Genomic DNA, 56,570 nt, shown 5'->3' with positions numbered 1-56,570 from the left:
GGCGCGGCGGTGGCTGATTCCGTCATGGCCCGCAGCCTAGGGGCCGGGGTGGAATTGCGGGAGGATGCCGGGCGTGGATCTCACCCTCGAAGCCGTGACCGCCGCCAACTGGCGGTCCTGTGCCGCCCTCACCGTGCATGCTGACCAGCAGGAGTTCGTCAACGCCGTCACTTACTACCTCTGCCTGTGCCACTACGGCGACACCTGGCAGCCGCTCGCCGCCGTCCGCGACGGGGAGGTCGTCGGCTTCTGCATCTGGGGGATCGACGACGACCGCAGCCGGTGGATCGGCGGGGTGGTGGTGGACGCCGCCCGTCAGCGCACCGGGATCGGCCGGGCCATGATCGGCGCGCTGCTGGAACGGCTGGCCGCCGACCCGGACTGCCCGAACGTCGCCCTCAGCTACTCGCCGGACAACCAGGCCGCCCGGGCGCTCTACGCCTCGCTGGGCTTCGTCGAGACCGGGGAGATGGAGGACGACGAGGTCGTGGCCCGCTGGACGAGATCGTGAACACCGACCGGGAACGGGTGGGCCGGGGGCCGGTGTCGGTCCCACCCGATAGCCTCGGAGCGTGGGTACAGCGCTGGTAATCGAGAACGACCCGTCCGACGACCTCCGCAGGCTGGGTGAGTGGCTCACCGAGGCCGGCCTGGAGCTGACCGTCGTGCGCCCGCACGCGGGTGACCCGCTGCCCGAGACGCTGGACGAGCACCTGGCCCTGATCGTGCTCGGCGGCGACCAGAGCGCCTATCCGAACGCCGCCGGCGATCCGGGCGCGCCGTGGTTTCCGGCGGTGGAGGGGCTGCTGCGCAAGGCGGTCCGCCACCACGTGCCGACGCTCGGGGTCTGCCTCGGCGGGCAGCTGCTCGCGACGGCGCACGGCGGCCTGGTCGAGCGCAGCACCTCCGGCCCCGAGATCGGGCCCGGCCTGGTCGGCCGGCGTGACGCGGCGGACGGCGACCCGCTGTTCAAGTACGTGCCGCTGCTGCCCGACGTGGTGCAGTGGCACAGCGACGAGATCACCGAGCTGCCCATCGGCGCCGTGCTGCTGGCCGCCTCGTCACGGTATCCGCACCAGGCGTTCCGGCTCGGCGACCGCGCGTGGGGCCTGCAGTTCCACATCGAGTGCGACGCCGAGATGATCGCCGACTGGACCAGGACGGACGTGGCGGCGCTCGACGAGCTCGGTTACGACGCCGAGGCGGTCGTGGCGGCCACCGCCGAGATCCTGCCCGACGTCGAGGAGGTCTGGCAGCCGTTCGCAGCCCGGTTCGCGGCGCTCGCCCTCGGCACACTCCCGGACGCCGACATTCCCAATCCGGGGACCATCCGCACGCTCCCGCTGCTGGGGCAGTAGGCATGACCGCCTGCACCGAGCGGCACCGGGCTGCGGCGAACGACGGCCTCGTAGGCGAGGGCCAGAAGGGCCTGCCGAAGGAGGGCACAGCATGACCAGGCCCAGCCGGCTGGCCCGGTACGGCTTCGCCGACAACGGCACCCGCGCCGCCGATCTGCTCGGCCCCGGTGGCCTGCGGCTGTGGGACGCCGAGGCGCAGGCCCCGGTCGACGGCGACGCGGGTGAGCTGATCCACGCCCTGTCCCGGGCCGCCGATCCCACCCTCGCCCTGCGCCAGCTGCACCGGATGGTCGACGCGGTGGCCCGGGCGGCCCAGCGCGGCAGCGGCGGCCCGGTGACCGGGCCCGGCGAGGAGATCTCCGACAGCCCGGCGGCCGACGCCGTCCTGCACGCCGTCTACACCGACGCCGGGCTGCGGCGCCGGCTGATCGCGGTGCTCGGCGCCTCCTCCGCGCTGGGCGATCACCTCGTCGCCAACCCCGACCAGTGGCGGGTGCTCGCCACCGGCAAGACCGGCCTGCCGCCGAACGCCGAGGGACACCTGGAGTTCGGAGACTCGACGGGGGAGGGGCCGCCGACCGTCCCGCTGCTGCGTACGGCGTACAGGATGGCCCTGTTGCGGATCGTCGCGGCCGACCTGACCGGCGGCCGGGGGCTGGAGCCGACCATGGCGGCGCTGTCCCGGCTGGCCGACGAGACCCTCGCGGCGGCGTACGCGATCGCGCTCGCCGGTCTGCCCGCGAGCACCGCCCCTCCGCGGCTGGCGGTCGTCGCGATGGGCAAATGCGGCGGCTACGAGCTGAACTACGTGTCCGACGTGGACGTCATCTTCGTGGCCGCCGGCGACGAGGACCTCAGCGCGGGCACCACCGTCGCGGCCCGGCTCATCGAGGTCTGCGGGCAGGTGGCCTGGCCGGTCGACGCCGCGCTGCGCCCGGAGGGCAACCGTGGTCCGCTGGTCCGCACCCTGGCCAGCCACCAGGCGTACTACCGCCGCTGGGCCCGAACGTGGGAGTTCCAGGCGCTGCTCAAGGCCCGTCCGGCCGCCGGTGACCTGGACCTGGCGGCCGAGTGGATCGACGACCTGGCCCCGCTGGTCTGGCACGCCGCCGAGCGTCCCGAGGCGGTCGAGGACGTCCGGGACATGCGCCGCAAGATCATCGACAACGTGCCGGCCCGCGAGGTCGAGCGCGAGATCAAGCGCGGTCCCGGTGGCCTGCGCGACATCGAGTTCGCGGTGCAGTTGCTGCAGCTCGTGCACGGCCGGATCGACGAGAGTCTGCGCGAGCCCGGCACCCTGCCCGCGCTGCGCGCGCTGGTGGCGGGCGGCTATGTGGGCCGCGAGGACGGCGAGACGCTGCTGCGCGGTTACCGCTTCCTGCGCAGCGTCGAGCACCGGCTGCAGCTGCAGAATCTGCGGCGTACGCACACTGTGCCGGACGATCCGAAGGCGCTGCGCTGGCTCGCCGCCGCGCTGGGCTACAAGGCCGTGGCCGGGCGCGACGCGGTCGAGGCGTTCCGCTCCGACTGGGTCGCGCACGCCTCGCACGTCCGGCGACTGCACGCCAAGCTGCTCTATCAGCCGCTGCTGGAGGCGGTCGCCCGGGTGCCGGCCGAGGCGCTGCGGATGACCCCCGAGTCGGCCGGTCGCCGGCTGGAGATCCTCGGCTTCGCCGACCCGGCCGGGGCGCTGCGCCACCTGCAGTCGCTGACCGGCGGGGTCAGCCGTACGGCGGCGATCCAGCGCACGCTGCTGCCGATGCTGCTGCAGGACTTCGCGGACTCACCCGAGCCCGACCGCGGCCTGCTCAACTACCGGCACGTGTCGGAGAAGCTGGGCACCACCCCCTGGTATCTGCGCCTGCTGCGCGACGGCGGCCCGGTGGCGCGCCGGCTGGCGCGGGTGCTGAGCCTGTCCCGGTACGCCACCGACCTGCTCACCCGCGACCCGGAGGCGCTGCGGCTGCTCGCCGACGACGCCGAGCTCCAGCCGCGGCCCCGCGACGTGCTGCGCGACGGCTTCATCGCCGCCGCCGACCGGCACCTGGATGCCGGGGCCACCGACGCGACCAAGGCCATCACCGCCGTGCGGGCCCTGCGCCGCCGGGAGCTGTTCCGGCTGGCCTGCGCCGACATCCTCAGCCGGGCCGGCGAGCTGGCCCCGGCGCACCCGCTGGACGTGCACGCGATCGGCATCGCGCTCTCCGACGTCGCCGACGCGACGCTGGGTGCGGCGCTGCACGCCGCCCGGCGGGTGCATCCCGGCCCGGAGGGACTGCGGTTCGCGGTCATCGGCATGGGCCGGCTCGGCGGGTACGAGCTGAGCTACCCGTCCGACGCCGACGTGCTGTTCGTCTACGCCCCGCCGGAGGGCATGTCCGACGGACAGGCCAGCGCGTCGGCGCACGCCATCGCGGAGGAGATGCGCCGTACCCTGGGCGCCCCCGCGCCCGACCCGCCGCTCGGTGTCGATGCCGACCTGCGCCCGGAGGGCCGGCAAGGCCCGCTGGTGCGCAGCCTCAACGCCTACGCGCAGTACTACGCCCGCTGGTCGAAGGTCTGGGAGTCGCAGGCGTTGCTGCGGGCCCGGTTCGTGGCCGGCGACGCGGAGCTGGGCCGCGAGTTCGAGCAGCTCGCCGACGGGATGCGTTATCCCAGCGGGGGTCTGACCCGCGAGCAGGTGATCGAGATCCGCCGGATCAAGGCGCGGGTGGAGACCGAGCGGCTGCCCCGCGGCGCGGACCCGAACACCCACACCAAACTCGGCCGCGGCGGCCTCGCCGACGTGGAATGGGCGGTGCAGCTGCTGCAGCTGCGCCACGGGTACGCCCTCCCGGCGCTGCGCATGACCCGCACTCTCGAGGCGTTGTCGGCAGAGCTGCGGGGCAAGCTGATCGACAAGGTCGACGCGGCGGCGATGACCGCGGGCTGGACCCTGGCCGCCCAGGTCCGCAACGCGCTCACCCTGGTCCGCGGCCGCCCCACGGATCAGCTGCCCCGGCACGGCGTGGAACTGGCCGGGGTGGTGCTGCTGCTCGGCGGCGGCGACCCGGGCGAGTTCGTGGACCGGTATCTGCGCATCACCCGCCGCTCGCGGGCGGCGATGGAGCGCGTCCTCGATGCCTGAGGAGCAACGGCGCGGGCTCCTGCGGGTGCTGGCGCCGACGCTCGGCGCCGCGCTGGTGCTGGCCGGCGCGTTCCTGCTGGCGCCCCGGATGGGCACCGACCTGGCGGCGCAGCAGGCCCGGGCGGACTTCTTCGCCGGTCACGGCTGGGCGCCGGTCGATTTCGGCTGGTACGGCGGGGTCGGCCAGTTCGGCTACAGCCTGCTGACGGCGCCGCTGGGATCGCTGATCGGGATGCGGCTGCTCGGGGCGCTGGCCGCGGTGGTCGCGTCGGTCCTGTTCGGGTGGCTGCTGTGGCGCACCGGGGTGCGGCGGCCGGTGGCGGGTGCGCTGATCGGCGTCCTGGTCTTCACCGCCAACCTGGCCAGCGGCCGGGTCACCTTTGCGGTGGGCCTGGCCCTCGCGGTGGCCGCCCTGTGCGCCGCAGCCGCCGCCGGGGCGCCGCCGGCCGCCGCCGGGCCGTCGGCAGGTGAGCCGGAGCCGCCCAGAGCCGAGCCGGATCCGGGACGGCCTCGGCCCCAACCCCGGCCGGGACGGCGGTGGCGGATCGTCGCCGTGTTCGCGTTGGGCGCGCTCGCGACCTGGGCCAGCCCCGTCGCCGGCCTCTTCGCCGGGCTGGCGGGTGCCGCCCTCCTGCTCACCGGCCCAATCCGGGCCGGCCTCCGGTCCTGGCGTCCCGACGCGCACTGGCCCCAAGCCTTGGCCCTCTGCCTGGGTCCGGCGCTGGCCCTCGCCCCGATGGCCCTGCTCTTCGGCAACGGCGGCCGCCAGCCCTTCACCGCCGAGTCCATGAAGATCCACGTCGCGCTGGCCGTGCTCGTCGCCGTTGTCGTTCCGCCGCGCTGGCTCGCCGTGCGGATCGGGGCGGCGCTGACCGTCGTGCTGCTGCTCGGCGCGTTCTATCTGCCCAGCCCGATCGGGTCCAATGCGCTGCGGCTGCCCATGCTCTTCACGATCCCCGTGCTCGCCGCCGTGGCCGGGTTCGGCCGGGTGAGACTGGCCCTGCTGCTCGTGGCCGTCTTCTGGTGGCAGCCGTTCGTGGTCACCGGCGACCTCGGCCGCGCGGGGTCGCCCGAGTCGCGTCCCGCCTTCCACCAGCCGCTGGTCGACGAGCTGGCCCGCCGGGAACCGGGCCGGATCGAGGTGGTCCCGCTGCGCGACCATTGGGAATCCGTGTACGCCGCCGCGCAGGTCCCGCTGGCCCGCGGCTGGGAACGCCAGGTCGACACGGACCGCAACGCCCTCTTCTACCGCGACGTCCTCTCCCCGCAGGACTATGTCGCCTGGCTGCGCGCCAACGCCGTCACCTACGTGGCCATCGCCCCCGGCGCGGTGCCCGACCGGTACGCCCGCACCGAGTCCGCCCTGGTCCTCAACGGATTGCCGGAGCTGCGCCCGGTGTGGCAGAACGACACCTGGCGCCTGTACGAGGTCACCGACGCGCAGCCATTGGTGTCGGTGCCGGCCGAGCTCGCGCGCAGTGACCGCGGCGGCGTCACCGTGCGCGTCCCGGCGCGCGCCGACGTGCTGGTCCGCGTGCGCTGGTCGCGCTGGCTGAGCGTGCGGGGGCCGGGCGCCTGCCTGGCTCCCGGACCCGACGGCTGGACGGAGCTGCGCGTCACCACTCCGGGTGAGTTCCGGCTCACCAGCTCGCTGCGGCCCGGACCGGCGTGCTGAGCGCAGGCCGATGGGTACGCTGACGCGCATGCCACGGTCACGAGGGGTCCGCACGAGGCCGTTGTCATGATCCAGGGGCTGCTGGCCCGCCCCGCGTTCCTGCGCTGGCTGGGCTTCTTCGGTGCTGTGTGCTGTGCCGTGGACGCGTTCCTCTACGGCGCCGCCCCGTTCATCCGCCGCAACGTCAATGTGGTCAGCGTGCTGCGCGAGCCCGCCGGCGCCCTCATCCTGCTGCTGTGGTTCGCGGGCCTGGCCGCGCTCTGCGTCGCCTGGTGGTACGGCCGCCGCCTCTCACTCACTCCCCGGTGGATCCTGGTGACCGCCGCGCTCTGGTCCGCCCCGCTGCTGGTGGTGCCGCCGCTGGCCAGCCGGGACATGTACGCGAACGCCTGCCAGGGCGCCCTCGTGCACGCCGGCTTCAACCCGTACCTGGTCGGGGTGTCGGCCCAGCCCTGTCCCTGGCTGGACTCGGTCTCGGTGGTCTGGCGCGACACGCCCACGCCGTACGGTCCGGTCTTTCTGGTTCTGGCCGGGCTGGCCGCGGCGTTCGGTTCGCAGCTGGCCGCCCTGATCTCCTTCCGGGTCCTCGCCGTGCTGGGCGTCGTGGCGATCGCGGCCTGCCTGCCCGTGCTGGCGCGGCGCGTGGGCGCGCCCGTCGACCGGGCGCTGTGGCTGGTGCTCTGCTGCCCGCTGGTGCCGGTCCACCTGATCGGCGGCGGCCACAACGACGCGCTCACGGTGGCGTTCATGGTCGCCGGGTTCGCGGTGCTGGCGGCGCCGGTGAAGAGCTGGACCACCCTGCTGGTCGGTGGGGCGCTGCTCGGCCTGGCCATCTCCATCAAGATCACGATCGGGGTCGTGCTGCCGTTCGCGGCGCTGCTCGCCGTCGGCGGTCTGCGGGCCGCCGGCTGGGGCGGGCTGATCAAGCGCGGGGGAGCGGTCGTGGCGGCCGCGCTCGTCGTGCTGGTGGCCGGCTCGTTCGCCTCGGGGCTGGGTCTGGGCTGGCTGACCGCGTTGTCCGGCGCGGGGGAGTCGGTGAACTGGTCGTCGCCGCCGACGGCCGTCGGTCTCGCCGTCGAGGCGGCCGGCCGCTGGTTCGGCGCCGAGCTCGTGGTCGTGCCCGCGGTCCGCGCGGTCGCGCTGGTGCTGCTCGGCGTGTCCCTGCTGGTGATCCTCTGGCGTTCGCGGGACCGTGATCCGCTGGTCGGGGCCGGGCTGGCGCTGCTCGCCGTGATCTTCTTCGCGCCGATCACCCAGCCCTGGTATCTGATCTGGCCGCTGGCGCTGTTCGCGGTCGGCACCGCGCGGGCCCGGTGGCTGGCCGGGACGGTCGTCTTCGCGATGGCCACGATCCTGCCCGAGGGTACCGGGGTGTTCCGGCCGCTGGGCGTGCCGATGTCGTTCGCCATGATGGTCCTGATCGGCTGGGTCGCGTACCGCACGGTGACCTGGCTGCGCGGGAGGGAACTGGTGACCGCGGCGTGAGGCTGATCCGGTGGGGCGGGCTGGCCGGGAGCGTGCTGGTCGCGGCGGCCGCCTACCTCGGCGGTTCACCGTTCGCGCGGGGCACCACGGTCACGCCGGGCACGATGCTGGCCGGGCGCGAGGGCGTGCTGCTGCCGGTGTGCTGGGTGCTCGGCCTGGCGGCGGTGCTGAGCGCGTGGTGGTTCGGGCGCCACCGGGTGCCGTCGACGCGGTGGGCGCTGGTCACCGCGGGGCTGTGGATCCTGCCGGTGCTGCCGATGCTGCCGCTGGGCAGCGAGGACATCTACTCGTACGCCTGCCAGGGTTTCGTCCAGCACGCCGGCGGCGATCCGTACGCCGGTGGCGTGCAGGATTTCGGCTGCCCGTGGCTGGGTTCGGTGTCGACCACCTGGCGCACCTCGCCGGCGCCGTACGGTCCGCTCTTCCTGCTGGTGGCCGGTTGGGCCGTGGCCCTGGGCGACTCGCTGCCCGGGGTGATCGCCGGGTTGCGGGTCATCGCCCTGGCCGGTCTGGGCCTGGTCGCGGCCGGGTTGCCGGTGCTGGCCCGGCGCGCGGGCATCGACCCGGCCCGCGCGGTGTGGACGGTGCTGGCCTGCCCGCTCGTGCTGATCCACCTGGTGTCCGGCGCCCACAACGACGCGCTGATGGTGGGCCTGCTGGTGGCCGGGCTGGCCCTGGTCGCCGCCCGGCCGTCACCGTCGCTGCTGGTCGCGGCCGGGGTGGCGCTGGGCCTGGCCGTGGCGGTCAAGGCGACCGCGGTCGTCGTGCTGCCGTTCGCCGTCCTCGCGGCGGTGCCTCCGTCCGCACCGGTACGGACCCTGTGGCGCCCCGCAGCCCTGATCGCCGCCGGTGCTGTCGGCGCTGTGGGCCTGGTGTCGCTGGTCTCCGGGCGTGGCCTGGGCTGGATCGCGGGACTGCTGCGCAGCGGCGACACCGTGGCGTGGACCTCGCCGTCGACCGCCGTCGGACTGACCGTGCAGACCGTCACCGGCGTCGACGCCGTGGCAGTGACCCGGATCCTCGGTGTGCTGCTCCTGGTGGTCCTGCTGCCCGTGCTGTGGTGGCGGGCCCGCGACGGCGGAGCGCTCCCGGGCGCCGGCTGGGCGCTGGGCCTGACGGTGCTCTGCGCGCCCGTCTTCCACCCCTGGTACGCGATCTGGCCCCTCGCCGTGCTGGCGGCCACCACGGCGGAACGGCGCTGGGTGCTGGGCCTGTGCGCGCTCGCGGCCACCCTGACCCTGCCGGCCGGCTACAACTGGGCGCTGTTCACCCGCGTGCCCGGTGCTCTGGTCGTCACTGCCGTAGTGCTGATGCTGGCCGTACGGCAGGTCCGCGAGCTGCGCCACCGTAGAGTGTCCGCGTGACGCGCCGGGCCTGGACCATCGCCGCCCTCGCGGCCCTCGTCTCCGCCGGCGTGTTGTGGTGGGCCGCCGACCTGCACTTCTTCTTCGACTCGCGGGTCTACTCGGGCGCCGTGCGGTACTGGTTCCGCGACGACGGCATGGTCTACGACTGGCTCCAGGACGGCACCCCGTACGGCTTCACCTATCCGCCGTTCGCCGGCCTCGCCATGCTGCCGATGGCGTACCTGCCGTTCTGGCTGATCCTGGTCTTGGCGGGCGCGGCGACCGTGGCCAGCACCGCGCTGGTGACCTGGTGGGTGGCCGGGCCGCTCATCCGGCGCTCCCGCCGGCCGGCCCTGTTGATGGGCACCGTCGCGGTGGCGCTCGCGTTGTGCTTCGAGCCGGTCCGCGAGACGTTCGGCTTCGGACAGGTCAACACCGTGCTGCTGGCCCTGGTGGCCGGGGACGTGCTCTTCGGCGTGGCCCGCGGGCGCAGGTGGGGCGGCGTGGGCATCGGGCTGGCCACCGCGATCAAGCTGACCCCCGGCGTCTTCATCCTCTATCTGCTGGTCACCGGGCGGTGGCGGGCAGCCGGTACGGCCATCGCCGCGACCATCGCCGCGACCCTGATCGCCGCGGGCCTCTTCCCGGACGAGTCCCGCGAGTTCTGGACCGCCGCGCTGTGGGACACCAACCGGGTCGGCAACCTCGAATACCTGTCCAACCAGTCGCTGCGCGGCCTGCTGGCCCGGCTGCCGCTGGACAGCGTGGAGGCCCAGGTCTGGCTGGTCTGCGTGCTGGCCACGCTGGCGTTCTGGGTGTGGCGGGTCCGCGCTGCCGCCCGCGCCGAGGACTATCTGGGCGGCCTGGCCCTGACCGGACTGCTGGGCTGCCTGATCAGCCCGGTGACCTGGGTGCACCACTGCGTCTGGCTGCTGCCGGCGATCGTCCGCTGCCTCGACACCGGCCTGTCCGAGGGCCGCGACCGGCGCGCACTGTGGCTGGGCGGGTCCGCGTACGTCGTGCTGACGTCCCGGCTCACCTGGGCCTGGGAGAACGGGCCCCGGCCGCCGCTCGCGATCATCGGCAGCAACCTCTACGTCTGGTTCAGCCTGGCCCTGCTGATTTGGATGCCGCTGCGGGCGTCGTCGCGCGTCGAAGCGCCCGACGAGCAGCGGATCGCTTCACCGGCGGTCACCTGACGACCCGGATGAGGTGGCCGGGCGCAGACCGGTCGCCTCGATGGCGGTCGCCATGGTGACCGAGGTGCCCGAGCTGTAGGCCCGTTCGTAGCCCGCGTCGCCCAGGGCGGCGCGGGTCAGCACCGTGATCCGGTCGGTGTCCGGCATCGACCGGTCCGGTGCGCCCCGGACGGCGTCGGCCGCGCCGAGCAGCATCGCCGCCCGGGCCGGGTCGCCGATCCGGACGGCGTAGTCGGCCACCCCGACCAGGACCTGGGCCATCACCGGCGCGTCCAGGGAGTCCACCGCCATCTCCACCGCGCCCCGGTGCAGGTCGTGCGCGGCGGCCAGGTTCCCGGCGGCGCCCTCGATCAGCGCCTGCGTCGAACGGGTCATCGCGCGGAACTGCGTCAGGTGGGTGGAGTTGTCGATGAGGTGCGCGGCCCGGGCCATCCGCGCGCGGGCCTCCTCCAGGGAGCCCTCCTCGCGGGCGATCGTGGCGTAGCCGTACTCGACCGACGCCAGCACCTCGGACAGCCCCACCTCCTCGGCCGATTCCCGCGCCTGCTTGAGTATCCGGCGCGCCTCGGTGCGGTCGCCGGCCAGCCACAGCTGGTGGGCCAGTTTCATCTCCAGCTGCGGCAGGTCCTCGCGGATGCCGACCTCCCGGACCAGCGCGAGGGCCTCCCGCTGCCAGGTCACCGCGTCCTGGAACTCGCCCTGCGCCGCGGCCATGTCGCCGAGCGCGCTCAGCGTGAAGCCGACGCCCCAGCGCTCGCCGATCGCCCGGAACCCGTCGAGGGCCTCACGCAGCTCCTCCCGGGCGACGTCGGGTCGCTGCCCGAAGTTGAGCCGCAGCTGCGCGACGATCATCCGGGCGATGGACCGCAGCCACGGATCGGTGTCGGCGAACAGCGGCTCGACCTCCGCGAAGGCACCCAACTGCCCGGCCGACTCGAAGATCGACGCCAGCGGTCCCAGCAGACGCAGCACGGGATGCGCGGCGTCCGGGCCGGCGCCTTCCCGTCCGGCGGCCTGGAACCACCCCTTGACCTCGTCCATCGGCGCGGCACCCTCCAGCCCGTTCAGCGCCGCGTACGCGTACGCCAGCGCCCGGTCCTCCGGGGCCGCCTCGCCGGTGAGCGTCAGCACGTCGCGGGCCAGCCCGCAGCCTTCGGCCCGGTGCCCGCGCAGCCACCAGTACCAGCCCAGCCGGGCGGTCAGCGCCGTCGCGGTCCGGGCGTCGCCGGCCTCGATCGCGGCCCGGACCGCCGCGTGCAGGTTGTCGTGCTCGACGCCGAGCCGGTGCAGCCAGCTGAGTTGGTCCCGCCGGCGCAGCTCCGGCTCGGCGGCACCGGCCAGGGCCAGCAGGTAGCGGGCGTGCGCGACGCGCACCTGCTCGGTCTCACCGGCCTCGGCCAGGCGTTCCAGGCCGTACTCGCGGATGGTCTCCAGCATCCGGTAGCGGTCCCCGGACAGCACCAGCAGCGACTTGTCGACCAGCGCGCCGAGCAGGTCGATGTCCGCGCCGCAGACCTGCTCGACCGCGGTCACGTCGGCCCCGCCGTGGAAGTAGGCGAAGCGCCGCCACAGCGCCCGCTCGTCGTCGTCGAGCAGGTCCCAGCTCCAGTCCACGACCGCCCGCAGCGTCTGGTGCCGGGGCAACGCGGTGCGGCTGCCGTTGGTGAGCAGCCGGAACCGGTCGGTCAGCCGGGCCGCCAGCACGTCGACCGGCAGGGTGCGCAGCCGGGCGGCGGCCAGCTCGATGGCCAGCGGCATGCCGTCCAGCGCGCGGCAGATCCGGACCACCGGACCGATGGTCCCGGGCTCGAGCGCGAAGCCGGGCCGGGCCGCGACCGCCCGGTCCAGCAGCAGGCGTACGGCCGGATAGTCCGGCGCCTGCGCATCGGTCGGCGGCAGCGCGAGCGGCTCGACCGGCCAGAGCTGCTCGCCCGGAATGCCCAGCGGCTCGCGGCTGGTGGCGACCAGCCGCAGCCCCGGCGCACACCGCAGCATCGTGTCGGCGACCTCGGCCGCGGCGGCGATGAGATGCTCGCAGTTGTCGAGGATGAGCAGCAGCTCCTTGCCGGCGAGGGCGTCGGTCAGCCGGGTCAGCGGCGGCACCGGCTCGCTCGCCGGGTGACCGCCGGCCAGGCTGAGCACGAACTGGCCGCGCAGCTGCAACGCGGTCAGGATGGCCTGCGGCACCTCGGCCGGGTCGGTGAGCGGCGCCAGCTCGACCCGCCACACGCCGTCCGGATGGCCGTCGGTGAGCGCCTGCCCCGCCTCCACGGACAGCCGGGTCTTGCCGCTGCCGCCCGGCCCGATCAGGGTGACCAGCCGGTGCGCGGCCACCAGGTCACGGACCGCCCGCAGGTCCGCCTCCCGGCCGACGAAGCTGCTCAGCTCGGCCGGCAGGTTGCCCCGGGCCCGCCGGTGCTGCCCGCGCAATGTCTCCACGTGCAGCGCGGCCAGCTCGGCCGACGGGTCGGCTCCCAGGGCCTCGGCCAGCTCGGCGCGGATCCGCTCGAAGACCGTCAGGGCGCGACCGGGATGCCCGGCCGCGATCAACGCGCGCATGAGCAGGCCGGCCAGCGGCTCGTGCAACGGGTGCTCGGCGGCCAGCGATTCCAGCTCGGCGACCAGGTCGGCGTCGCCGCCGGCCCGCAACCGGGCCTCGGCCCGCTGCAGCCGGGCGGTCAGGCGGAGTTCGTCCAGGCGTACGGCCTCAGCCCGCGCCACGTCGGGGAACTCGGTCGGGCCACGCCACAGCGCCAGCGCCTCCTCCGGCCGGCCCTGCGCGACCAGCCGGGTGAAGCGGTGCGCGTCGACGCTGTCCCGGTCCAGATCCAGGCGGTAGCCGGACGGCGTGACGGCGATGGCCAGCCCGGGCGCGGCGCGGCGCAGGCGGGAGATCAGCGCCTGCAGCGCGCCGGCGGCGCTGCCGGGCGGATCGGCACCCCACAGCCCGTCGACGAGCCGGTCGGTGGAGACGGCGCGGCCGGCGTCGAGGGCGAGCAGGATGAGGAGGGTACGCAGACGCGCGCCCGCGACCGGCACCGCCGTACCGGTGTCGGCCCGAAGCTCGACGGGGCCGAGCAGCGCGATGTCCACGCTGTCGATTCTGCTCCCCGTCCGCGAGCCGATATCGGCAAGCCTAGGGTTGCCGGATGCCAGTCGCCCGCCGCAGCCCGGTCCGTCAGAGCGCACCCCGCAAGCCGGCCGTGCCCGCCGCCCTCGAGATCCCCCGGCAGGAGCTCGAGCCGGAGACCACTTTCCGCACCGTCGCGTTCGACGGTCACGACCTGTCCGGGCGGGATGCGGAGTCGGTGGAGTTCGCCCAGTGCCGGTTCCGTGGGGCGGACCTGTCCTCCTCGGTGCTGGCCCAGCTCACCATGACCGACTGCGTGGTGCAGGTCGCGAACTGGGCCAACGTGCGCGCCGACGGCGGGGCCGTACGCCGGGTGACCTTCGACGAGTCGCGGATGACCGGTTTCTCCGTGACGAACGGCAAGCTGGGCGACGTAACCTTCGACCAGTGCCGGCTGGATCTGTCGGGCTGGCGTTTCACCGGCTTCGACAGCGTGCGTTTCACCGGCTGCAACCTGACCGGGGCCGACTTCACCAACGCCGACCTGCGGGGCGCCCGCTTCACCGGGTGCGACCTGACCGGCGCCCAGTTCCACCACGCCACCATGGACGGCGCCCGCTTCCGGCGCTGTGAGCTGGACGGCATCGCCGGGATCGCGAGCTGGCGCGGCGCCGTCGTGCACCCGGACGATCTGCCGGCGTTGAGCTACACCCTGGCCGGCGGCCTCGGCATCAAGGTCGACCCCGAGGACTGAGCTCAGCTACCTCAGGCCGCGGCCCTGGTCGGCTTCGTTACCTCTTCGGCAGGGCTACGACGATGGAGCCGGCGGCGCGGTCGTGCAGCCCGCGGCGCCGGGCGTCCATGATGATCGCCGGGATCAGCAGGGCCAGCAGGACGCCGCGCAGCAGGCCGCGCGGGATGCCGATGGCGCCGCCGTCGGCCGCGGACACCGCGCGGATCCGGGCCAGCGACATCCCCAGAGTCTGTCCGAACAGGCCGATGAACAGCGCGTTGAACAGGATCAGCACGACCACGGGGGGCCAGGCCACGATCCGCGGATCGGCGTAGAAACTGGCGATGACCAGGCACAACGCCCAGTCGATGAGCAGCGCGGCGAGGCGGCGGCCGAACTCGGCGGGTTGCAGCGCCGACAGGTCGAGAGCCGCCGCCTTCTCGGGCGGGGTGGGTGAGCCGTTCGCGCTTGTCGCCACGGGGACGAGACTAGTCGCGGGCGTACCGTTGCGGCATTTCCGCCCCCGGCGGCGTATCCCCGGCGGTAGGGTCGTCGATGATCTCGGCTCTGTAAGCCCCTCGGGTAATCCAGCTCTCAGGCTCCGTAACACGGCGGAAACAATAGGGATACGCCCGGGCAACTACGGGGCCATAGCGTCGCGACAGCCTAGCCTCGTGGCGGCTCACGCCGCCCCGGTTCGAAAATCATGTGCCAGGAGGACGTGTGTTCGCCAATCCCGAGGAACTCCTGCGATACCTCAAAGACGAGGACGTCAAGTTCGTCGACGTACGGTTCTGTGACCTTCCCGGCGTGATGCAGCACTTCAACATGCCGGTGGAATCGTTCGACGACAGTGTCGTGACCGACGGCCTCGCCTTCGACGGATCGTCGATCCGCGGGTTCCAGGCCATCCACGAGTCCGACATGATGCTGCTGCCGGACGTGACGACGGCCTTCGTCGACCCGTTCCGCATCCAGAAGACGCTGGCCCTGAACTTCTTCATCCACGACCCGTTCACGCGGGAGGCCTACTCGCGTGACCCGCGCAACGTGGCGAAGAAGGCCGAGACCTACCTGGCCTCCAGCGGCATCGCCGACACCGCGTACTTCGGCGCCGAGGCCGAGTTCTACATCTTCGACTCGATCCGTCACGAGACCGCCGCCAACCAGGCGTTCTACTACATCGACTCGATCGAGGGCGCCTGGAACTCCGGCAAGGACGAGGAGGGCGGCAACCGCGGTTACAAGACCGCGTACAAGGGCGGCTACTTCCCGGTCTCGCCGATCGACCACTACTCCGACCTGCGCGACGCCATGGTGCGCCGGCTGATCGACGTGGGCTTCACCGTGGAGCGTTCGCACCACGAGGTCGGCACCGCGGGCCAGGCCGAGATCAACTACAAGTTCTCGACGCTGCTGCACGCCGGCGACCAGATGCAGATGTTCAAGTACATCATCAAGAACACCGCCTGGGAGCACGGCAAGACGGCGACCTTCATGCCGAAGCCGCTCTTCGGCGACAACGGCTCGGGCATGCACACCCACCAGTCCCTGTGGCTGGGCGGCGAGCCGCTGTTCTACGACGAGACCGGCTACGCGGGCCTGTCGGACACGGCCCGCTGGTACATCGGCGGCCTGCTGCACCACGCGCCGTCGCTGCTCGCGTTCACCAACCCGACGGTCAACTCGTACCGCCGCCTGGTGCCGGGCTACGAGGCGCCGGTCAATCTGGTCTACTCGCAGCGCAACCGCTCGGCCTGCACCCGCATCCCGGTGACGGGCAGCAACCCGAAGGCCAAGCGCGTCGAGTTCCGCGTGCCGGACCCGTCCTCGAACCCGTACCTGTCGTTCTCGGCTCAGATGATGGCCGGCCTCGACGGCATCAAGAACAAGATCGAGCCCCCGGCCCCGATCGACAAGGACCTGTACGACCTGCCCCCGGAGGAGTGGGGCAGCGTTAAGCAGGTCCCGGGCTCCCTGGACGCGGTCCTGCAGTCCCTGGAGAACGACCACGAGTTCCTGACGGCGGGCGGCGTCTTCACCGACGACCTGATCTCGACGTGGATCGACTACAAGCGCGTGAACGAGATCGACCCGGTCCGCCTGCGCCCGACCCCGCACGAGTTCGAGATGTACTACAACGTCTGACCTGTTCCAACCCGTTGACCTGCGTTTCCGGCTCCGGCCGGAGGCGTGGCGACAACTCACGAAACGGCGGTCATGCCCGGCTCCCAGCCGGCGTGGCCGCCGTTTCGCGTACGCCGAGGTGCGGTCCGCACGTCGCTCGGCATTTCCGGCCACACGAAGTCCAGCGTCATCGGACGGCCCAGCGGCAAGGGAGGACGTGTGTTCGCCGGCCTGGTTCAGTCCTTCAGTCCTTCAGGCCGTGCTGGTCGGCCGCCACGCCGAGCCCTTGCGCCGGGATCCGGCCGAGGGGAACGCATCAGCGCCCCGCTGAGTCGAACCCCAAGCCGATCGACAAGGATGGTGCCTTCGTGAAGAGAATGCTGGGTCCGGTTCTGGCATCACTGGCGCTGGCAGCATGCGGTGCACCGAACGCCTCGCCTGAGGTCGCCGCCGACAAGCCCGGCCGAAGCTCCTCGGCTACCACGGACTGCGGGACGCTCCACCTGTCCCAAGGTGACAGGTTGCCCGCCTCTGCTGTTCAGTGCATGGTCGAGGCCGTGCGTGCTCAGCAGCCCGCGCGGCTGGAAGCGACCAGTCTCAGCGTCGAAGGTGACCCGATCCCCGTCACCTACCTCGCAGGCGCTGATGGCAAGGTCGAGGTCATCACCGATTCTCGGCTGGACCGGTTCGGTGAACAGATCCGTACCCGCATGACCTGCACTGAGCCGATCCACCCGCCAGGCGGGTCTGCCATCTCCTTCGCCCAATGTTCTGAGCCCGCCCCCATCCCCGACTGACTAGTCGGGACTTCGTGCCGCGACGCCTGAGCCCCTCCCGCCCAAAAGAGCCGCGAAACGATGGCAATTTGTAGCAGCGCCGAGCAGCGGCGGTCATGTCCGGCTCATAGCCGGCATGGCCGCCGTTTCGTCTTCGGCTCCGCGCCGACCCGGCCGCGCCATTTACTCTTCGCCCATGCCGAAGGCGTTGGAGCCCACCGACCCCGCGCGGGAGGCAGCCCTCGATCGCATCGCGTTGTGGCTGAGTCCAGAGGATCTCCGCTGGGTGGCGTCGCACTGCACCTGCACCGACGCCACTGCGGAGAACGACCGGGAAACCTGTGGGCGTATTCGGTTCCGTGCCAACGCGGCACTCCACAAGGCCGGCACGGACCGGACCGATTGACCGGGCCTCCGGCGGGCCGGATCTCCGACCCGGCATCCGGGCGCCGATTGCGGGATACGCCTGCGAGACTTCTCTACCGAGGGGGCAGGAAGTCCGTCACCGGCATCTGCGCGAACGCCAGGCGGGCCTGAACGGCTTGCCGGTCCGCCTGGACGAGAGCGTCGCGGCTGATGGACGGGTCCACGAACGATCCCCGGCTGCGCCGGTCGCGCCAGGCGACGTGTCCGGCGACCATGGTGATCGCTGCGGCGATACCGGCCAGGAGGATCAAGAGTGTCATGTCATCACCGTAGGTGAGGCCTGCCACACGCTCTGAGCACGCGGGGGAACGATGCACTTCGTTTATTGTCCGGCTCCGACTCCTGCGGACTGGCTCGTCCGGTCCGGGGCGCCGGACCTGCAGCTGATCACGTTCGGGCCGGCGGGCTTCGAGGCGTACGCCCGCCTCCGCTTCATTTCCGACCCGGTCCGGCCCGGCCAGGAAGAGGCCGACGTCGACGTTCCCGACGATCATCCGTCGGACATCGCGCAGGCGCGCCGGGCGTTGCACCGGCTCGCGCCGTTCACGGCCACCGCCGACGAGTGCTACTTCTGCGTCTGGGAGGGCTACTCCGACATCCCGGTCCCACGGGAAGCGGGACAGATGGTCGAGCTGCCCCATCGGCGCTACGCCCTGTTCCGGGGCCGGCTGCGGGACATCGATCACTGGGAGACGGACCTCGGCGGCGGGCAGCCCGTCGCGCCGCCCGCGTTTGTCTGGCCGGCTGATCGGCGCTGGTGCTTCACGAGTGACGTCGACCCGCACTGGGCCGGGATCGGCGCGGAGCGGGCGGCCGTCGACGCCCTCGTCGCTGACCCGCGGCTCGACGTCGTCGCGGCTGATCCTGCCGTCGGCCAGCCCCGCTACTACTAGGAGCCGACGCTGCGCGCGAAGACCAGCGGAGCGTTGTCGCCGTACCCGAAAATCACCTGGCTGCCGCCCGCCCGCTCGACCGCCTCGTCCCAGCCGGCCGGCGCGGAGTCGCCGCCGGGCGTCATGCGGGGCAGCAGGAAGCCCTCGTCGCCCGGGCCATCCACGACGACCAGGGTGACGCGGTTCATGAGGGACCAATCGCCGGTCGCGGCGTGGGCCGGCACGTCGGCGGCGAGGGCGAGCACGGGCACGCCGTCACGGATCTCGAACCGTGCGGCGTCCGGCGGGAGCATGGTCGGCATCGGGCGAGTATGCCAAACCTTCAGCGCGGCATCGCCCGGGCGAGCTCCTCGCTCAGCCGGAGCAGCCGTTCGGCGTTACCCGGCGCCGCCATGCCACCGGGACCGACCGACACGTCCTGTCCCGACGGCTCCGGTGGTGTGCTCAGCGCCGGGAGGTCGTGTCCGGCGCGCCGGGTCAGCACCAGCGCCGTGGCGAGGAAGCCCTCGATCAGCGACCGGTGGATCAGGTGACGGGAGGCAAGGTAGCGGCGGGCCAGGGCGTCGACGAGATTCCCGTACGCCGGCAGGTCGATCTGGTGCTCGTCAGCGCGCACCGGGCCGATGCCCGTCGGCAGCTCCTCGAACGCGGCCAGGGTCTCCGCGGTACGGATGAACAGCACCCCGACCTGATTCGACGGATTCCACAACAGCTGCTCGCCGTGCCAGAAGTATCTGCTCACCAGTCGCGCCAGGCGTCGGTCAGCTCGGCTCGGTGCAGGTTTCGCCCGGCCGTCAGTGCCGTGACGTCGACGCCCGCCTCGGTCAGCACGGCGTCGATGTACTCGCACAGTTCCTCGCGCTCGCCGGTTTCGATCACCGCCTGCTGCTCGTCGATGGCGTTGAGCGCGAGCACCACCCGTTCCACCGCCGCCCACGCCGCCTCGTCCGTGACAGCCGGCAGGTCGGCGAGCTCCCGCGCGTACGCCGTCAGCACGACGTCGACCGCCGCAGTTGCCTCAGCCGGCCACAGCTCCGCGGCGTACGCCTGGTCGCGGGGGAGCGTGCCCGCCGCGACCGCCGCTTCCTGCTCGGCAACCCGCCGTTGCCAGGTCTGACTCGGCCTCTCGATCATGGCCGTCAGCGTAGGGCCTGGCGCAACGGTCCCCGCAGCCACCGCTCGATCTCGTCCCGGCTGCGCAGGCGGACCACGTCGAGGCCCGGCCGTTCGCGCATCAGGGTCAGCACCTGGTCCTTCGCCGTGCCGTGGGTCTGCCAGGCCCAGCGCACGATGTGGTCCTTGGTCGTCAGGATCGTCCACAGCGGCGCCTCGACGTTGCCGTTCCACAGCTTTTCGCGGCGCAGGCGGCGGATCACCGTGCGGCGGATGACCTGGCGCATCACCAGGGCCCGGGGCAGATCGAGCCACACCAGCAGGTCGGCGCGCCCGGCCAGGTGGGCGCGCACCGAGGTGTACTGCCATTCGACGACCCAGGCCGGCTCGGCGGTGACCCGGTGCACGTCCGCCTCGAACGTCGGCCGGGGCGTCCACTGCGGGCCGTGGAACAGGCTGTCGATCTCTGTGTGCGGGATCTGCAGCGCGACGGCGATCCGGGCCGCCAGCGTGGTCTTGCCCGAGCCGGAGGTGCCTGCCACGAGGATCCGCTGCGGGCGGGCCGGCAGCGGATCCGAGGCGGTGCGCAGGGTCAGCGGGGGCGCGGCTGGCGCATGCCCTTGCCGCCCGGGCGCATGTTCTTGGGGATCGCGCCCTTGGGCATCTGCGGGCGGGCCATCAGCGCGCCCAGCCGCTTGTCCAGGGCGTTGACGTCCTTGCCGGTCAGGTTGCGGGGCAGCTTCATCACCGTCGTGCGGAGCTTGCGGATCGACAGCTCGCCCTCGTTCGGGCCGATCATGTAGTCGTACATCGGGGCGCTGCCGATGACCTTGGACAGGCGGCGCTTCTCCTGGCCCAGCAGGTTGCGGACGCGCTGCGGCTGACCCTCGCCCAGCAGGATCACGCCGGGGCGCCCGATCACGATGTGCACCATGTCGAACTGGGTGGTGGAGCTGGCCGCCGGGCGGACCCGCCAGTCGCCGCGCATGTTCTCCATGATCGAGGCGGCCGCGCCGGGCTGGCCCTCGGCGGCGTTCATCATCGCGGTGTTCGACCGCAGGTTGAGCACGATCAGCGCGGCCAGCAGGGTGACCATCACGCCGATCGGGATCCACACCCAGCCCAGGCCCAGGAGGACGAGCAGCACGGTCACGGCCAGCGGGATCAGCACCGCCGCGACGATCAGCGGGACGAACCACTTGTCCTGCCGCGCCGTGAACGCGAACACCTGGCCGATCTGCTTCAGGCGCTCGACGAACGACACCTTCTCCTGGGGTTTTGCCATACCCGAAAGTGTAGTGGTCAGCCGGGTGCCTTAGTCGCCCAGGACCCTCAGCTGAGGCACCCGGGCGGCGAATATGGGGGACCTTCCCCATGCGGGGCGGGGACCTTCCCGCGAAGAGTCGAGGACAGCAAGGACGACCGATCGCGAGGAGTTGTGATGTTCCCGCTCAGTGACCCCGAATTCCAGCTCGACCTCCACCACCAGCGCTCCCGGGAGTGGCGCCGCGCCGCCGCCGCCGACCACCTCGCCCACGAGGTCGCCGCGGGCCGGCACCGGCGTTCCCGGTGGCATTGGCCCACCCGCCGGGGCGGGCCCGCAGCGTCATGAGCGTGCTCTTCGGGGCAGGCGCGCCGGGGCCGTGGCATGACATGCTCGACGGCGTGACGGCGCAAGCCAGCAGTGAGTTCCTGGTCGGCCGGGAGGCCGATCTCGCTGTGCTGCGCGACGCCCTGAAGCGCACCCGCAACGCCGAGCCGTCGACCGTGCTGGTCGGCGGCGAGGCGGGGGTCGGCAAAACCCGGCTGGTGGAGGAGTTCTGCCGGGTCGCCACCGCGGAGGGCGCCCGGGTGCTCACCGGTCAGTGCCTGGAGCTCGGCGAGGAGGGCCTGCCCTTCGCGCCGTTCGCGGCCGCGCTGCGCCGGCTGGTGCACACCGACGGCCCCGAGGTGCTCGACGGGCGCGAGCAGGACTTCGCGCGGCTGCTGCCCGAGCTGGGCCCGCCGCCCCCGGAGGCCGTCGGCGAGGCCCGCCGCGGCTACCTGTTCGAGCTGGTCGCGGCCCTGTTCGACCGGCTCGCCGAGCGGCAGCCGCTGGTGCTGGTGATCGAGGATCTGCACTGGGCCGACCGTTCGACCCGGGACCTGATCGGCTTCCTGATCCGCTCGGCCCGGCTGCCGCACGTGCTGCTGCTGGCCACGTACCGGACCGATGAACTGCACCGCGGCCATCCGCTGCGGCCGTTCCTGGCCGAGCTCGACCGGGTCCGGGGCGTGCAACGCGCCGACCTGGACCGCCTCGACCGCGACGGCACCGCCGAGATGCTGACCCACCTGCTGGGCGCCGAGCCGGAGCCGCGCACGGTCGACGCCGTCCACGAGCGCGCCCAGGGCAACCCGTTCTTCATCGAGCAGTTCGCCGCGTCCGCCGACCCGACCTGCTGCGACATCCCGCACAGCCTGCGCGACCTGCTGCTGAGCCGAGTCGACCAGCTCAGCGACGCCGCCCAGCGCGTGCTGCGGATGGCCGCGGTCGGCGGCACCGAGTTCGGTCACGAACTGCTCAGCCGGGTCGCCGGCATCGACGAGGCCGACCTGGAGTCGGCGCTGCGGGCCGTCGTCGCGGCTCAGCTGATCGCCTTCGACGCCGACGGTGGCTACGAGTTCCGGCACGCCCTGGTGCGCGAGGCGGTCCACGACGACCTGCTGCCGGGGGAGCACGCCCGGCTGCACGCGCGGTACGCCGAGGCGGTCGAGGCCGAGCCGCACCTGGTCGCGATGGGCCGCGCCCCGGCGGAGATCGCCCATCACTGGTACCAGGCCCACGACTACCCCAAGGCCCTGGTCGCTGCCCACCGCGCGGCGCAGGCGGCCGGCCGGCGGTACGCGTACGCGGAGCAGGCCCGGCTGCTGGAGCGGGTCCTGGAGCTGTGGGAGCAGGTCCCCGAGGCGGCGCAGCTGCTCGGCGCCAGCCACCTCGACCTGCTCGAGGAGACCGGCCTGGTGGCCATCGACGCCGGCGACCACCAGCGCGCGCTCAAGCTGACCAAGGCGGCGCTGGCCGACCTGGACGTCGAGGCCGAGCCGGTGCGCGCGGCCCGGCTGCTCGTGCGCCGCAGCAAACTGCTCTACAACGCGGGCACCAGCGACGGCGCGACGGAGGCCCGGGAGGCGTACAGGCTGCTCCGCGCGGCGCCGCCGTCGCAGGAACGGGTGACGCTGATCGCCGACGTCGCGTACGCGCTCGGCGGGGTCGACGACGAGGAGGCCGGCCGGGTCGCCGAGGAGGCCATCGCCGCCGCCCGCGAGGTCGGCGACGTGTCCGCCCAGGTGTCCGCGACCATCACCTACGGCCAGGTGTGCGGCGGCCGGTTGTCAGCCGTGGAGGCGCTGCCCGCGATGCAGGCCGCCGCGGTACGCGCCCGCGAGACCGGCGACCTGCCCAACCTCGCCCGCGCGCTGGTCAACGTCTCCGACACCCTGTTCGAGCTGGGCCGCTACGAGGAGTCCGCGGCCACGGCGGCCGAGGGCGTGCCGTACGCGGACCGGGTCGGGGTGCACCGCACCACCGGGGTGTTCCTGCTGGCCAACCACGCCGAGGCGCTGATGGCCCTGGGCCGCTGGGACGAGGCGGACGCCCGGTGCGCGGAGGCCGCGCGCCTCGATCCGCCCGGAACGCTGGCGTTGCCGTGGATGCGGTTGCGGACCGCGCTGCGCCTGGCCCGCGGGCACGAGGGCGCCGAGCCGCTGGCCCACCGGGCCATCGCGTTCCTCGGTCGCCCGTTCCTGCACCGGGAGAACAAGCTGTCCCTGCTGGAGTTGCGCATCTCGCTCGCCCGGCACACCGGCGACCCGGCGGCGGCGCTCACCGCGGCCCGGGCGGCGGTGGAGGAGCCGACGCTCGCCGACCGCCCACGCTACGGCTGGCCGCTGCTCGCCGTCGCGGCCACGGCCGCCGCTGAGTCGGCCGACGACCAGCTGGCCGCCCGGATCAGGCAACTCGCCGGGACGATGCCGCAGCGCCATCCGAGCGACCGCGCGTATGCGGCGCAGCTCGCCGCCACGCTGACCGGCCGGCCGCAGCTGTGGCGCGAGGCGGTGGCCGCGTGGCGGGCCGACGGTCAGCGCTATCCGCTGGCGGTGGCGCTGCTGGGGCTGGCCACGGCCGCGGCCGGCGCCGGCGACCGCCCGGGTGCGGCGGAAGCGGTCGAGGAGGTGGCGGCGGTGGCGGGCGCGCTGGGCGCCAGGCCGCTGGCCGAGGCCGCGGACACCCTGGCCCGGCGGATCGGGTTGCGCTCGGCGGCACATCCAGCCGTCACCGGTACGGAGACACTGACCGACCGGGAACGTGAGGTGCTGCGGCTGGTGGCCGAGGGGCTCAGCAACAGCGGCATCGCCAAGCAGCTCTACATCTCGCCGAAGACGGCCAGCGTGCACGTGTCCCGGATCATCGCGAAGCTGGCGGTGGCGAGCCGCGGCGAGGCCGCCGCGGTCGCGCACCGTCTGGGACTGCTCGACGACTGACGGCTCAGCGCCGGGCCAGCCACGCCGAGACAGCCGTAGTCGCCGTAGTCGTTGCGGTCGCCGCCGCCGCGGGTCCGGAGGCCTGGCTGCCTCCGCAGGCCGTGCGGCCCCGCAGGCCGTGCGGCCCGCCGGCCCCGCAAGCCGTGCATTCTGCGGCTCGCCCGGCCGGGCGAGCCGGCGGGCCGGCACCGCGTGACCGATGCCGGAGCTGCTGCGGGCCGCCCCCCGGGGACCGCTTTGCTCGTGGATCGCCGTCCGGGTCCGGGCCGGATGGTGGCGGATGCCGACCGCTGCCGGACACCGGCCGAAGCCGGCTCTGCTCCGAGCGCGCCGAATGTCTCTTCAAGGAGGCGACCGGCACCACCCTGCGTCGGGCGCCGGTTTCGGATCGCGCACGGCGTGGTGGACGGCGTCGGTGAGCACCGCCGGCTCGAGCCGCGCTGATCGTCAGCGGATCGCTCTCGCCGCCGGTCCGCCGTGGGGCGCGGTCCAGGTCGGGCCCCCGGCCCGATGGGCGTCACCGGTCAGTAGGCACGCCGAACCGGAGCGCCTCACCGGGAGAGACGCATTGTCAGCGGCGGGAGGGGCTCAGCCGCGGGCGGCGAGGGCCTGCTGGTAAAGCCGGCCGGCGCGGTAGGAGGAGCGGACCAGGGGGCCGCTCATCACGCCTGCGAAGCCGATCTCCTCGGCCTCCTGGTTGAGCTCGACGAACTCTTCCGGCTTCACCCAGCGCTCCACCGGGTGGTGGCGGGGGGTGGGGCGCAGATACTGCGTGATGGTGATCAGCTCGCAGCCGGCCGCGTGCAGGTCGCGCAGGGCCTGGGAGACCTCGGACCGCTCCTCGCCCATGCCCAGGATCAGGTTGCTCTTGGTGACCAGGCCGGCCGCGCGGGCCTGGGTGATCACGTCGAGGGAGCGCTCGTAGCGGAAGCCCGGGCGGATGCGCTTGAAGATGCGGGGGACCGTCTCGACGTTGTGCGCGAGAACCTCGGGCGCCGCGCCGAAGACCTCGGCGAGCTGGTCGGGCTCCGCGTTGAAGTCGGGGATCAGCAGCTCGACGCCGCAGCCGGGCTGGAGCTTGTGGATCTGGCGGACGGTCTCCGCGTAGAGCCAGGCGCCGCCGTCGGGGAGGTCGTCGCGGGCGACGCCGGTGACCGTCGCGTATTTCAGGCCCATGGTGGCGACGGACTCGCCCACGCGGCGCGGCTCGTCGGCGTCGAACTCGGCCGGCTTGCCCGTGTCGATCTGGCAGAAGTCGCAGCGGCGGGTGCACTGATCACCGCCGATGAGGAAGGTCGCCTCGCGGTCCTCCCAACATTCGTAGATGTTGGGGCAGCCCGCCTCCTGGCAGACCGTGTGCAGGCCCTCTTTCTGCACCAGACCACGCATGTGCGTGTATTCCGGGCCCATCTTGGCTTTGACTTTGATCCACGGCGGCTTGCGCTCGATGGGAGTTTCGGCGTTGCGCGCCTCGATGCGCAGCATGCGGCGGCCCTCGGGAGCAATAGTCACAAGGCTGAGGTTACGCCGAAAGCAAGATCAACCGTTGCGGGGGCGGTGAGGCTCACACAGCAGTTTCTGTGAGTGCTCTCACGCCTGCCGGGGAAACCCGGTTTGCCGGTCGTCCGGGCGCTGTTAAGGTCCCGTCCACGGTGTTGACGGAACCGAGTAGCGCCCCGATCCCGCCGGCCGAGAGAGCCACCAGCAGCTGTGAGGGTGGCCCGGTGCCGGGGCGTGAAGACACTCCTGAGCCGGCATGACCGACTGCACCGAGCTTGCGAGGGCCAGGAGGGCATGCCAGGTCAGCACCGGCACGACAAGAGGCGCCTGATCAAGGCGTGAAGGTGTGGTGGCACCGCGAGGATCCCGCTCGCCCACACCTCCCTGGGGCCGCGTTGCAGTCACCGAGGAGGTAAAAGCCGTGCAACGCATCCTCTCCACCGAACTGGCCCGGCACACCGGCGAGACCGTCACGGTCGCCGGCTGGGTCCACCGCCGCCGGCTGCTCAAGTCCGTGGCGTTCCTGATAGTCCGGGACGCCGCCGGGCTCACCCAGGTCGTCGTCACCGAGCCCGAGGTCCGGGCCGTGATCGAGACGCTGGGCGAGGAGTCCGTGATCGAGCTGACCGGCACCGTCACGGCGAACCCGGCTGCGCCGGCGGGGGTCGAGCTTACCGCTCCTGCTCTGCCGCGGATCCTGAACGCTGTGTCCGTACCGTTGCCTTTTGATCTGCATCGGCCCGCGCTGACCGCGACTCTGCCCACCCAGCTCGACCATGCCGCTCTGTCGTTGCGGCACCCCCGCCGGGCCGGCGCCCTGCGGATCGCGGCCGCCGCGACCGCGGGCTTTCGGGCCGCGCTGGAGCAGCGGCGCTTCATCGAGATCCACACCCCGAAGATCGTGGCGTCGGCGACCGAGTCCGGGGCGAACGTGTTCGCGCTCGACTACTTCGGCCGGCCCGCCTACCTGGCCCAGTCACCGCAGTTCTACAAGCAGCTGATGGTCGGGGTGTTCGAGCGGGTCTACGAGGTCGGGCCGGTGTTCCGGGCCGAGCCGCACGACACGGCCCGGCACCTGGCCCAGTACACGTCGCTGGACGCGGAGCTGGGCTTCATCGCCGACCACCGCGACGTGATGGCCGTGCTCACCGAGGTGGTGGCCACGATGACCGCCACGGTGGCCGAGCGGACCGGGACCGCCGTGCCAAAAGTGCCGGCGGAGATTCCGGCCGTGCATTTCGCGGAGGCCTTGCGGATCGCGGGCGCGCCGGCGGACGAGCCGGACCTGGCCCCGGCGCACGAGCGGGCGCTGGGGGAGTGGTCGCTGCGCGAGCACGGGTCGGAGTTCGTCTTCGTGACCGGCTATCCGATGCGCAAGCGGCCGTTCTACACCCATCCGCAGCCGTCCGACCCGGTCTGGTCGAACAGCTTCGACCTGTTGTTCCGCGGGCTCGAGCTGGTCACCGGCGGCCAGCGGCTGCACCGCTACGCCGACTACGAGGCCGCGCTGGCCGCGCGGGGTGAGCCGGCGGAGGCTTACCGGGGCTATCTCGACGGTTTCCGGTACGGGATGCCACCGCACGGCGGCTTCGCGATCGGGCTGGAACGTTTCGTGGCCCGGCTGACCGGCGCGGCGAACGTCCGGGAGGTCACGGCCTTTCCCCGCGACCTGCACCGCGTCACGCCGTGACGACCGGGCTCAGATGAAGACGGCGATCGTCATGCCGGTGACGATGATCAGCGGGAGGATCGTCATGCAGATCACGATCCACCAGGCGATCGAGTGGCTGAAGTTCAGCGCCACCCCGCCGCCCGGTTTCGGCACGAAGACCCGCTTGTCGCGCGGGTCGCGGTAGAGGCTCACAGCAGCGTCGGCAGGTGGCGTTCGACGACCGGCAGCAGGTCGTCGACCGTCACCGGCCGGCCCAGCTCCGCGCTCAGCGACGTCACGCCCGCGTCGCGGATGCCGCACGGCACGAAACGGTCGAAGTTGCTGAGGTCACAGTCGCCGTTGATGGCGAAGCCGTGCTGGGTGACGCCGCGGGCCACCCGGATGCCGATCGCCGCGATCTTGCGGTCGGGGCCGCGGTCGTCGGCGCGGACCCAGGCGCCGCTGCGGCCCTCGACCCGGTCGGTGGTCACGCCGAACTCGGCGCACACGTCGATGAGCAGCTGCTCGACGCGGCGGACGTAGGCGACCACGTCGATCGGGTCGGCCAGCTTGACGATCGGGTAGCCGACGAGCTGGCCCGGGCCGTGCCAGGTGATCTTGCCGCCGCGGTCGACGTCGACCACCGGGGTGCCGTCCAGCGGGCGGTCCATCGGCTCGGTGCGCTTGCCGGCGGTGAAGACGCTGGGGTGCTCGAGCAGCAGGATGGTGTCGGGCTCGGTGCCGGCCACCACGGCGTCGTGCAGCCGGCGCTGGGTCTCCCAGGCCTCGCGGTAGTCGACCAGCCCCGGACGCAGCACCCGCAACGTAGAAGTCGTCACGCGGACCAGCCTAGTCCGTCAGTTTCCGCGGGCCACCGGGTCGATGCCCGGCCGGATGCGCCACACCAGGACACCGCCGACGCGTTCCGGCTCGCCGAGCAGGTCGATGGCCGTCATCTCCACCGCGGCCCGGAACACCGGGCCCTGCGAGCCGGTCACCTGCGGCGCCAGGAACACCGCCTCGACCTTCCAGTAGGCCAGGTCGTTGCGGGTCTGCTCGCGGTCGTAGTCGCCGATCGGGACGATCTCGCCGTACAGGGCGGCGCGCAGGAACTTCCAGTCGGTCTGCCGGGGGCTGGCGCCGATCTGCCCGACGCCCTCCGGGCCGCCGGGGCCGAGGAAGTAGCCGTCCGGCATCCGGAACTGCTTGCCGCCGCGGGCCATCGTGTACGCCTGCCAGCGCTGCCCGTCCGCGGTGTCGGTGGTCGCGAACGGCAGCGCGGTCAGCACCCCGCCGTCGCTCACGTACTGCTTCCAGAGGCCGTCGGCGATGAACGCGGGCTCGGGTGCGCGGTCACCGGTCAGCACCGGCATCGGGAACAGCGGCACCAGCGCGACGGCGAAGGCGGCCGCCCACCAGGTGTGCTCGCGTACCGACGGCATCGGCTCGGTCAGCAGACGGTCGGCGGTGAGCGCCAGCACGATGCCGATCACGCAGGCCACCACCAGGGCGAAACGGCCGGGCAGGGCCGAGTCGAAGAGCGGCAGGTCGAGCAGAGCCGCGTACGGCAGCTTGATCTCGGTGGCGTCCTTGAAGAACTTGAGCTGTGGCCCCAGGGACAGCAGCAGGAAGACGGCACCGACCGCATAGATCCCGGTCAGGGTCTCGAACCGGCCCGGACGCGCGTGCCGACGCAGCATCACCAGGGACGCCACGGCCAGCACCATCAGCGGCAGGCCGAAGAACGACGTCTCCTCGGTCGGGTTCGGCGCCAGGTCGCTGCCCAGCCCCAGCCATCCGGCCAGGGACCGGGTCGGGTAGCCCAGGTACGCCCCGATGTCCTCGGCGTAGTGGGCCTGGTTGAAACCGGTGCCCTTGAAGGTCTGCGGCCCGGCGAAGTGCATGTAGAGCGGGTACGCCAGCAGGGTCCCGGCGACGACGGCCGTCACGCCCAGCCCGGCCAGCACGGTCGGCAGTGCGGCGCGGGCCGCGGCCCGGCAGTGCGGCATCAGCGACCGCGTCACCAGGAACACCCCGGTGGCCAGCGCGGTGAAGAACAGCCCTTCGGCGGCGATCGAGAAGCCGATCGCGACCAGGACGCCGAGGATCAGTCCGTGGCGCAGCCAGCGGCGCGGCTCGGGCAGCTTGAGCACCCACCACAGCACCAGCGGCGGAATCCAGCCGGCGGTCCAGTTGAGGTGGCCGTTGGCGTGCGAGATGAAGCCGGGCGCGAAGCCGCAGAACAATCCGCCGAGGGCCGCGGCGGCCGCCCGGCGCACCAGATAGCGGCGCAGGAACAGATACCAGGTGAAGGCGGCGGCGGCGAGGTTCAGGGTGAGGATCGTCGTGAAGCTGATCGCGGGACCGGCCAGGATGGTCAGGGGCGAGAACAGCACGATGTAGACGGTGATGGAGGTGTTGGCGGCCAGGTTCACGCCGACCGGGGTGTTCAGCAGGTCGGTGAAGAACGGATCGGCGCCGTGGCCCAGGAGGTAGACGCCGTAGCCCAGCAGCCACTCGAAGAACGCCTGGTCGCCCGCGTTCTTCGCGAGGACGTGCCCGGCCGGGTCCCGCCACAGCCCGTTGGTCACCCAGACGGCGAGCGCCAGCGCGACCACGGCGACGATCAGATGTGGGCGCCAGGAACGGCCGCCTCGGCGGGTCGGGGATTCGACCGGCGGGTCGGCGGGCTCGGACGGGGCTGGGGCGACGACGGACACCAGGCGCAGGTTAGCAAGCTTCGGCGCTACGGCCTGCCCGCCGTACTCGATTGCTGATCCACTGCCGCCCGCAGCGCCGCCTCCAGGGTCGGCTGGGTGAAGGTGAAGCCGGCCTTCCGCAGCACCCCCGGCAGCACGCGCTGGCTGCGCAGCGCCTCGTGGGCGAACTCGCCCAGGGCGACCTGCAGGGCGATCCCCGGCACCTGCAGCACCGCGGGCCGGTGCAGCACCTTGGCGAGGACCTGCGTGAACGTGGCGTTGGTGACCGGTTCGGGACCGACCAGGTTGACCGGGCCGGCCAGATCGTCGCGCTCCAGCAGGAAGTCGACGGCGCCGAGCCAGTCGGCCAGACCGATCCAGGGGACCCACTGCTTGCCGCCGCCGAGCTTGGCGCCGGCGCCCATCCGGAACGGCAACATCTGTGGTTTCAGCAGTCCGCCGTTCTCATCCAGTGGGAGCCCGGTGCGCAGCAGGGCCACCCGGGTGCCGGCGTCCTCGGCGGGACGGGCCGCGGCCTCCCACACCCGGCACACGTCGGCCAGGAAGCCGGTGCCCGCCGGGGCCTCCTCGGTGACCGGGCGGTCGCCGGTGTCGCCGTACCAGCCGACGGCGGACGACTGGAGCAGCACGCGGGGGCGGTCGCCGGCCGGCAGGTTCTTGATCGCGTGGGCGATCGTGCCGGCCGTGTCCACCCGGCTGCTGCGGATCAGGCTCTTGTACCGGGCGTTCCAGCGCTTGTCGCCGACGCCGGCACCGGCCAGATTGATCACCGCGTCGGCTCCCGCGACCACGGCCTGGTCGAGCTGGCCGGAGGACGGCTTCCAGGTGGCCTCGTCGGCGGCCTGGGCGGGGTGCCGGACGAGCCGGGTGATGTCGTGACCGGCGGCGCGCAGCCGCTCGGCGAGCCGGGTGCCGAGGAAACCGGACGCGCCGGCCAGGAGAATCCGCATATCTCCATCATTCCCGAAGTTGAACCCGCTCAAAACAAAGAAGGGGCGCCGAAGCGCCCCTTCTTCATGTCCTGTCCCGCGTCAGGCGCTGAGGCCCAGGTCGCCCTCGAACTGACCGGCCTCGAGGCGCTCCTTCATCGTCACCAGGAAGCGGGCGGCGTCCGCGCCGTCCACGATCCGGTGGTCGTAGCTGAGCGCCAGGTAGATCATCGAGCGCGGCACGATCAGCTCACCGAGGTTCGGGTCCTCGACGACCACGGCGCGCTTGACGACCGCGCCGGTGCCGAGGATGCCGACCTGCGGCTGGTTGATGATCGGCGTGTCGAAGAGCGCACCGCGGCTGCCCGTGTTGGTCAGCGTGAAGGTGCCGCCGGAGAGCTCGTCCGGGCTGATCTTGTTGTTGCGGGTGCGCTCGGCCACGTCGGCGATCCGCTTGGCCAGGCCGGCCAGGTTGAGGTCGCCGGCGTCGCGGATCACCGGGACGATCAGGCCCTTCGGGGTGTCCACCGCGATGCCGAGGTGCTCGCCGTCGTGGTAGGTGACCGTGCCGGCCTCCTGGTCGATGGACGAGTTGACCACGGGGTGCTGGCGCAGCGCCTCGACCGCGGCCAGCGCCAGGAACGGCAGGAAGGTGAGCTTCGCGCCGTTCTTGGCCAGGAAGTCGGCCTTGGCCTTGTTCCGCAGGTTGGCGATCTTGGTGACGTCGACCTCGACGACGGTGGTGAGCTGGGCCGAGATCTGCAGCGACTCGACCATGCGGCGGGCGATCGTCGCGCGGGTGCGGGTCAGCTTCTCGGTGCGGCCCCGCAGCGGGCTCGGCGCGGGCTTCGCGGCGGTGGGCGCCGCGGCCGGTGCGGCGGCGGGCTTCGGCTTGGCCGCCTCGGCCTTCGCGGCCGCAGCCTTGTCCGCGGCCTCGATGACGTCCTGCTTGCGGATCCGGCCGCCGACACCGGTGCCGGTGATCGACGACAGGTCGACCCCCTTCTCGGCGGCGAGCTTGCGGACCAGCGGGGTCACGTAACCGGCGTCGCCGGCCCCGTTGGCCTTGACCGTCTCGGCGGCCGGGGCGCTGGACTGCGCGGGCGCGGACGGCGCGGACGGCGCGGGCGGCGCGGGCTGTCCGGCCTCGACCTCGGGCGACGGGTCGGCGTAGGACTCGCCGACCGGCTCCGGGGCGGGCTTCGACTCGACCAGCGGCGCGGACTGCTGCTGCGGCGCCGGCTTCGGGGCCTCGGCCTTGGGGGCTTCGGCCTTGGGCGCTTCGGCCTTGGGGGCCTCGGCCTGCTGCGGTGCCGGGGCGGACGGCGACGGGGCCGCGGCGGGGGCGTCGCCCGGGGTGCCGATGATGGCCAGCTCGGCGCCGACGTCGGCGGTCTCGTCCTCGGGGACCTTGATCTCCAGGACCGTGCCGGCCACCGGCGACGGGATCTCCGTGTCGACCTTGTCGGTCGAGACCTCGAGCAGCGGCTCGTCGACCTCGATGGTGTCGCCGACCTGCTTGAGCCAGCGGGTGACCGTGCCCTCGGTGACGCTCTCGCCCAGGGCGGGCATCTTGACGGCCGTGCCCTCGGAGCCACCGGCGGGGGCGGCGGTCTGCGGCGCAGGAGCCTCCTCCTCGACCGGCTTCTCGGTCGAGGGGGTGTCGAGCGCGGCGGGCTCGGGCTCCGGCTCCGGCTCGGTCTCGGCCGGCTCGGCCTCGGGCTCAGCCGCCTGGGCCTCCTCGGCCGGGGCCGGGGCGGACGAGCCCGCGTCCTCACCGTCGCCCGCGATGATCGCGAGCTCGCTGCCGACGTCGGCCGTCTCGTCCTCGCCGACGACGATGCGCGAGAGCACCCCGGCGGCCGGCGACGGGATCTCGGTGTCGACCTTGTCGGTGGAGACCTCGAGCAGCGGCTCGTCGGCCTCGACCCGCTCGCCCTCCTGCTTGAGCCAGCGCGTGACGGTGCCCTCGGTGACGCTCTCACCGAGCCGCGGCATGGTGACCGATACCGGCATGTCTCAGAACTCCTTAAACCGTTAATCGGGCCTTTAGTCCGGTCAGGGGTGGTGGTGGGGCGGTCGGACGGGCGAACAGGAAATCAGGCGTGTGCGTGCAGGGGCTTGCCCGCAAGTGCGAGGAACGCCTCGCCGAGCGCCTCGTTCTGCGTCGGGTGGGCGTGCACGAGCTGGGCGACCTCTTCCGGGAAAGCTTCCCAGTTGTAGATCAGCTGCGCCTCCCCGACGAGCTCACCCATGCGCGCGCCGACCATGTGCACGCCGACGACCGGGCCGTCGTTGACCCGGACCAGCTTCACGAAGCCCTGCGTCTTGAGGATCTGGCTCTTGCCGTTGCCGCCGAGGTTGTAGTTGTAGGTCGAGACCCTGTCGTCGCCGTACTGTTCGCGGGCGCGCGACTCGGTCAGGCCGACGGAGGCGATCTCGGGGTCGGAGTAGGTGACCCGGGGGATGCCGTTCTCGTCGATGACCGCCGGGTTCCTGCCCGCGATCTCCTCGGCGACGAAGATGCCCTGCTGGAAGCCGCGGTGCGCGAGCTGCAGGCCGGGCACGATGTCGCCGACCGCGTAGATGTTGCCGACGCCGGTGTGCAGCCGCTCGTTGGTGATCACGAAACCCCGGTCGAGCGTGATGCCTTGCTGCTCGTACCCCAGGTCCTTGGTGGTCGGGCCGCGGCCGACCGCGACCAGCAGGATCTCGGCCTCGACCGTCTCGCCGCCGGCCAGGTACGCCTTGACGCCGTTCTCGGTGTGCTCGACCTTCTCGAACGGCTTGCCGACCTTGAAGTTGATCTTCCGCTTGCGGAACGCCCGCTCGAGGGCCTTGGAGATCTCCTCGTCCTCGGCGGCGACCAGCCGGGGCAGCGCCTCCAGGATGGTCACGTCGGCGCCGAAGGACTTCCAGACGCTGGCGAACTCGACGCCGATGACGCCGCCGCCCAGCACGATCGCGGAGCTCGGCACGCGGTCCAGCTTGAGAGCGTGCTCACTGGTCAGCACGCGCTTGCCGTCGACCTCCAGGCCGGGCAGCGAGCGGGAGTACGAGCCGGTGGCGAGGATGACGTTGCGGCCGGTGTACCGCTGGCCGTCGACCTCGACGGTGTCCTGGGAGACCAGCTTGCCGGCGCCCTGGACCAGGGTGATGTTGGGCTGCTTCATCAGGCCCTGCAGGCCCTTGTAGAGCCGGCCGACGACGCCGTCCTTGTACGCGTTCACGCCGGCCATGTCGATGCCGACCAGGTCGGCCTTGACGCCGAACTGCTCGCTCTCGCGGGTCTGGTCCGCGACCTCGGCCGCGTGCAGCAGCGCCTTGGTCGGGATGCAACCGCGGTGCAGGCAGGTGCCGCCCAGCTCGGCCTTGTCGATCAGTGCCACCGACAGGTTCAGCTCGGCCGCGCGCAGGGCGGCGGCGTAACCGCCGCTGCCGGCACCGAGGATCACGATGTCGAAGGTTCCGCCAGGCTGGCTCACGTCTACTCCCAGATCGCGTTCGTCTCCCCATGGGTCACATGGTGGAAACGGTCACAGCTGTCCTGGCCATCTTGTCACTTCCCGCAACGATCGATGTAGTCAGGTGCCCAACGACACCGGGCGAGGACGTACCCTGACCGCAGTCGAACGTGAGGAGCGTGGCGTGGCTTGGTTCCGGCGGCGGAAAGAGCCGTCCCGCGGTGTGGGCCGGACAGCCGATCGCGCCGATTTCGACCACCTTGCGGAGTTCGTCCGTTCCCGGCGGGGTGTGGAGGGTTTCATCGAGCCGCGGACGACGGTGACCGAGACCACGCTCCTGTTGGTCGCGCACGACGGTGAGTGGACCCGCCGGCGCGTCGATTCCCCGGAAGGCGCCCGGCGCTTCGCCCACCAGCTGGCGATGCCGGTCTACGACATCCGGCTGATGGGCTACCCGCAACGGATGCGCGACTACAACGAGCGCCAGAAACGCCGCCCGGCCTCCTGAAGCCGGGCGGCGCCCCGCGGCTCAGCCGTTGGCGGCGACGTCGTCGACCAGCGCCAGCAGCGTGCGCACCGGCACGCCGGTGCCACCCTTGGTCCAGTAACCGTTCGGCTCGCCCGTGTGGTACGACGGCCCGGCGATGTCGATGTGCGCCCACTCGACCCCGTCGGCCACGAACTCGCGCAGGAAGACGCCGCCCTGCAGCATGTGACCGGCCCGGTCCATGCTCGCGTTGACCTGGCTGATGTCGGCGATCTCGGACTCCATGCCCTTGCGCACGTCGTCCGGCAGCGGCATCGGCCAGGCCGGCTCGCCGACGGCGTCCCCGGCCGCCTTGACCCGCTCGCAGGTCTCCGGCGAGCCCATCACGCCGGCGATCCGCTTGCCCAGCGCGACCACCTGACCGCCGGTCAGGGTCGAGGTCTCGAAGACGTAGTCGGTGCCGTCGGCGCAGGCCCGGGCGATCGCGTCGGCCAGCACCATCCGGCCCTCGGCGTCGGTGTTGAGCACCTCGACCCGCTTGCCGCTGAACATGGTGATGACGTCGCCCGGCCGGTACGCCGTACCGGAAGGCATGTTCTCGGCCATGGCCAGGTAGCCGGTGACCGCGACAGCCGGCTTGAGCGCGGCCACGGCCAGCAGGGCCGCGCCGACGGCGGCGGCGCCGGCCATGTCCGACTTCATCTCCCACATGCCGGCGGTCGGCTTGATGCTGATGCCGCCGGTGTCGAAGGTGATGCCCTTGCCGACCAGCGCGACCCGCTTCGGGTCGGTCACGCCCTCGGGCGTGTAGCTGAGCTTGACCAGCCGCGGCGGCGCCTCGGAGCCCTGGCCGACGGCGACGATGCCGCCGTAGCCACCGGCCTTGAGCGCGTCGAAGTCGAGCACCTCCACCTCGAGGCCGGTGCCCTCGGCCGCGGCGACCACGGCGTCGGCGAACTGCGGCGGGCGCAGCTCGTTGGGCGCGGTGTTGACCCAGTCGCGGGTCAGCCGGACGACCTTCGAGACCACCTCGGCCCGGGTCACCTCGGCCGCGGCCGCCGCGTCGGTGGCGTCCGGCACGGTGACCTGCAGGGCCTTGACCGGGTCGCGGCGGGTCGGCTGCGGCTTGGTCTTGTAGCCGGCGAACCGGTACGACCCGAGCAGCGCACCCTCGAGGATCGCCCGTAGCACCCCGGGCGCGTCGGTGTCGTCGGGCACCGGCAGCGCCAGCGCGACCGTGTCACTGCCGGCCAGCGCGCGCACCGCGGCACCCGTGCCCCGGCGCAGCGTCTCGGTGGCGGGCGCGGAGCCGGACGGCTCGTCGCCCAGGCCGACGGCGACCACCAGCGGCGCGGCGATGGTGCCCAGCGTGGCCAGCTTGGTCACCTCGCCGGGGGCGCCGGTGGCCCCCAGCAGGGCCAGGGTCGAGGTCAGCTTGCCGTCGAACGCGGCGGCGATGCTCTCCGCGCCGGCGGCCGGCAGCAGGGCGCCACCCTCGTCGGGCTGACTGTGCAGCCCGATGACGATCGCATCGACGGCCAGTTCGGCGGGGTCGCTGTCGACCAGGGTGAGAGAGGGGGCGGGGTGGGTCACTCGGGCGCTCCGCGACGATGAGGGGCCGGAGCCCCCTCGTGGGCCGCCCCGGCGGTGTGGTCACCCCGGCGCGGGTCGCGCCGATCGGTGATGGTGTCCCGCCGATGCTAACCACATGCGAGGTCACCGGTAAGTTGCCACTCATGTCGACCGAGGCCGCAGCCCTGCTCCGTTCGCCTTTGCACGAGCGCCACGTCGCGCTCGGGGCCAAGTTCGCCGCCTTCGGCGGCTGGGAGATGCCGCTGGAGTACGCCGGTGGCGGCGTGCTGCGCGAGCACACCTCCGTCCGCGAAGCCGTCGGCGTGTTCGACGTGTCGCACCTGGGCAAGGCCCGGGTCACCGGCCCCGGCGCGGCGGACTTCGTCAACTCCTGCCTCAGCAACGACCTGGGCCGCATCGCGCCGGGCAAGGCGCAGTACACCCTGTGCTGCGACGACGCCACCGGCGGGGTGGTGGACGACCTGATCGCGTACCTGATCGGCCCGGACGAGGTCTTCCTGATCCCGAACGCGGCGAACACGGCCGAGGTGGTCCGCCGGCTCGCCGCCGCCGCGCCCGAGGGCATCACGGTCACCGACGAGCACCGCAGCTACGCCGTCCTCGCCGTGCAGGGCCCGCACTCCGCCGAGACGGTCACCAAGCTGGGCCTGCCGACCGGCCACGACTACATGTCGTTCAACCCGGCCCGGATCGACGGCGTCGACCTGATCGTCTGCCGCACCGGCTACACCGGCGAGCAGGGCTACGAGCTGGTCGTACCGTGGGACGACGCGCTCACCGTCTGGGACGCGCTGGTCGAGGCGGGCGTGCGCCCGTGCGGACTCGGCGCCCGCGACACGCTGCGCACCGAGATGGGCTACCCGCTGCACGGCCAGGAGCTGTCCCTGGAGATCACCCCGGTGCAGGCCCGCTCCGGCTGGGCGGTCGGCTGGTCCAAGCCGGCGTTCTGGGGCCGCGACGCGCTGCTCGCCGAGAAGGCCGCCGGACCCCGCCGGCTGCTGCGCGGCCTGGAGCTGACCGGCCGCGGCATCCCGCGGGGTCACATGCAGGTGTACGCCGGGGACGCGCTCGTGGGCGAGGTCACCAGCGGCACGTTCTCGCCGACCAAGAAGATCGGCATCGCACTGGCCCTGCTCGACACGGCCGCCGGGCTGGCCGAGGGCGACCTGGTCCAGATCGACATCCGGGGCCGCCGGACCGAGGCCAGGATCGTGAAGCCGCCGTTCGTGCAGCCGTCGGTGCGGTGAGCGTCACCTACGACCAGGTGCGCGAATGGGTCCTGGCCCTGCCCGGGTGCGCCGAGGTCTTCGTCGAGAACTGGGGCCACACCACCCTGAGGTACGGCGACAAGATGTTCGCCTCGGGCGGCGGCGAGAGCGGCACCATCTCGGTGAAGGCGTCCCGGGAGGACCAGGCCGAGCTCATCGCCGCGGCCCCGCATGTCTACGCGCCCGCGCCGTACGTGGGCCGCTTCGGCTGGGTGACGGTGGTGCTCGCCGAGGCTGATCCGGACGAGTTGCGGCAGGTCGTGACGGAGGCGTGGCGGCGGACCGCACCCAAGAAGGTCGTCAAGGCGTACGACTCAGCGCACGGCTAGGCCGATCAGCGTCAGAGTGGTGGTCAGCTCGACGGTCGCGCCGATGACGTCGCCGGTGATGCCGCCGAACCGGCGTACCGCATGGCGCAGCAGCAGGACCGCCACCAGCAGCGCGCCGGCGACGGCGGCCGGACCCTGCCACGGACGGCCCGGCACCGCCCAGATGGCCCCGGCCGCGACGACGGCCGCGGCCAGGATCACCACCGGCACCGGTACGGTCGCGGCGACCAGCGCACCCAGGCCGTCCGGGCGCGCGGAGGGCACGCCGCGGCGGCAGGCCAGAGTGACACCGAGGCGGCCGGCGGCCCAGGCCGCGACGATCGCCCACGGCGTCAACCCGGGCAGGGCGGCGGCCTGGATCAGCAGGGTGAGTGCGATGGCCGCGACGCCGAACGGGCCGATGTCGGACTTCTTCATGATCGCGAGAGCGGCGTCCCCGCGGCGGTAGGAGCCGAGGGCGTCGGCGGTGTCGGCCAGGCCGTCCAGGTGCAGGCCCCGGGTGAGCAGGGCGCTCGCGGCCACGGTGACCGTGGCGGCGAGGAGGCCCTGGTCCAGCAGGACGAAGAGGGCGGCCAGGACCGCACCGAGCAGGGCGCCGATCAGCGGGGCGGCGCTCATCGCGACGGCGGCGCTGCGGCGGTCGATGCGGCCGGTGCGGACGGGCAGGACCGTGAGGGTGGTCAGCGCCAGGCGCAGGCCGTCGGCCACCGGCAGCCCGGCCTTGGGCGCTTGAGCCGGCCCATCGCGGGCCGGATCGGCGTCGGCCGGCCGGGCTTGTGGCGGTTGCTGCTTGGTCGGCTGGGGTTGCGCCGGCTTGGCGTCGGCCGGCCGGGCTTGTTGCGGCTCGGGTTGCGCCGGCTCGGCGTCGGCCGGCCTGGGGTCGTCAGGCACTGGCCGGGCCGGGGCCGTGTGGCTCCGGCTCGGCGAAGCTTTGCTCGTCGTCCCCGTCCGGTCCGTCCTCGTCCGCGGTCAGGCCGGCGTCGCCGTGTCCGGCCAGCAGCGCCGGGTGCACCGGCAGCGCGCCCCCCAGCGCGATCGCCGAGCGCAGCAGCGGCAGTACCGCCAGCGCGTTCGCGCCCTCGCCGAGGTCCAGGCCGAGCTGCACGACCGGGGTCAGCCCGAGCACGTCGGCGCCCTGCCGGACCAGCGCGTGGGTGCCCGCGTCGGGCAGCAGGCACCAGTGCCGGGCCTGGCTGGCCAGGTCGCGGGCCACCAGTCCGGCCGCGATGCCCAGCGGCCCGTCCAGCAGCACCGGCATCCGCCGGGCGGCCGCTCCGAGCAGCGCGCCGGTCGCGATGGCCAGGTCGGCCCCGCCGAGCTGGGCCAGGATGTCCTTGGCGCCGCGCGGCTCCTGGCGGATGCGGTGCATCGCGTCGCGGACGGCCGCGCAGCGGACCATCCACGCCGCGTCGTCGTAGAAGCCGCCGGGCACCAGCACCCGCGGCAGGATCGCCACCGGTTCGGCGCCGGTGGTCGCGGCCAGCACGGCCGTCGCCGCGGCCTCCGTGCCCACCCCGCAGGAGGCCAGGATGACGACTTCCCGGCCGGCTTCGCCGGCCGCGTCGGCCAGCGCCCAGCCCTGCCGCAGCGCCGCGTCGACCGCCTCGGCGTCGAGCACCGGGCCGTCCTCCATGGCACCCGACGGGGGCGTGCGGACCACCACGATGTCGGCGTCCGCGGTCGCCGCGAGGCGGGAGAGCGCACCTTCGCCGGCTTCGGCCTCGTCGGCCCGGCGGGTGGCGTCCTGCTCGTCGCCGCCGGCCGCCGCGCCGCCGCCGTGCCGGCCGTCGATCAGCAGGACGCGGACCGGGCCCCAAGCGCGTGGGGTCGCGGTGTTCTGGGTGGCGGCAGCGAACTCGACGGCTTCGAGCAGCGTGCCGATGCCCGCCCCGGGCAGGTCGACCCCGGCGAGCCGGTCGCGGGCGTCCGGCCCGGCGTCGCTGTCCGGCAGCGGCAGGTCCATGCCCGCCTCGATGACCGCGCCGCTGGCGACCAGCGGCAGCACCATGGTCGGGGCGTGCAGGGCGCCTTCGCCGGCGTGCGCGGTGCGGGCCCGGTGCGCCGCCACGGCCTCCTCGGCCGACATCGGCTCCGTGCCGGTCCCGGCCGTGCCGGTCCCGGCCGTGCCGACCCCGGCCGCGCCGACCCCGGCCGCGCCGGCGCCGGCCGTCCCGGGCGTGTCAGCGGCGGCGGTGCCGGACGCGCCGGCGGGCGTGATCACGGGCGTGCCGGCGGGAGGGGTCGCCGCCGTCATCGCGTCGTGCATGGCGACCTCGTCGACGCCCAGCGCCCCCGCGCCGGTCTCCGCGTTCTCCGCCTGCAGGTCGGTGACGATCGCGGGCGCGTCCGGCCCGGTCTTGAGCCAGGTCGGCCGCCCGGCCACCACGAACGCCACCCGGTCACAGGCCCCGGCCAGCGCCTGGTTGGCGGTGCCCAGCGCGTCCGCGAACGCCCGGCCGACCGGCGTGGCCGGCACCAGCGACAGCCCCACCTCGGGGCTGACCAGCACCAGCCGGGCGGCACACGAGCGCACCGCCTCGGCCAGGGCCGTCACGGTCGCCAGGTCGTCGTTGGGCTGCTGAGCCGGGTCGAGCAGCGCCGCCACCCAGCCGCCCAGGTCGTCCACGAGCAGCGTGTCGTCGGGCTTGGCCTCGGTGAGCAGCGCGGCCAGCCGGGACGGGTCGGCGCCGGTCTCCTCGGTGGTCCAGGACTGCGGGCGGCGGCGCTGGTGGGTCTCGATCCGGGCGCGCCACTCGGGATCGTCCTCGCCGCCGACCGCCGTGGCGACATAGCGGACCGAGGCGGCGCCGGCGACCAGCGCCTCGGCGAACGCGGACTTGCCGGACCGGATCCCGCCGAGCACCAGGACCGAACTCCACCCGTCAGCTGACATGCCCCGTACTTTAGGGCCGTCCGCCGCGATCATGCGGGGCGACCCGGCTTCGATGGGCCCGGGCGTACCGGGCGTACCGGCGCGCACACCGTAGGGTGGGAACAGGACGACAGATCGACACCTGAGGGAGGCGGCGGGATGCCGTGGAGTTGGCGGTACGAGGGCGTCGACGGACAGCCGGTGGCCGGCCCGACCGAGACGTTCAGCAGCCAGGCCGACGCCGAGTCGTGGATCGGCCAGGCGTGGCGTGAGCTGGCGGCCGCCGGGGTCACCCAGGTCACCCTGGTCGAGGACGACCGGGTGGACTACAAGATGAGTCTGTTGCCGGCCGAGTGAGTTACCAGGTCTCGCGGGGCGCCCCGAAGAGCGCCTTCGTCCCCAGCCCGGTCTTCGTCGGGATCGTGGCGGTCACGGCGGTGGCCGGCTGGATGGCGTGGACCGGGTACGGCAACGTCCGGGTCGACGTGTTCCTGCTGATCGTGTCCGGCTGGGTGCTCTCGCTCTGCCTGCACGAGTACGCACACGCGATCGTCGCGTACTTCGCCGGTGACCGGGGCGTCGCCGACCGGGGCTACCTGCGGCTGAACCCGCTGAAGTACACGCACCCGGTGCTGTCCATCGTGCTGCCGCTGGTCGCGGTGGTGCTCGGCGGCATCGGCCTGCCCGGCGGGGCGGTGTGGGTGGACCACGCGCACATCCGCAGCAAGGTCAAGGAGTCGCTGATCAGCGCGGCCGGTCCGGCCACCAACGTGCTGTTCGCGCTGATCCTGGCCGTGCCGTTCCTGTTAGGCGCGGGCGACGACGTGGTGCTGCTCAGCGACGGCTCCGGCGGCTGGACCATCGGCGGCAGCCACGGTGACTTCTGGGTGGCCCTGGCCGCGCTGGCGTTCCTGCAGGTCACGGCGAGCCTGCTGAATCTGCTGCCGGTGCCCGGCCTGGACGGCGGCAACATCGTCCAGCCCTGGCTCAGCCCGCCGTACCAGCGCGCGTACAACCTGTTCGCGCCGTACGGCTTCATTCTGCTCTTCGTGCTGCTCTGGCAGTCGAAGATCAACGTCTGGTTCTTCACGCTGGTGAGCTGGCTCGCCGGGCTCATCGGGGTGCCGGACAGCATGGGCGAGATCGGTCTCGCCTACATGCGTTTCTGGCAGTCGCTCTGAGGCTCGCCCGGCGCCCCCGCACGGGGACGCCGGGCGACGCGGATCAGGGACGCTTCGCGGGGCTGACCGTCTTGGCCGGGTCCCGCTCGGTGACCGGCGAGAGCACCTCGTCGATCGCCTTCATCAGGTCACTGTCGAGCTTCACGCCCGACGCCTTGGCGTTGTCGTGGACCTGCTCGGGCCGGGACGCGCCGATGATCGCCGCCGACACGTTGTCGTTCTGCAGCACCCAGGCCACCGCGAGCTGCGCCAGCGACAGGCCGGCCTGCTCGGCGAGCGGCTTGAGCCGCTGCACCGCGGTCAGCACCTCGTCGCTCATCCAGCGCGAGATGAACTCGGCGCCGGACTTGTCGTCGGTGGCCCGCGAGCCCGCCGGCGGCTGCTTGCCCGGCTCGTACTTGCCGGTCAGCACACCCTGGGCGATCGGCGAGAAGACCACCTGGCCGATGCCGAGCTCGATCGAGGTGGGCACCACCTCGGCCTCGATGACCCGCCACAGCGCGGAATACTGCGGCTGGTTCGACACGAGCTGGATCTTCAGGTCCTGGGCCAGCTCCCAGCCGGCCCGGATCTCCGACGCGGTCCACTCCGACACCCCGATGTAGAGGGCCTTGCCGGAGTGCACGATGTCGGCGAAGGCCTGCATCGTCTCCTCGAGCGGCGTCGTGTAGTCGTAGCGGTGCGCCTGGTACAGGTCGACGTAGTCCACCTGGAGGCGGCGCAGCGAGCCGTTGATCGACTCTATGATGTGCTTGCGGGACAGGCTGCGGTCGTTCGGGCCGGGGCCGGTCGGCCAGTAGACCTTGGTGAAGATCTCCAGGCCCTCGCGGCGCTCGCCCTTGAGCGCGCGGCCCAGCACCTCCTCCGCGCGGGTGCCCGCGTACACGTCCGCGGTGTCGAACGTGGTGATGCCCACGTCGAGGGCGGCCCGCACGCACGCGGCGGCGGCGTCCTCCTCGACCTGGGAGCCGTGGGTGATCCAGTTGCCGTACGCGATCTCGCTGATGAGTAGGCCGGAACGGCCGAGGTGACGGAACTCCATGCCTGGGACCCTACCGGCCCCTTACAGAACCGGCCGGGTAGCGGAGAGCAGCCGCTCTATCTCGTCCACCACATCCGCGGGCCGGGCCCGGCTCACCTCGAGCACCGGATCGCCGTCGCGGTCCAGCGCACCCCAGCGCCCGTCCCGGTCACCGACGATGAACGCCAACGGGTGGATGAGCAGCCGCGCGTGCACCGGCGCGACCCGCAACTGGCCGGTCCGGTCGACCACCCCGAGCCGGTCCCCGGCGTCGATCACGGCCAGTCCGTCACCGGTGAAACCCTCGACGGGCCCGCCGGCGGTCAGCTCGGTGGCGAAACGCTGATACTTCAGCTGCACCACGATCCGCCCGTGCCGGTCGACGGCGCCCCACCCGCCGCGGCGCACCACGGCCAGCCCGTGCCGGAACGGCCGCACATCCTCGAAGCCGCCGGGCACGATGACCCGGTTGTGCCAGTCGACGGCGAACCAGCCGCCGGCCGGATCCCGAGAAACCCAGGCCAGCCCGTCGGCGAACCGGCTGACCTGCACGTAACCGCTGGACGGGTCGATGACCAGGGCGCCGGTCTCGTCGATCAGCTCCCAGGCGGCGGTGCCGGGACGGCGTACCCAGGCCACACCCTCGTGGAACGGCTGGGCCTCGGCGTAACGCTCGGGGATGACGACCTCGCCGTTGCTGTCGGCGTACCCCTGCCACCCGGAGTCGTAGTCCAGAGCCGGATGCGGCGGCTCGCTCCGCTGCAGGATCTCCTCGCGCGAGCGAGGGTAAGGTCCCCACCCGGCCTCCCGGACCCGGTCCATGACCGCGTCGAGCGCCGCCCCGGTCCGGGCGACCAGCTCGGGATCCTCGACCCGCCGCAGCTCCAGCGCGGCCTCGAAATGGTTGCAGGCCTCGAGGAACCGGCCCTGCTCGTAGCCGGACTTGCCCGCCTGGACGTGCAGCTCGGCCCGGAGCCGGTCGGGCAGCTCGATGGAATTGGCCTCCTCGAACAACCGGTCGGCCTCGGCGAAATCCCCCAGCCACTGCTGCACCTGGGCGAGCCGGGCCTGCGCGAGCGCGATCAGCCGCAGCTCCCCGGTGGCCTCGGCATGCCGCAGCGCCTCCCGGGCGTCGGCGAGGGCCCAGCCGAGATCCCCGAGCACCCGGGACGCGACGGCCCGCAGACCGAGCAGTCCGGCGCGGACGGTGTCCCGCTCGGCGTACTCCAGCCGGTCGGTGAGCCGATCCCGGACGGCCAGGAGCGGCTCCGGGTCATCGACGGTCTCCCGCAGGGTGACCGGATCAACCTTCCAGGGGTACGCGGCCAGAATCTGCTCCGGGTCGGCGCGGCGACGCTCGGGCTCGGGTGCGGGGCCGGGAGTTCCGGTACGCGCGGGAGCGGACTGCCGCCGCAGGAAAGGTGTGGGTTCGGCTTTTGCCTGCGCTGTGTCGGCTGGTTGGGGCGGTGGTGGTTCCTCGGTGGTTCGCTGCGGGCCGGCCGGTTCGGGGTCGATCAGCTCTGCCTGCACCGGCTCCGGTTGCGCCGGGTCTGATTCGGCGGGCTCCGGGGTGGCGATCTCCGCGTGGATCGGGGCGGGCTGGGGGGCTTCGGTCGGGTCCGGGTCGATCGGTTCGGCATCCACCGTCTCGGCGTGGGGTGGATCGACGGCGGGCAGGCCGGGATCGGCAGCGGCTTGCTCGGTCTGCTCCGGCGGCGCTTCGGATTCCTCGGCTTCGACTGCCGGGGTTTCCGGCTGGGCGGTCTCGGTCGGCTGGGCGTCGGTCAGGGCGGTCTCGACCAGCTCCGCGTCGATGACGTCCGTGTCGGTCCGTTCCGGGTCGGCGACGTCCGCGTCGACGACTTCTGGACCTGCCGGTTCCTCCTCGACCAGTTCCGCGTCGATGACGTCGGCGTCGATCAGTTCCGCGTCGATGACGTCCGTGTCGGTCAGTTCTGGGTCGGCGATGTTCGCGTAGGCGACTTCCGCGTCGACCAGTTCCGCGTCGACCGTTTCCGCATCGACCAGTTCTGGGTGGGCCGGTTCCGTGTCGGACGGCTCGGCGCTGGCCAGTTCTGGGTCGGCCGGCTGGGATTCCGCCTGCTCCGCGGCTTCGGGCTGCGGGTCAGCGGGCTCGATGTCGGTCCACTCGGCGTCGACCCGTTCGGGGACCGCGGGTTCTACGAGGACCGGCTCCGCGGCGGCCGGTTCGGCGGCGGCTGGTTCGCCGGCGGTCGGCTCGGCGGCGGTCGGCTCGGCGTCGGCCGGTTCGGGGACCGCGGGTTCTACGAGGACCGGCTCCGCGGCGGCCGGTTCATCCATGGCCGGCTCGGCGGCGGCCGGTTCGCCGGCGGTCGGCTCGGCGTCGACCGGTTCGAAGTTGGTCGGCTCGGTGTGGGCTGGGTCGACGGCGGTCGGTGCCGCGTCGGCCGGTTCGATGGCTGCCGGGACTGTCGCGTCGGGCTTGTCGCCGGCGAGGGCCGGGTCTTCGGCGAGGTGCTGCTCCGCCGGCGGACCGTCGGCATCTACCGATTCCGGCTCCGACAGGTCGACGCCGGTGGCCTCGCGATCGGCGACATCGGCAGCCGCCGTGACGGGCGTTTCAGCGGCGGCGGGCGTCGCAGTGTTGCGGGCTGCGATGTCGGGCGTGGTCGTGTTGGCGGCTGCGATGTCGGGCGCTGCTGCGGCGGTTGCGGCCGTGTCGTCGGCCGGCGTTTCGACGGACGGGTTGGCCTCCGTCGGCGCCTGGTGCTCCGGGGCGACCTCCGTGGGCTGCGGCCGGACCATGCGGGTTTCGGTGGTCGGCGAGAACCAGTCCTGTTTGACGGCGGCCCCGCTGGTCGGCATCGAGCTGGCCGGCGCGCCGCTGATGGGTCCGCCACTGACCGGTGCGCCGCTGGCCGGCACGCCGCTAACGGGTCCGCCGCTGACAGGTCCGCCACTGATGGGTCCGCCGCTGACCGGCACGCCGCTGATGGGGGCGGTGGTGGCGAGGGCAGCGGCGGCCGGACTGGTGTCGGTAGTCGCGCCGCTGACCTCGTCGGCGGCGGGTTCTGGAGTCTGGATGATGAGATCGGTCGGATCCGGGGCGGCCGGTTCCGGTTCCGGGGTGACCGCACCGAGGCCGCTCATCGACAGCAGCCAGCCCAGACCGTGCGGCTCTTCCGCTTCAGCCACGGGAGTTGGCTCAGCCTGTGCGGGCGTGGCCGCAGCTTCCTCCTGGCTTGGTGTGGTCTTCGCAGCTGCGTCATGCGCCGGCTCACTGCGCGACCCCGCTCCCGCGAAGGGCGGAATCGGCCGGGTGACTTCCGGATCGACCGCGGGAGTACCGCCCACAGCAGGCTCAACCGTCGGCCGCGAACCGGTGGACTCAACCGGCGCCGCCTCCTCGGGCCGGGTGGGAACGCCATACGGAGGCCGCAGCGCCTGCCGCTCGTCGACCGGCGGGGTGGGCACCGGCGCCGGCGCCGGCGCGCCGTGTCGCGGCTGAGGCTGATAGGGCTGGGTCGGCGGAGCCGGACGATAGTGCGCGGGCTGCGCGGACGTCGGCCGAGCAACCGGCGGCGCCTGCTGCGGCCCGGCGGCCGGAGTCGCCACAGCGGGCGGCGCAGCGTAGGCGGCAGGCGCCCAAGACTCCGGCGCAGACCGGCCTTGCTGCTCAGGCCGCCCAGCCTGAACCGGCGGCACAGAATCAGCCGGCGGCGCTGAGTGCACCGGCGGCGCTGAGTGCACCGGCGGCGCTGAGTGCACCGGCGGCGCGGGGCGCACCGGCGGCGCGGACTGCACGGGCGGTGCTGCATAGGCGGCAGGCGCGGCAGGTGCCGGCTTGCCAGGCGGCGGCGTGTAGCCAGCCGGCCCCACCACAGGCGGCGCCATCCTCGGCTGCTGCCCATCCTGCGGCGGCACCGCCCGCATAGGCGCCGGGAAGCGCGGATCAGTAGGCGGTTCCGCACTGTGAGCCGCACGCCGAGGCGCAGGCGGCGCCGACCGCGGCGCCACCGACCGTGATTCCCCCTGCTCAACGCGAGGCCCCAGCGGCGTAGCCGGCCGCGGGTCAACCGGTGAAGCCCAGGCCCGGTCGGGCGCCACCGGCCGCGGAGCCGTATGAGGCGCGACCGGCGTAGTGGCACCCGGCCCTTGATAAGGCGGCGTGTCATGACTCACGGGCCGGGCCGGCTGGCCGTACACGCGGTCGTCCCCGGGGCGGGCGGGCGGTTCCTGGGCGGGCCGCGACGGGGACTGCGAGGCCGGACCGATCCGGTACGGCACGTAAGCGTCCCCGTCCGGCCGCGCCTCAGGTCCGGACCGTTGCGCCGGTCGGGGCTGACCGCCGGTGAAGCCTGGCCGGCCGTCCTGCGGCGCGGCAGGACGACGCGGCTCCGCCGGCCGATGCTCAGGCTCGGCTCGCGCACCGGCCGACCGCGGGTCGTAGGACCGCCCGTCCGGGAACCGGTTGTCCGCAGCCTGCTGACCCCCCTGATACCGAGAATCCTGGAACCGCGGATCCCCCTGCGGCGCCCGCCCCCCGGACTGCGGCCGTTCAGCCGACGGCCGCTGATGCCGCCGTTCCTGTTCCGGCAGCCGGTCGGGCAACGGCACCGGCCTGTTCCACGACGGTCCCTGCTGCTGCGGCGGCGCCCCTCCCGCCACGTACGGTGTCCGGCCCCCCGGTGCGGCGTACCCCTGCTGCTCTTCCGGCCCGGTCCACGACGGCGGCGGCTGCGGTGGACGGCCGACCGTCGCGCGGCCGGCCGCCGGGGATACCGGGCGGGCGGTTGACGGGCCGCCCGACGACGGTGCGGGTGGGCCGGACGCCTGGGCGATCGTCCGGAAGTCGGCGTCCCAGGCCGACGCCGCTTCCGCTGCTCGGGAGGCGTCGTAGACGGGGTGGTGCACGGCCCGGCGGCGGCCCGGGTCGCCCGGGTAGCGCTGGCCGGGCAGGGGCTCCCATTCCCAGGTGATCTCGTACACCCAGGCGGGTTCGTCGTCCCAGCGGTCGGCGCCGGAGTGGGAGCTCCAACCGTTCATCGGGCAGCCCTCGGGGCGGCCGATGGCTGGTTACGCTCCGTCACGACGATTTTCCACCTTGTCGGAAATAGCTCGGTGGCAGGGCGGGGCACCGGGTACAGTCGCCCGGCTCCGCTGCGGGGGTTGTGGAAGGAGATTAACGGCGTGGACGGGCTCGACGCCAGGGTGCCTCAGATCTCTCCGCACCGGCCGTTCCGGGACGCTCTCGCCACTTCCGGTGCTCTCGCATGGTCAGGTTTCCGGAGGTACGCCACCTACCGGCAGGCGACCATAGCCGGGGCGTTCACCAACACCGTCTTCGGGTTCCTCCGCTGTTACGTGCTGCTCGCCGTGGCCGCGGGTGCGGTCGGCGGCCGGCCCGCCGGCTATGACGCGGCGCAGCTGACCACTTTCGTGTGGGTGGGACAGGGGTTGCTCAGCGTAGTCGCGCTCTGGGGGTGGACGGAACTGGCCGACCGGATCCGCAGTGGTGACGTGACGGCCGATCTGCTGCGGCCGGTCCATCCGGTGCTCAGCTATCTGGCGCCGGACCTGGGCCGGGCCCTGCACGCGCTGCTCTTCCGGTTCGTGCCGCCGGTCGCCGTCGGCCTGGTCTTCTTCGATCCGTATCTGCCCGGCCGCCTGCTCACCGTGCCGTTGTTCGCGGTGTCCGTGCTGCTGGCGGTGGTCGGCAGCATGGGCATGCGGTTCCTGGTCAACGCGACCGCCTACTGGTTGCACGATGCGCGCGGGCCGCTCATTCTCTGGACGCTGGCTGCCGGTGTGCTGGCCGGGCTCTACTTCCCGCTGCGGTTCCTGCCCGACTGGCTGGCCGTGACCCTGTGGGTGGCCACGCCGTTCCCCGGCTTCCTGCAGACGCCGCTGGATGTGCTGGTCGAGCGGGATCCCACGCCTGTGCAGGTGGCCCTGGTCGTGCTCCAGGCCTGCTGGGCGGCGGTGCTGCTGGCGCTCTGTGCGCTGGTGCAGCGCCGCGCCGAGCGCCGGCTGGTGGCTCAGGGTGGCTGAGCTGCGGGCGTACGCGGCGCTGCTGGGTGGGCAGTGGCGGTCGATGATGGCGTACCGGGCGTCCTTCGTGGTCGAGATGATCTCCAACATCGGGGGTACGGCCCTCGACGTCATCGCCGTCCTGGTGATCTTCCGGGCCACCCCGACCGTGGCCGGTTTCACGCTCACCGAGGCCGTCCTCATGGTGAGCCTGTCCTCGTGCGCCTTCAACTTCGCCGACTTCGTCGTGGGCAACATCGACCGGCTCACCACCTACGTCCGGACCGGGATGATGGACGCCGTCCTGCTCCGGCCGTTGAGCGCCCTGGCCCAGCTGATCTTCATGGACCTGCCGTTGCGCAAGGCCCTGCGGGTCGCGCTGGCCGTCGTGGTGCTGGTGGTGGCCCTGTGGCTCAACGACATCGACTGGACGCCGGCCCGGGTGGCGCTGGCGTTGCTGGTGCCGGTGGCCGGGGCGGTGTTCTTCGGCGCGATCTTCGTGCTCAGCGCCAGCCTGGCGTTCTGGTGGGTGGACTCGGGACAGCTCGGTAACGCGTTCACCTACGGCGGGCGTGACTTCACCTCGTACCCGGTGCCGGTCTATGCGGGCTGGTTCCGGGCCGTCTTCGCGTACGGCCTGGGTTTCGCTTTTGTGTCCTACCAGCCGGCGCTGGCGCTGCTGGGCCGCACCGACCCGCTCGGTCTGCCGAGCTGGACGGGTTACGTGTCATCGCTGGTCGCGCTGCTCGCGGCGGGCATCGCCGCCCTGGTCTGGCGGTCCGGCATCCGGCACTACCGCAGCACCGGATCATGAGGGGGAGACCGTGACCGTCATCCGGATGGACGGCCTGCGCAAGGACTTCACGGTACGGGTCCGCGCCGGCCGCCTGCGCCGCACGAAACGCACGGTGGCCGCGGTCGACGGCATCGACCTGCGGATCGAGCGCGGCGAGATGGTCGGCTACATCGGCCCGAACGGCGCCGGCAAGTCCACGACGCTGAAGATGCTGACCGGCGTGCTGACCCCGTCGGCCGGGACCGTGTCGGTGTGCGGGCTGACCCCGGTGGCGCAGCGCACCCGGCTGGCGCTGCGCATCGGGGTGGTCTTCGGGCAGCGGTCGCAGCTGTGGTGGGACCTGCCGCTGCGCGAGTCGTTCAGCCTGCTGCGCCACATCTACCGGGTGCCGGCGCCGGAGCATGCCGCCCGGCTGCGGCGCTGCGTCGGCCTGCTGGATCTGGACGGCTTCCTGGACACCCCGGTACGGCAGCTGTCGCTCGGCCAGCGCATGCGCGGGGAGCTCACCGCGGCGCTGCTGCACGGGCCCGAGGTGCTGTTCCTCGACGAGCCGACGATCGGCCTGGACGTGGTGAGCAAGCAGGCGGTGCGCTCGTTCCTGGCCGAGCTGGGGGCCACCGGCGACGTCACCCTGGTGCTGACCACGCACGATCTGGCCGACATCGAGCGGCTCTGCCGGCGGCTGGTGGTGATCGACCACGGCCGGGTGGTGCACGACGGGACGATCGAGGCCCTGCACAACCGGTACGGGTCCCGCCGCCGCCTGGTCGTGGACCTCGACGCACCGTTGCCGCCCGGCTTCACGGTCGACGGGGCCACGCTCGTCTCCGTCGAGGCGGACCGGCACCGCGCCTCGTTCGACCTGCTCTCCGACGAGGCCGGACCGGTGGTGGCCCGGCTGGCGGCCCTGTCCTGCCTGCGGGACATGTCCCTGGTCGAGCCGGACATCGAGGACGTGGTCGCCCGCCTGTACGCCTCCTAGCGATGCTCCATCACCAGCACCGCCCAGGTCCCGGGCTCGAGGGCCTGGTAACTGTGCGGGATGTCGCCGGGAAAGGTGACGTAGTCGCCGGGGCCGAGCTCGAGCTCCTCCCGCTCCGGCCCGACCCGTAGCCGGCCCGCCGCGACGACCAGGTGCTCGATGCTGCCGGGCAGGTGTCCTTCGGCCTGCCGGGAGCCGCCCGGCTCCAGCTCCATGACATAGAGGTCACGCCGTGCATGGGCGCTGCCCGCGGCGAGCAGGGTGGCGAAGAAGTCGGCGTGGTCGGACTGCAGCCGCGGCCCCTCGCCGGCCCGGACCACCCGGATGAGCGGGGTAGGCGGCTCGACCAACCGGCTGAACGGCACGCCGAGTGCCACGCCGAGCGACCAGAGCGTCTCCACGCTGGGGTTGCCGGTGCCCGACTCGAGCTGGGAGAGCGTCGATTTGGCGAGCCCGGCCCGCCGGGCCAGCTCGGCCAGCGAGATGCCGACCCGCTCCCGCTCGCGGCGCAGGGCCGCGGCGATGGTGGCGAGCGGGGGAGCCGGATGCGCCATGTTCACTCCGTCGGTCGAGTCGTTCGGTTTGACGAACGCCGGGTGCTTCGTTCATTATTCTGGACCATGCGTACGCCATCCCGAACACCGGACCGCGCGCTGCTGCGCGACGCGGCGGCCATCGCGGCGGCGATGATCGCGGTGGGTGCGTCGTTCGGGGCCATCGCGATCGCGTACGGGCTGCCGGTCTGGGTCCCGTTCCTGATGTCGACAGCGGTCTTCGCGGGCGGCGCCCAGTTCCTCGCCGTGGGCCTGATCGCCGCCGGCAACCCGATCGCCGCGGTGTTGGCCGGCCTGCTGCTCAACGCCCGTCACCTGCCGTTCGGCCTGGCGGTCTCGGCCACCGTCGGCTCCCGCTGGCGTGACCGGCTCATCGGCAGCCACCTGATGACCGACGAGGTGGTCGCGTTCACGCTGGCAGAGCAGGACCCGGTCCGCCGCCGCCGCACCTACTGGCTGATCGGCGTCACGTTGTTCACGTCGTGGAACGCGGGCACAGCCCTGGGCGTGTGGCTGAGCGGAGCCACCGGCGACCCGGCGGCGCTGGGCCTGGACGCGGCCTTTCCGGCCGGCCTCATCGCCTTGATCCTGCCGTCCCTGCGCGACCGCGACACCCGCCTGGTCGCCCTGCTGGGCGCGGCAGTGGCGGTGGCACTGACCCCGATCCTGCCGGCGGGCCTCCCGGTCCTGTGCGCTCTGGTCGGCCTCGCCGCGGTGTTCCGCCCCCGCCGCCGGGCCGACATCACCGGCGGCCAGCCGCCCGAAACCGTGCAGCGCGAGGCCGAGCCGGGGGTCGAGCCGCCCGGGGCCGTGCGGCGCGAGGCCGAGCCCGGCGTCCAGCCGACCGGGGCTGTGCGGCATGAGGCCGAGCCTGGCGTCCAGCCGACCGGGGGTGTGCGGCGCGAGGCCGGCGTCCGGCTGTCCGGGCCTGACCGACGCACCGAGAGCTGGGAGGCGTCATGCTGATCGCGGCGATTCTGACCCTGGCCGTGGGCACCTACACGATGCGGCTGGCCGGCGTGCTGCTGCGCGACCGCCTCGAACTCTCCGACCAGCTCCAGCGCCTGCTCCCGATGGCCGCGGCGGCGCTGCTGGCGGCCCTGGCGACCACCGCCGCCCTGATGGAGGGGACGGGCTTCGCCGGCATCGCCCGCCCGGCCGGCGTGCTGGTCGGTGCCCTGCTGGCCTGGCGCCGCGCACCGTTCGTCGTGGTCATCCTCGCCGCGGCCGCGACCGCCGCCCTGCTCCGCCTGGCCGGCGTCGAGTAACCCGAGCGGGGTTTCCCCGAGCACGGACCTGGCAGGGTGAGGGTGGCCGCTCATGAGCCGCCAGGCGATTGGTCACCCTCGCCCGGTCTCGGCGGGAGCGACGGCCAGCACCCGGCAACCAGGCACGACATGAATCTGATCCAGATCTTGGAGCGAGGAATCAGATCTTGTCGCCCAGCTCCACCTGAGGCTTCGGGACGCGCATCCGGCGGAAGGTCAGCCCGCGCATGATCCCGTAGAGATAGAGCGATCCGATGCGCTGCGTCGTGTTCGGGAAGCGCTCCGAGACCAGCTTCTTCACCTTGCGGGCGATCAGCACGCTGTCGATGAGCACCGCGATGGCCAGGATCGCCCAGAGCAGGTTGGCCCCGATCTGGACCACCGGCGGCATCGCGCCGGTCGAGCCGACGAAGACGATGATCGCGCCGGCGAAGAACCAGGTGCCGGCCGTGCGCTTGGCGTCGACGATGTTGCGGACCAGGGCCCGCTCCGGACCGCGGTCGCGGGCCAGCAGGTAGCGCTCGTCGCCGGCGCGCATGCCCGCCGAGGCTTCGGCCCGCTCGACCTTCTGACGCTCGCGCATCTGCTTGTAGGCCTCGCGCCGGTTGGCCGGGGCCTGCGCCGTGTCGTGCCGGCGCTGCGCGTTGGTGCGCTTCGGCGTCGCGACGCCGAGCTCCTTCTTCGAGGGCGTGTAGGCCTTGGGCTTGGGCGCGGCCGACTGCCCGGCTTCGTCGGTCACCGTGGCGGTGGCGTCGGAGACGAGGTCGGGGGACTTTCGGCGAAACAGCGAGGACACCCCCGCAGCGTAGCCAAGAGCCCCCACAAACCCGAAACCGCGCCGGCACAGAGCCGGCGCGGTTTCGGGGAAAGGGAGCTCAGATGCGTTCGACCAGCGCGCCCAGGGCGGCCAGCTTGCCCTCGAAGTCCTCGTAGCCGCGGTTGATCAGGTCGACGCCGTACACCCGGGAGGTGCCCTCGGCGGCCAGCGCGGCGATCAGGTGGCTGAAGCCGGCCCGCAGGTCGGGGATGACCAGGTCGGCCGCGTGCAGCTTGCTGGGTCCGGCGATGACCGCGGAGTGCTTGAAGTTGCGCCGGCCGAAGCGGCACGGGGTGCCGCCGAGACAGTCGCGGTAGACCTGGATGGTCGCGCCCATCGTGTTCAGCGCCTCGGTGTAGCCCAGGCGCTGCTCGTAGACCGTCTCGTGCATGATCGACAGGCCGCGGGCCTGGGTCAGGGCCACCACCAGGGGCTGCTGCCAGTCGGTCATGAAGCCGGGGTGCACGTCGGTCTCCAGCGCCACGGCGTTGAGCTCGCCGCCCGGGTGCCAGAACCGGATGCCGCCCTCGACGCCGGTGACGCCGGTGCGCCCGACCCGGGCGTCGGTGATCTCGAACTCGCCGCCGATGGAGCGGAAGACGTTGAGGAACGTCATCATGTCGGCCTGCTGCGCGCCCAGCACCTCGATCTCGCCGCGGGTGGCGAGCGCGGCGGCGGCCCAGCTCGCGGCCTCGATCCGGTCCGGGATCGGCTTGTGGTTGTAGCCGTGCAGCCGGGGCACGCCGAGGATCTCGATGACCCGGTCGGTGTGCACCGTGATGATGGCGCCCATCTTCTGCAGCACGCAGATCAGGTCCATGATCTCCGGCTCGATGGCCGCGTTGCGCAGCTCGGTGACGCCCTCGGCGCGCACCGCCGTGAGCAGCACCTGCTCGGTGGCGCCCACGCTCGGGTACGGCAGCTCCAGCTTCGTGCCGTGCAGTCCGTTGGGTGCCGTCAGGTGCATGCCCTCGGGCGTCTTGTCGACGACCGCGCCGAACTGCCGCAGCGCCTGGATGTGGAAGTCGATCGGCCGCGGCCCGATGTGGCAGCCGCCCAGGTCCGGGATGAACGCGTGCCCGAGCCGGTGCAGCAGCGGCCCGCAGAACAGGATCGGGATCCGGCTCGACCCGGCGTGCACGTTGATCTCGTCGCTGCTGGCGCTCTCCACGTTGGTGGGGTCCATGACGAGTTCGCCGTCGTCGGCGCCGTCGGTCACCTTCACACCGTGCAGACCGAGCAGGCCGCGGACGACCTCCACGTCACGGATGCGCGGCACGTCGAAGAGCCGGCTCGGCGACTCGCCCAGCAGGGCGGCCACCATGGCCTTGGAAACCAGGTTCTTGGCGCCACGGACCCGGATCTGTCCGTGCAGCGGCGTACCGCCGTGTACGGCCAGGACGTCGTCGGTCAACGCAACCTCCAGAGGCGGGCGCGTCAGCGCGCCCGGATGCGAACAGGGGTGCAGCCGACGATGGGGGACCGGCGGCTGCCGCCCGGGCAGCATAGCCCTGCGTGACCAGAGCAGAAATCATCACAACGCCCAAGGCGGCACGAATTGCTGATGATTAAGCCAACAAAAAGGTGCGGCCGTGCGTACGGCTCATCGACGGTTACCGAGGGTGAGTTTTTACGGCAGTGCCAGCATCTGATCGAGGGCTACCCGCGCGTACTTCGCGGTGTCCTCGTCGACGGTGATGCGGTTGGGTACGCGGCCGGCCACGAGCTCCTCGAGCGCCCACACGAGGTGCGGCAGATCGATGCGGTTCATGGTCGAGCAGTAGCAGACCGTCCGGTCCAGGAAGGTGATGTGCTTGTCCGGGTGGGCCAGGGCCATCCGGCGGACCAGGTTGAGCTCGGTGCCGACCGCCCAGGCCGAGCCGGCGGGCGCCGCGTCCAGGGCGCGGATGATGTATTCGGTCGAACCGACCTCGTCGGCCGCGCGGACCACCTCGTGCTTGCACTCCGGGTGGACCAGCACGCGCACGCCCGGGACCCGCTCGCGGACCTCGCGCACGCTGTCGATGGTGAACCGGCCGTGCACCGAGCAGTGCCCACGCCAGAGGATCATCTTGGCGTCGCGCAGCTGCTCGGGGGTGAGGCCGCCGTTCGGCTTGTGCGGGTCGTAGAGCACGCAGTCGTCGAGGTCGAAGCCCATCTCCAGCACCGCCGTGTTGCGGCCGAGGTGCTGGTCGGGCAGGAAGAACACCTGCTGGCCCTGCTCGAACGCCCAGTCCAGGGCCCGCTTGGCGTTGGACGAGGTGCAGACCACGCCGTTGTTGCGCCCGACGAAGCCCTTGATGTCGGCCGAGCTGTTCATGTACGTCACCGGGACGACCCGGTCGGCGATGCCCAGGTCGGTGAACTGCTCCCAGGCCGTCTCGACCTGGCCCAGCACGGCCATGTCGGCCATCGAGCAGCCGGCGGCCAGGTCGGGCAGGATCACCTGCTGGCCGGGGCCGGTCAGGATGTCCGCGCTCTCGGCCATGAAGTGCACGCCGCAGAAGACGATGAACTCGGCGCCGGGGCGGGCCGCCGCCTCGCGGGCGAGCTTGAACGAGTCGCCGGTGACGTCGGCGAACTGGATGACCTCGTCGCGCTGGTAGTGGTGGCCCAGCACGAACACCCGGTCGCCGAGCGCGGCCTTGGCGGCCGTGGCCCGGGCGACGAGGTCGGGGTCGCTGGGCGCCGGCAGATCGCCGGGGCAGTCCACGCCGCGCTCGCTGGCGGGATCGGTGCCACGGCCCAGCAGCAGCAGGGCCGTGGCGGTGTTCGCGGGTTCGGTCCAGGTCGACGTCACGAGATCCATGTTTCCACAAGGTCGCCGCGCCGTCGGCCGCCGAAGGAGTGTCCTAGGTCGCGTTTCGTAATGTCGGGCGGTGGCTGAGGTTGCGGCGTGGCGGTGATCGATAGACGAAGAGGTCTCCGGTAAGTGGTTCAGCGACCAAGCAGAACTTCATACCGGAGACCTCGTGGCCAGCCTAGCGGCGGCGAGGCGGCACGACCTGAGCGACTCGCAATGGCAGCACCTGGCAGTGCTGCTGCCTGCGGATACGCGCCGGGGCAGGCCGCCCAAGTGGAGTAAACGGCAGATCATCGACGGCATCCGGTGGCGGGCGCGGACCGGCTGTCCATGGCGTGACGTGCCCGTGCAGTACGCGCCGTGGCCGACCTTGTATCGGTGGTTTCGCCGGTGGCAACGCGATGGCACGTGGGCGCGGATCCTGGCCGGGTTGCAACGCTCGGCCGACGCCGCCGGGCGTATCGGCTGGAC

The 56,570-nt window shown here is 72.7% G+C and carries 51 protein-coding genes (1 of these 51 running past the window's edge); 26 read left to right on the top strand and 25 right to left on the bottom strand.

All coding sequences use genetic code 11. From position 1 onward, the window contains the following. Positions 1-26 carry the start of a low temperature requirement protein A gene (locus ACWEOZ_RS22875; RefSeq protein ID WP_451912705.1) on the bottom strand. Its footprint begins 1,138 nt before the window's first position, so 26 of the gene's 1,164 nt are visible here — the first part of the coding sequence; the start codon lies at positions 24-26; its stop codon lies off the left edge, out of view. 38 nt (positions 27-64) lie between these two features. Here ACWEOZ_RS22875 and ACWEOZ_RS22870 point away from each other — a divergent pair, with 38 nt between their 5' ends. From ACWEOZ_RS22870 to ACWEOZ_RS22840, 7 genes are all read left to right on the top strand, one after another. After that, the gene (locus ACWEOZ_RS22870) at positions 65-511 is read left to right on the top strand and encodes a GNAT family N-acetyltransferase (RefSeq protein ID WP_451912704.1); all 447 of its coding nucleotides are present in this window, start codon (positions 65-67) and stop codon (positions 509-511) included. A 61-nt stretch (positions 512-572) separates the two neighbouring features. Next, complete coding sequence (locus ACWEOZ_RS22865) at positions 573-1,358, top strand: type 1 glutamine amidotransferase (protein WP_451912703.1); 786 nt, start codon at positions 573-575, stop codon at positions 1,356-1,358. Positions 1,359-1,449: 91 nt separating this feature from the next. Continuing rightward, entirely contained in the window at positions 1,450-4,485 is a 3,036-nt protein-coding gene (locus tag ACWEOZ_RS22860; protein WP_451912702.1) for a bifunctional [glutamine synthetase] adenylyltransferase/[glutamine synthetase]-adenylyl-L-tyrosine phosphorylase, read from the top strand. After that, the gene (locus tag ACWEOZ_RS22855) at positions 4,478-6,160 is read left to right on the top strand and encodes a hypothetical protein (protein WP_451912701.1); all 1,683 of its coding nucleotides are present in this window, start codon (positions 4,478-4,480) and stop codon (positions 6,158-6,160) included. The genes ACWEOZ_RS22860 and ACWEOZ_RS22855 overlap by 8 nt, the downstream gene beginning before the upstream one ends. 66 nt (positions 6,161-6,226) lie before the next feature. Next, complete coding sequence (gene mptB, locus ACWEOZ_RS22850; protein WP_451912700.1) at positions 6,227-7,645, top strand: polyprenol phosphomannose-dependent alpha 1,6 mannosyltransferase MptB; 1,419 nt, start codon at positions 6,227-6,229, stop codon at positions 7,643-7,645. Between the two features lie 2 nt (positions 7,646-7,647). Further along, positions 7,648-9,009, top strand: coding sequence for a polyprenol phosphomannose-dependent alpha 1,6 mannosyltransferase MptB (gene mptB / locus ACWEOZ_RS22845; RefSeq protein WP_451912800.1), 1,362 nt, complete (start codon positions 7,648-7,650; stop codon positions 9,007-9,009). Further along, entirely contained in the window at positions 9,006-10,190 is a 1,185-nt protein-coding gene (locus tag ACWEOZ_RS22840) for a glycosyltransferase 87 family protein (protein ID WP_451912699.1), read from the top strand. Before mptB (ACWEOZ_RS22845) ends, ACWEOZ_RS22840 begins: the two co-directional genes overlap by 4 nt. Here the strand turns inward: ACWEOZ_RS22840 and ACWEOZ_RS22835 are convergent. Beyond that, positions 10,173-13,283, bottom strand: coding sequence for a BTAD domain-containing putative transcriptional regulator (locus tag ACWEOZ_RS22835; protein WP_451912698.1), 3,111 nt, complete (start codon positions 13,281-13,283; stop codon positions 10,173-10,175). The genes ACWEOZ_RS22840 and ACWEOZ_RS22835 overlap by 18 nt on opposite strands. Before the next feature lie 56 nt (positions 13,284-13,339). On the opposite strand from ACWEOZ_RS22835, the gene ACWEOZ_RS22830 reads away from it, so the two are divergent. Beyond that, positions 13,340-14,014 (top strand): pentapeptide repeat-containing protein, encoded by a 675-nt coding sequence (locus ACWEOZ_RS22830; RefSeq protein ID WP_451912697.1) that lies wholly within the window; start codon positions 13,340-13,342, stop codon positions 14,012-14,014. 37 nt (positions 14,015-14,051) lie between these two features. On the opposite strand, the gene ACWEOZ_RS22825 is transcribed toward ACWEOZ_RS22830, so the two are convergent. Then, positions 14,052-14,471 carry an RDD family protein gene (locus tag ACWEOZ_RS22825; protein ID WP_451912696.1) on the bottom strand — a complete coding sequence of 140 codons (420 nt, stop codon included), beginning with the start codon at positions 14,469-14,471 and terminating at the stop codon, positions 14,052-14,054. Positions 14,472-14,716: 245 nt separating this feature from the next. Here ACWEOZ_RS22825 and glnA point away from each other — a divergent pair, with 245 nt between their 5' ends. The 3 genes from glnA to ACWEOZ_RS22810 all read left to right on the top strand — a co-directional run bounded on the left by glnA (position 14,717) and on the right by ACWEOZ_RS22810 (position 17,302). Next, complete coding sequence (gene glnA / locus ACWEOZ_RS22820) at positions 14,717-16,141, top strand: type I glutamate--ammonia ligase (RefSeq protein ID WP_360548321.1); 1,425 nt, start codon at positions 14,717-14,719, stop codon at positions 16,139-16,141. A gap of 356 nt (positions 16,142-16,497) precedes the next feature. Further along, complete coding sequence (locus tag ACWEOZ_RS22815) at positions 16,498-16,917, top strand: DUF4362 domain-containing protein (RefSeq protein WP_451912799.1); 420 nt, start codon at positions 16,498-16,500, stop codon at positions 16,915-16,917. Between the two features lie 175 nt (positions 16,918-17,092). After that, on the top strand, positions 17,093-17,302 hold the full coding sequence (locus tag ACWEOZ_RS22810; protein WP_451912695.1) for a hypothetical protein: 210 nt from the start codon (positions 17,093-17,095) through the stop codon (positions 17,300-17,302). Positions 17,303-17,375: 73 nt separating this feature from the next. Here ACWEOZ_RS22810 and ACWEOZ_RS22805 read toward each other — a convergent pair whose 3' ends face one another. Continuing rightward, positions 17,376-17,582, bottom strand: a complete 207-nt coding sequence (locus ACWEOZ_RS22805; RefSeq protein ID WP_451912694.1) for a hypothetical protein — start codon at positions 17,580-17,582, stop codon at positions 17,376-17,378. A 51-nt stretch (positions 17,583-17,633) separates the two neighbouring features. On the opposite strand from ACWEOZ_RS22805, the gene ACWEOZ_RS22800 reads away from it, so the two are divergent. After that, on the top strand, positions 17,634-18,215 hold the full coding sequence (locus ACWEOZ_RS22800; RefSeq protein WP_451912693.1) for a hypothetical protein: 582 nt from the start codon (positions 17,634-17,636) through the stop codon (positions 18,213-18,215). Here ACWEOZ_RS22800 and ACWEOZ_RS22795 read toward each other — a convergent pair. From ACWEOZ_RS22795 to ACWEOZ_RS22775, 5 genes are read right to left on the bottom strand one after another with little or no spacing between them, the layout of a single operon-like run. Then, positions 18,212-18,517 carry a hypothetical protein gene (locus ACWEOZ_RS22795; RefSeq protein WP_451912692.1) on the bottom strand — a complete coding sequence of 102 codons (306 nt, stop codon included), beginning with the start codon at positions 18,515-18,517 and terminating at the stop codon, positions 18,212-18,214. The genes ACWEOZ_RS22800 and ACWEOZ_RS22795 overlap by 4 nt on opposite strands. A 20-nt stretch (positions 18,518-18,537) precedes the next feature. Next, the gene (locus tag ACWEOZ_RS22790; protein WP_451912691.1) at positions 18,538-18,957 is read right to left on the bottom strand and encodes a DUF6086 family protein; all 420 of its coding nucleotides are present in this window, start codon (positions 18,955-18,957) and stop codon (positions 18,538-18,540) included. Continuing rightward, complete coding sequence (locus ACWEOZ_RS22785) at positions 18,954-19,349, bottom strand: hypothetical protein (protein WP_451912690.1); 396 nt, start codon at positions 19,347-19,349, stop codon at positions 18,954-18,956. Before ACWEOZ_RS22785 ends, ACWEOZ_RS22790 begins: the two co-directional genes overlap by 4 nt. 5 nt (positions 19,350-19,354) lie before the next feature. Beyond that, the gene (locus ACWEOZ_RS22780; protein WP_451912689.1) at positions 19,355-19,870 is read right to left on the bottom strand and encodes an AAA family ATPase; all 516 of its coding nucleotides are present in this window, start codon (positions 19,868-19,870) and stop codon (positions 19,355-19,357) included. A 50-nt stretch (positions 19,871-19,920) separates the two neighbouring features. Next, on the bottom strand, positions 19,921-20,613 hold the full coding sequence (locus tag ACWEOZ_RS22775) for a DUF4191 domain-containing protein (RefSeq protein WP_451912688.1): 693 nt from the start codon (positions 20,611-20,613) through the stop codon (positions 19,921-19,923). A gap of 156 nt (positions 20,614-20,769) precedes the next feature. On the opposite strand from ACWEOZ_RS22775, the gene ACWEOZ_RS22770 reads away from it, so the two are divergent. Both ACWEOZ_RS22770 and ACWEOZ_RS22765 read left to right on the top strand, forming a co-directional pair. Beyond that, entirely contained in the window at positions 20,770-20,940 is a 171-nt protein-coding gene (locus ACWEOZ_RS22770; RefSeq protein WP_451912687.1) for a hypothetical protein, read from the top strand. Positions 20,941-20,993: 53 nt separating this feature from the next. Next, positions 20,994-23,852, top strand: coding sequence for a helix-turn-helix transcriptional regulator (locus tag ACWEOZ_RS22765; protein ID WP_451912686.1), 2,859 nt, complete (start codon positions 20,994-20,996; stop codon positions 23,850-23,852). Between the two features lie 588 nt (positions 23,853-24,440). Here ACWEOZ_RS22765 and lipA read toward each other — a convergent pair. After that, on the bottom strand, positions 24,441-25,337 hold the full coding sequence (gene lipA, locus ACWEOZ_RS22760; protein ID WP_451912798.1) for a lipoyl synthase: 897 nt from the start codon (positions 25,335-25,337) through the stop codon (positions 24,441-24,443). Between the two features lie 436 nt (positions 25,338-25,773). Here lipA and aspS point away from each other — a divergent pair, with 436 nt between their 5' ends. Further along, positions 25,774-27,042: an aspartate--tRNA(Asn) ligase gene (gene aspS, locus ACWEOZ_RS22755; RefSeq protein WP_451912685.1), complete on the top strand. Its 1,269-nt coding sequence runs from the start codon at positions 25,774-25,776 to the stop codon at positions 27,040-27,042. A 9-nt stretch (positions 27,043-27,051) separates the two neighbouring features. Here the strand turns inward: aspS and ACWEOZ_RS22750 are convergent, their stop codons facing one another. From ACWEOZ_RS22750 to lpdA, 6 genes are all read right to left on the bottom strand, one after another. After that, positions 27,052-27,216 (bottom strand): peptide ABC transporter substrate-binding protein, encoded by a 165-nt coding sequence (locus tag ACWEOZ_RS22750; RefSeq protein ID WP_451912684.1) that lies wholly within the window; start codon positions 27,214-27,216, stop codon positions 27,052-27,054. Then, a complete protein-coding gene (gene lipB, locus ACWEOZ_RS22745) occupies positions 27,213-27,842 on the bottom strand; it encodes a lipoyl(octanoyl) transferase LipB (RefSeq protein WP_451912683.1) in 630 nt (209 codons plus the stop codon). The genes ACWEOZ_RS22750 and lipB overlap by 4 nt, the downstream gene beginning before the upstream one ends. Positions 27,843-27,860: 18 nt before the next feature. After that, on the bottom strand, positions 27,861-29,723 hold the full coding sequence (locus ACWEOZ_RS22740) for a DUF2079 domain-containing protein (protein ID WP_451912682.1): 1,863 nt from the start codon (positions 29,721-29,723) through the stop codon (positions 27,861-27,863). A gap of 26 nt (positions 29,724-29,749) precedes the next feature. Further along, positions 29,750-30,673: a TIGR01777 family oxidoreductase gene (locus tag ACWEOZ_RS22735; protein WP_451912681.1), complete on the bottom strand. Its 924-nt coding sequence runs from the start codon at positions 30,671-30,673 to the stop codon at positions 29,750-29,752. An 81-nt stretch (positions 30,674-30,754) separates the two neighbouring features. Then, positions 30,755-32,668: a 2-oxoglutarate dehydrogenase, E2 component, dihydrolipoamide succinyltransferase gene (gene sucB, locus ACWEOZ_RS22730; protein WP_451912680.1), complete on the bottom strand. Its 1,914-nt coding sequence runs from the start codon at positions 32,666-32,668 to the stop codon at positions 30,755-30,757. Between the two features lie 83 nt (positions 32,669-32,751). Beyond that, positions 32,752-34,137, bottom strand: coding sequence for a dihydrolipoyl dehydrogenase (gene lpdA / locus ACWEOZ_RS22725; protein WP_451912679.1), 1,386 nt, complete (start codon positions 34,135-34,137; stop codon positions 32,752-32,754). A 103-nt stretch (positions 34,138-34,240) separates the two neighbouring features. On the opposite strand from lpdA, the gene ACWEOZ_RS22720 reads away from it, so the two are divergent. Continuing rightward, a complete protein-coding gene (locus tag ACWEOZ_RS22720) occupies positions 34,241-34,624 on the top strand; it encodes a hypothetical protein (protein WP_451912678.1) in 384 nt (127 codons plus the stop codon). A 21-nt stretch (positions 34,625-34,645) separates the two neighbouring features. Here the strand turns inward: ACWEOZ_RS22720 and ACWEOZ_RS22715 are convergent, their stop codons facing one another. Further along, a complete protein-coding gene (locus ACWEOZ_RS22715) occupies positions 34,646-36,196 on the bottom strand; it encodes a leucyl aminopeptidase (RefSeq protein ID WP_451912677.1) in 1,551 nt (516 codons plus the stop codon). Between the two features lie 143 nt (positions 36,197-36,339). Here ACWEOZ_RS22715 and gcvT point away from each other — a divergent pair, with 143 nt between their 5' ends. Both gcvT and ACWEOZ_RS22705 read left to right on the top strand, forming a co-directional pair. Further along, a complete protein-coding gene (gcvT, locus tag ACWEOZ_RS22710; protein ID WP_451912676.1) occupies positions 36,340-37,443 on the top strand; it encodes a glycine cleavage system aminomethyltransferase GcvT in 1,104 nt (367 codons plus the stop codon). After that, positions 37,440-37,793, top strand: coding sequence for an MmcQ/YjbR family DNA-binding protein (locus tag ACWEOZ_RS22705; protein ID WP_451912675.1), 354 nt, complete (start codon positions 37,440-37,442; stop codon positions 37,791-37,793). Before gcvT ends, ACWEOZ_RS22705 begins: the two co-directional genes overlap by 4 nt. Here ACWEOZ_RS22705 and cobS read toward each other — a convergent pair. Together cobS and ACWEOZ_RS22695 are read right to left on the bottom strand one after the other, a co-directional pair. Continuing rightward, a complete protein-coding gene (gene cobS / locus ACWEOZ_RS22700) occupies positions 37,779-38,507 on the bottom strand; it encodes an adenosylcobinamide-GDP ribazoletransferase (RefSeq protein WP_451912797.1) in 729 nt (242 codons plus the stop codon). The two genes, ACWEOZ_RS22705 and cobS, sit on opposite strands and share 15 nt — an antisense overlap. A gap of 169 nt (positions 38,508-38,676) precedes the next feature. After that, positions 38,677-40,686 (bottom strand): bifunctional adenosylcobinamide kinase/adenosylcobinamide-phosphate guanylyltransferase, encoded by a 2,010-nt coding sequence (locus tag ACWEOZ_RS22695; RefSeq protein ID WP_451912674.1) that lies wholly within the window; start codon positions 40,684-40,686, stop codon positions 38,677-38,679. Between the two features lie 138 nt (positions 40,687-40,824). Between ACWEOZ_RS22695 and ACWEOZ_RS22690 the strand changes: the two genes are divergently transcribed. Next, positions 40,825-41,022, top strand: coding sequence for a hypothetical protein (locus ACWEOZ_RS22690; protein WP_023359740.1), 198 nt, complete (start codon positions 40,825-40,827; stop codon positions 41,020-41,022). Next, complete coding sequence (locus tag ACWEOZ_RS22685; RefSeq protein WP_451912673.1) at positions 41,019-41,846, top strand: site-2 protease family protein; 828 nt, start codon at positions 41,019-41,021, stop codon at positions 41,844-41,846. The genes ACWEOZ_RS22690 and ACWEOZ_RS22685 overlap by 4 nt, the downstream gene beginning before the upstream one ends. 43 nt (positions 41,847-41,889) lie before the next feature. Here ACWEOZ_RS22685 and ACWEOZ_RS22680 read toward each other — a convergent pair whose 3' ends face one another. Together ACWEOZ_RS22680 and ACWEOZ_RS22675 are read right to left on the bottom strand one after the other, a co-directional pair. After that, on the bottom strand, positions 41,890-42,888 hold the full coding sequence (locus tag ACWEOZ_RS22680) for an aldo/keto reductase family protein (RefSeq protein WP_451912672.1): 999 nt from the start codon (positions 42,886-42,888) through the stop codon (positions 41,890-41,892). A gap of 21 nt (positions 42,889-42,909) precedes the next feature. Continuing rightward, entirely contained in the window at positions 42,910-46,044 is a 3,135-nt protein-coding gene (locus tag ACWEOZ_RS22675) for a WG repeat-containing protein (protein WP_451912671.1), read from the bottom strand. A gap of 1,995 nt (positions 46,045-48,039) precedes the next feature. On the opposite strand from ACWEOZ_RS22675, the gene ACWEOZ_RS22670 reads away from it, so the two are divergent. Genes ACWEOZ_RS22670 through ACWEOZ_RS22660 form a run of 3 tightly spaced genes read left to right on the top strand, consistent with a single transcriptional unit; the run spans position 48,040 to position 50,657 of the window. Further along, complete coding sequence (locus tag ACWEOZ_RS22670; protein ID WP_451912670.1) at positions 48,040-48,900, top strand: ABC transporter permease; 861 nt, start codon at positions 48,040-48,042, stop codon at positions 48,898-48,900. Continuing rightward, positions 48,893-49,693 (top strand): ABC transporter permease, encoded by an 801-nt coding sequence (locus ACWEOZ_RS22665; protein ID WP_451912669.1) that lies wholly within the window; start codon positions 48,893-48,895, stop codon positions 49,691-49,693. The genes ACWEOZ_RS22670 and ACWEOZ_RS22665 overlap by 8 nt, the downstream gene beginning before the upstream one ends. 10 nt (positions 49,694-49,703) lie before the next feature. Then, positions 49,704-50,657 (top strand): ABC transporter ATP-binding protein, encoded by a 954-nt coding sequence (locus tag ACWEOZ_RS22660; protein WP_451912668.1) that lies wholly within the window; start codon positions 49,704-49,706, stop codon positions 50,655-50,657. On the opposite strand, the gene ACWEOZ_RS22655 is transcribed toward ACWEOZ_RS22660, so the two are convergent. Next, positions 50,654-51,211 carry a helix-turn-helix domain-containing protein gene (locus ACWEOZ_RS22655; protein ID WP_451912667.1) on the bottom strand — a complete coding sequence of 186 codons (558 nt, stop codon included), beginning with the start codon at positions 51,209-51,211 and terminating at the stop codon, positions 50,654-50,656. The two genes, ACWEOZ_RS22660 and ACWEOZ_RS22655, sit on opposite strands and share 4 nt — an antisense overlap. 66 nt (positions 51,212-51,277) lie before the next feature. On the opposite strand from ACWEOZ_RS22655, the gene ACWEOZ_RS22650 reads away from it, so the two are divergent. Continuing rightward, entirely contained in the window at positions 51,278-52,177 is a 900-nt protein-coding gene (locus ACWEOZ_RS22650) for an AzlC family ABC transporter permease (protein WP_451912666.1), read from the top strand. After that, positions 52,171-52,479: an AzlD domain-containing protein gene (locus ACWEOZ_RS22645; protein ID WP_451912665.1), complete on the top strand. Its 309-nt coding sequence runs from the start codon at positions 52,171-52,173 to the stop codon at positions 52,477-52,479. The genes ACWEOZ_RS22650 and ACWEOZ_RS22645 overlap by 7 nt, the downstream gene beginning before the upstream one ends. Positions 52,480-52,639: 160 nt before the next feature. Here ACWEOZ_RS22645 and ACWEOZ_RS22640 read toward each other — a convergent pair whose 3' ends face one another. From ACWEOZ_RS22640 to nadA, 3 genes are all read right to left on the bottom strand, one after another. Then, the gene (locus ACWEOZ_RS22640; protein ID WP_451912664.1) at positions 52,640-53,275 is read right to left on the bottom strand and encodes a DUF3043 domain-containing protein; all 636 of its coding nucleotides are present in this window, start codon (positions 53,273-53,275) and stop codon (positions 52,640-52,642) included. 79 nt (positions 53,276-53,354) lie between these two features. Beyond that, entirely contained in the window at positions 53,355-54,710 is a 1,356-nt protein-coding gene (gene murA / locus ACWEOZ_RS22635; RefSeq protein ID WP_360814493.1) for a UDP-N-acetylglucosamine 1-carboxyvinyltransferase, read from the bottom strand. Positions 54,711-54,926: 216 nt separating this feature from the next. After that, on the bottom strand, positions 54,927-56,096 hold the full coding sequence (gene nadA / locus ACWEOZ_RS22630; protein ID WP_451912796.1) for a quinolinate synthase NadA: 1,170 nt from the start codon (positions 56,094-56,096) through the stop codon (positions 54,927-54,929). Positions 56,097-56,268: 172 nt separating this feature from the next. Between nadA and ACWEOZ_RS22625 the strand changes: the two genes are divergently transcribed. Next, positions 56,269-56,570, top strand: a 302-nt coding sequence (locus tag ACWEOZ_RS22625; protein ID WP_451912663.1) for a transposase, incomplete at its 3' end; no start/stop codon positions are given.

The sequence above is a fragment of the Actinoplanes sp. NPDC004185 genome (assembly GCF_053603475.1).
The sequence above is the reverse complement of the archived record's forward strand: the minus strand, read 5'-3'. Positions and strand labels throughout refer to the sequence as shown.

Excerpts from the sequence above, each read along its gene's own strand:
- ACWEOZ_RS22645 (WP_451912665.1), top strand. The coding sequence starts at position 52,171 with ATGCTGATCGCGGCGATTCTGACCCTGGCCGTGGGCACCTACACGATG.
- ACWEOZ_RS22810 (WP_451912695.1), top strand. The coding sequence starts at position 17,093 with ATGCCGAAGGCGTTGGAGCCCACCGACCCCGCGCGGGAGGCAGCCCTC.
- mptB (WP_451912700.1), top strand. The coding sequence starts at position 6,227 with ATGATCCAGGGGCTGCTGGCCCGCCCCGCGTTCCTGCGCTGGCTGGGC.
- ACWEOZ_RS22830 (WP_451912697.1), top strand. The coding sequence starts at position 13,340 with ATGCCAGTCGCCCGCCGCAGCCCGGTCCGTCAGAGCGCACCCCGCAAG.
- ACWEOZ_RS22650 (WP_451912666.1), top strand. The coding sequence starts at position 51,278 with ATGCGTACGCCATCCCGAACACCGGACCGCGCGCTGCTGCGCGACGCG.
- ACWEOZ_RS22855 (WP_451912701.1), top strand. The coding sequence starts at position 4,478 with ATGCCTGAGGAGCAACGGCGCGGGCTCCTGCGGGTGCTGGCGCCGACG.
- gcvT (WP_451912676.1), top strand. The coding sequence starts at position 36,340 with ATGTCGACCGAGGCCGCAGCCCTGCTCCGTTCGCCTTTGCACGAGCGC.
- lipA (WP_451912798.1), bottom strand. The coding sequence starts at position 25,337 with ATGCTGCGCATCGAGGCGCGCAACGCCGAAACTCCCATCGAGCGCAAG.
- ACWEOZ_RS22655 (WP_451912667.1), bottom strand. The coding sequence starts at position 51,211 with ATGGCGCATCCGGCTCCCCCGCTCGCCACCATCGCCGCGGCCCTGCGC.
- ACWEOZ_RS22815 (WP_451912799.1), top strand. The coding sequence starts at position 16,498 with ATGCTGGGTCCGGTTCTGGCATCACTGGCGCTGGCAGCATGCGGTGCA.
- ACWEOZ_RS22805 (WP_451912694.1), bottom strand. The coding sequence starts at position 17,582 with ATGACACTCTTGATCCTCCTGGCCGGTATCGCCGCAGCGATCACCATG.
- ACWEOZ_RS22680 (WP_451912672.1), bottom strand. The coding sequence starts at position 42,888 with ATGGAGTTCCGTCACCTCGGCCGTTCCGGCCTACTCATCAGCGAGATC.
- ACWEOZ_RS22795 (WP_451912692.1), bottom strand. The coding sequence starts at position 18,517 with ATGCCGACCATGCTCCCGCCGGACGCCGCACGGTTCGAGATCCGTGAC.
- ACWEOZ_RS22695 (WP_451912674.1), bottom strand. The coding sequence starts at position 40,686 with ATGTCAGCTGACGGGTGGAGTTCGGTCCTGGTGCTCGGCGGGATCCGG.
- ACWEOZ_RS22860 (WP_451912702.1), top strand. The coding sequence starts at position 1,450 with ATGACCAGGCCCAGCCGGCTGGCCCGGTACGGCTTCGCCGACAACGGC.
- ACWEOZ_RS22690 (WP_023359740.1), top strand. The coding sequence starts at position 40,825 with ATGCCGTGGAGTTGGCGGTACGAGGGCGTCGACGGACAGCCGGTGGCC.
- ACWEOZ_RS22735 (WP_451912681.1), bottom strand. The coding sequence starts at position 30,673 with ATGCGGATTCTCCTGGCCGGCGCGTCCGGTTTCCTCGGCACCCGGCTC.
- ACWEOZ_RS22770 (WP_451912687.1), top strand. The coding sequence starts at position 20,770 with ATGTTCCCGCTCAGTGACCCCGAATTCCAGCTCGACCTCCACCACCAG.
- sucB (WP_451912680.1), bottom strand. The coding sequence starts at position 32,668 with ATGCCGGTATCGGTCACCATGCCGCGGCTCGGTGAGAGCGTCACCGAG.
- ACWEOZ_RS22870 (WP_451912704.1), top strand. The coding sequence starts at position 65 with ATGCCGGGCGTGGATCTCACCCTCGAAGCCGTGACCGCCGCCAACTGG.
- ACWEOZ_RS22785 (WP_451912690.1), bottom strand. The coding sequence starts at position 19,349 with ATGATCGAGAGGCCGAGTCAGACCTGGCAACGGCGGGTTGCCGAGCAG.
- ACWEOZ_RS22775 (WP_451912688.1), bottom strand. The coding sequence starts at position 20,613 with ATGGCAAAACCCCAGGAGAAGGTGTCGTTCGTCGAGCGCCTGAAGCAG.
- ACWEOZ_RS22800 (WP_451912693.1), top strand. The coding sequence starts at position 17,634 with ATGCACTTCGTTTATTGTCCGGCTCCGACTCCTGCGGACTGGCTCGTC.